General features: G+C 67.1%; 52 protein-coding genes, 2 tRNA genes and 1 riboswitch (2 of these 55 only partly in view). Of the genes, 22 read left to right on the top strand and 32 right to left on the bottom strand.

The features are described 5' to 3' along the window. Positions 1-2,289, bottom strand: the 5' portion of a protein-coding gene (locus NJ1_RS13560) for a pyruvate carboxylase (RefSeq protein WP_067692717.1). The gene continues 1,116 nt to the left of window position 1, outside the view; 2,289 of the gene's 3,405 nt are visible here — the first part of the coding sequence; the start codon lies at positions 2,287-2,289; its stop codon lies off the left edge, out of view. A 452-nt stretch (positions 2,290-2,741) separates the two neighbouring features. Between NJ1_RS13560 and NJ1_RS13555 the strand changes: the two genes are divergently transcribed. Beyond that, positions 2,742-2,993, top strand: a complete 252-nt coding sequence (locus NJ1_RS13555; protein ID WP_067692714.1) for a nickel-binding protein — start codon at positions 2,742-2,744, stop codon at positions 2,991-2,993. A gap of 92 nt (positions 2,994-3,085) precedes the next feature. After that, positions 3,086-3,289: riboswitch (cobalamin riboswitch) on the top strand. Between the two features lie 143 nt (positions 3,290-3,432). Then, a complete protein-coding gene (gene metE, locus NJ1_RS13550; protein ID WP_067692705.1) occupies positions 3,433-5,712 on the top strand; it encodes a 5-methyltetrahydropteroyltriglutamate--homocysteine S-methyltransferase in 2,280 nt (759 codons plus the stop codon). A 379-nt stretch (positions 5,713-6,091) separates the two neighbouring features. Here metE and NJ1_RS13545 read toward each other — a convergent pair whose 3' ends face one another. Further along, positions 6,092-6,988, bottom strand: coding sequence for an IclR family transcriptional regulator (locus tag NJ1_RS13545; protein ID WP_067692702.1), 897 nt, complete (start codon positions 6,986-6,988; stop codon positions 6,092-6,094). A 531-nt stretch (positions 6,989-7,519) separates the two neighbouring features. On the opposite strand from NJ1_RS13545, the gene NJ1_RS13540 reads away from it, so the two are divergent. Beyond that, entirely contained in the window at positions 7,520-8,941 is a 1,422-nt protein-coding gene (locus tag NJ1_RS13540; protein ID WP_067692701.1) for a short-chain fatty acyl-CoA regulator family protein, read from the top strand. A 244-nt stretch (positions 8,942-9,185) separates the two neighbouring features. Here the strand turns inward: NJ1_RS13540 and recG are convergent, their stop codons facing one another. Together recG and NJ1_RS13530 are read right to left on the bottom strand one after the other, a co-directional pair. Further along, positions 9,186-11,492, bottom strand: coding sequence for an ATP-dependent DNA helicase RecG (gene recG, locus NJ1_RS13535; RefSeq protein ID WP_067692700.1), 2,307 nt, complete (start codon positions 11,490-11,492; stop codon positions 9,186-9,188). Next, a complete protein-coding gene (locus NJ1_RS13530) occupies positions 11,493-13,577 on the bottom strand; it encodes a DAK2 domain-containing protein (RefSeq protein WP_067692698.1) in 2,085 nt (694 codons plus the stop codon). A 307-nt stretch (positions 13,578-13,884) separates the two neighbouring features. Between NJ1_RS13530 and rpmB the strand changes: the two genes are divergently transcribed. Continuing rightward, positions 13,885-14,076 (top strand): 50S ribosomal protein L28, encoded by a 192-nt coding sequence (gene rpmB, locus NJ1_RS13525; protein ID WP_039799620.1) that lies wholly within the window; start codon positions 13,885-13,887, stop codon positions 14,074-14,076. Positions 14,077-14,202: 126 nt separating this feature from the next. After that, positions 14,203-14,691 (top strand): GNAT family N-acetyltransferase, encoded by a 489-nt coding sequence (locus tag NJ1_RS13520; protein WP_067692696.1) that lies wholly within the window; start codon positions 14,203-14,205, stop codon positions 14,689-14,691. Positions 14,692-14,709: 18 nt separating this feature from the next. Here NJ1_RS13520 and NJ1_RS13515 read toward each other — a convergent pair whose 3' ends face one another. The 3 genes from NJ1_RS13515 to NJ1_RS13505 are packed head-to-tail and all read right to left on the bottom strand — an operon-like array spanning position 14,710 to position 16,630. Beyond that, positions 14,710-14,970, bottom strand: a complete 261-nt coding sequence (locus NJ1_RS13515; RefSeq protein ID WP_067692694.1) for a hypothetical protein — start codon at positions 14,968-14,970, stop codon at positions 14,710-14,712. A gap of 35 nt (positions 14,971-15,005) precedes the next feature. After that, complete coding sequence (locus NJ1_RS13510; RefSeq protein ID WP_067692692.1) at positions 15,006-15,683, bottom strand: uracil-DNA glycosylase; 678 nt, start codon at positions 15,681-15,683, stop codon at positions 15,006-15,008. A 47-nt stretch (positions 15,684-15,730) separates the two neighbouring features. After that, positions 15,731-16,630, bottom strand: coding sequence for a thiamine-phosphate kinase (locus tag NJ1_RS13505; protein WP_245717379.1), 900 nt, complete (start codon positions 16,628-16,630; stop codon positions 15,731-15,733). Between the two features lie 240 nt (positions 16,631-16,870). On the opposite strand from NJ1_RS13505, the gene NJ1_RS13500 reads away from it, so the two are divergent. Beyond that, entirely contained in the window at positions 16,871-17,758 is an 888-nt protein-coding gene (locus tag NJ1_RS13500) for a DUF3515 domain-containing protein (protein ID WP_084478113.1), read from the top strand. A gap of 239 nt (positions 17,759-17,997) precedes the next feature. Here the strand turns inward: NJ1_RS13500 and NJ1_RS13495 are convergent, their stop codons facing one another. The 3 genes from NJ1_RS13495 to NJ1_RS13485 all read right to left on the bottom strand — a co-directional run bounded on the left by NJ1_RS13495 (position 17,998) and on the right by NJ1_RS13485 (position 20,796). Beyond that, entirely contained in the window at positions 17,998-18,303 is a 306-nt protein-coding gene (locus NJ1_RS13495; RefSeq protein WP_245717368.1) for a DUF6191 domain-containing protein, read from the bottom strand. Positions 18,304-18,619: 316 nt separating this feature from the next. Continuing rightward, the gene (locus tag NJ1_RS13490; protein WP_084478111.1) at positions 18,620-19,714 is read right to left on the bottom strand and encodes a D-alanine--D-alanine ligase family protein; all 1,095 of its coding nucleotides are present in this window, start codon (positions 19,712-19,714) and stop codon (positions 18,620-18,622) included. An 86-nt stretch (positions 19,715-19,800) separates the two neighbouring features. Then, positions 19,801-20,796 carry an NAD(P)H-dependent glycerol-3-phosphate dehydrogenase gene (locus NJ1_RS13485; protein WP_067692690.1) on the bottom strand — a complete coding sequence of 332 codons (996 nt, stop codon included), beginning with the start codon at positions 20,794-20,796 and terminating at the stop codon, positions 19,801-19,803. A gap of 171 nt (positions 20,797-20,967) precedes the next feature. On the opposite strand from NJ1_RS13485, the gene cofC reads away from it, so the two are divergent. The 3 genes from cofC (at position 20,968) to NJ1_RS13470 (ending at position 24,901) form a co-directional block, all read left to right on the top strand. Next, positions 20,968-21,654 (top strand): 2-phospho-L-lactate guanylyltransferase, encoded by a 687-nt coding sequence (gene cofC, locus NJ1_RS13480; RefSeq protein WP_067692998.1) that lies wholly within the window; start codon positions 20,968-20,970, stop codon positions 21,652-21,654. A 62-nt stretch (positions 21,655-21,716) separates the two neighbouring features. Next, positions 21,717-23,948, top strand: a complete 2,232-nt coding sequence (locus NJ1_RS13475) for an RNA degradosome polyphosphate kinase (RefSeq protein ID WP_067692689.1) — start codon at positions 21,717-21,719, stop codon at positions 23,946-23,948. Then, the gene (locus tag NJ1_RS13470; RefSeq protein ID WP_067692686.1) at positions 23,945-24,901 is read left to right on the top strand and encodes an NUDIX hydrolase; all 957 of its coding nucleotides are present in this window, start codon (positions 23,945-23,947) and stop codon (positions 24,899-24,901) included. Before NJ1_RS13475 ends, NJ1_RS13470 begins: the two co-directional genes overlap by 4 nt. A 106-nt stretch (positions 24,902-25,007) precedes the next feature. On the opposite strand, the gene NJ1_RS13465 is transcribed toward NJ1_RS13470, so the two are convergent. The 3 genes from NJ1_RS13465 to leuC form a co-directional block, all read right to left on the bottom strand. Further along, complete coding sequence (locus NJ1_RS13465; protein WP_067692684.1) at positions 25,008-25,655, bottom strand: HU family DNA-binding protein; 648 nt, start codon at positions 25,653-25,655, stop codon at positions 25,008-25,010. Positions 25,656-25,811: 156 nt separating this feature from the next. Then, positions 25,812-26,420, bottom strand: a complete 609-nt coding sequence (gene leuD, locus NJ1_RS13460) for a 3-isopropylmalate dehydratase small subunit (RefSeq protein WP_067692682.1) — start codon at positions 26,418-26,420, stop codon at positions 25,812-25,814. A gap of 43 nt (positions 26,421-26,463) precedes the next feature. Next, entirely contained in the window at positions 26,464-27,888 is a 1,425-nt protein-coding gene (leuC, locus tag NJ1_RS13455) for a 3-isopropylmalate dehydratase large subunit (RefSeq protein ID WP_067692680.1), read from the bottom strand. A 125-nt stretch (positions 27,889-28,013) separates the two neighbouring features. On the opposite strand from leuC, the gene NJ1_RS13450 reads away from it, so the two are divergent. Continuing rightward, positions 28,014-28,715: an IclR family transcriptional regulator gene (locus NJ1_RS13450; RefSeq protein ID WP_067692678.1), complete on the top strand. Its 702-nt coding sequence runs from the start codon at positions 28,014-28,016 to the stop codon at positions 28,713-28,715. 231 nt (positions 28,716-28,946) lie between these two features. Beyond that, positions 28,947-29,450 (top strand): pyridoxamine 5'-phosphate oxidase family protein, encoded by a 504-nt coding sequence (locus tag NJ1_RS13445; RefSeq protein WP_067692674.1) that lies wholly within the window; start codon positions 28,947-28,949, stop codon positions 29,448-29,450. A gap of 84 nt (positions 29,451-29,534) precedes the next feature. Here the strand turns inward: NJ1_RS13445 and NJ1_RS13440 are convergent. From NJ1_RS13440 to NJ1_RS13425, 4 genes are all read right to left on the bottom strand, one after another. Next, positions 29,535-29,607: transfer RNA gene (locus NJ1_RS13440), tRNA-Glu, on the bottom strand. An 84-nt stretch (positions 29,608-29,691) separates the two neighbouring features. After that, positions 29,692-29,763 (bottom strand) — tRNA-Gln (locus tag NJ1_RS13435). 155 nt (positions 29,764-29,918) lie between these two features. Continuing rightward, on the bottom strand, positions 29,919-31,385 hold the full coding sequence (gene gltX, locus NJ1_RS13430; protein ID WP_067692671.1) for a glutamate--tRNA ligase: 1,467 nt from the start codon (positions 31,383-31,385) through the stop codon (positions 29,919-29,921). A 13-nt stretch (positions 31,386-31,398) separates the two neighbouring features. Further along, a complete protein-coding gene (locus tag NJ1_RS13425; protein ID WP_067692668.1) occupies positions 31,399-32,172 on the bottom strand; it encodes a fumarylacetoacetate hydrolase family protein in 774 nt (257 codons plus the stop codon). 328 nt (positions 32,173-32,500) lie between these two features. On the opposite strand from NJ1_RS13425, the gene NJ1_RS13420 reads away from it, so the two are divergent. Beyond that, on the top strand, positions 32,501-33,679 hold the full coding sequence (locus tag NJ1_RS13420; RefSeq protein ID WP_067692665.1) for an MFS transporter: 1,179 nt from the start codon (positions 32,501-32,503) through the stop codon (positions 33,677-33,679). A 265-nt stretch (positions 33,680-33,944) separates the two neighbouring features. Here the strand turns inward: NJ1_RS13420 and NJ1_RS13415 are convergent, their stop codons facing one another. Further along, a complete protein-coding gene (locus NJ1_RS13415; protein WP_067692662.1) occupies positions 33,945-34,952 on the bottom strand; it encodes a 3-isopropylmalate dehydrogenase in 1,008 nt (335 codons plus the stop codon). A gap of 157 nt (positions 34,953-35,109) precedes the next feature. Here NJ1_RS13415 and NJ1_RS13410 point away from each other — a divergent pair, with 157 nt between their 5' ends. Beyond that, a complete protein-coding gene (locus NJ1_RS13410) occupies positions 35,110-35,349 on the top strand; it encodes a hypothetical protein (RefSeq protein ID WP_067692660.1) in 240 nt (79 codons plus the stop codon). A 74-nt stretch (positions 35,350-35,423) separates the two neighbouring features. Here the strand turns inward: NJ1_RS13410 and serA are convergent, their stop codons facing one another. Then, a complete protein-coding gene (gene serA / locus NJ1_RS13405) occupies positions 35,424-37,022 on the bottom strand; it encodes a phosphoglycerate dehydrogenase (RefSeq protein ID WP_067692657.1) in 1,599 nt (532 codons plus the stop codon). 195 nt (positions 37,023-37,217) lie between these two features. Here serA and NJ1_RS13400 point away from each other — a divergent pair, with 195 nt between their 5' ends. Further along, positions 37,218-38,297, top strand: coding sequence for an alkaline phosphatase family protein (locus NJ1_RS13400; RefSeq protein ID WP_067692654.1), 1,080 nt, complete (start codon positions 37,218-37,220; stop codon positions 38,295-38,297). 200 nt (positions 38,298-38,497) lie between these two features. On the opposite strand, the gene NJ1_RS13395 is transcribed toward NJ1_RS13400, so the two are convergent. From NJ1_RS13395 to NJ1_RS13385, 3 genes are read right to left on the bottom strand one after another with little or no spacing between them, the layout of a single operon-like run. Continuing rightward, positions 38,498-38,905, bottom strand: a complete 408-nt coding sequence (locus tag NJ1_RS13395; protein WP_067692651.1) for a globin domain-containing protein — start codon at positions 38,903-38,905, stop codon at positions 38,498-38,500. A gap of 39 nt (positions 38,906-38,944) precedes the next feature. Then, the gene (locus NJ1_RS13390) at positions 38,945-39,685 is read right to left on the bottom strand and encodes a DivIVA domain-containing protein (RefSeq protein WP_067692648.1); all 741 of its coding nucleotides are present in this window, start codon (positions 39,683-39,685) and stop codon (positions 38,945-38,947) included. Continuing rightward, a complete protein-coding gene (locus NJ1_RS13385) occupies positions 39,676-40,866 on the bottom strand; it encodes a globin domain-containing protein (RefSeq protein WP_067692645.1) in 1,191 nt (396 codons plus the stop codon). Before NJ1_RS13385 ends, NJ1_RS13390 begins: the two co-directional genes overlap by 10 nt. Before the next feature lie 551 nt (positions 40,867-41,417). On the opposite strand from NJ1_RS13385, the gene NJ1_RS13380 reads away from it, so the two are divergent. Beyond that, entirely contained in the window at positions 41,418-42,221 is an 804-nt protein-coding gene (locus NJ1_RS13380; protein WP_067692642.1) for a nucleotidyltransferase domain-containing protein, read from the top strand. On the opposite strand, the gene NJ1_RS13375 is transcribed toward NJ1_RS13380, so the two are convergent. From NJ1_RS13375 to NJ1_RS13365, 3 genes are all read right to left on the bottom strand, one after another. Continuing rightward, a complete protein-coding gene (locus tag NJ1_RS13375; RefSeq protein WP_067692639.1) occupies positions 42,199-42,417 on the bottom strand; it encodes a cold-shock protein in 219 nt (72 codons plus the stop codon). The two genes, NJ1_RS13380 and NJ1_RS13375, sit on opposite strands and share 23 nt — an antisense overlap. A gap of 135 nt (positions 42,418-42,552) precedes the next feature. Further along, positions 42,553-44,595 (bottom strand): ATP-binding protein, encoded by a 2,043-nt coding sequence (locus NJ1_RS13370; RefSeq protein WP_067692635.1) that lies wholly within the window; start codon positions 44,593-44,595, stop codon positions 42,553-42,555. Positions 44,596-44,757: 162 nt separating this feature from the next. Further along, positions 44,758-45,252 (bottom strand): winged helix-turn-helix transcriptional regulator, encoded by a 495-nt coding sequence (locus tag NJ1_RS13365; RefSeq protein ID WP_067692632.1) that lies wholly within the window; start codon positions 45,250-45,252, stop codon positions 44,758-44,760. Between the two features lie 103 nt (positions 45,253-45,355). Here NJ1_RS13365 and NJ1_RS13360 point away from each other — a divergent pair, with 103 nt between their 5' ends. Together NJ1_RS13360 and NJ1_RS13355 are read left to right on the top strand one after the other, a co-directional pair. Further along, a complete protein-coding gene (locus NJ1_RS13360; protein ID WP_067692629.1) occupies positions 45,356-46,039 on the top strand; it encodes a dihydrofolate reductase family protein in 684 nt (227 codons plus the stop codon). A gap of 195 nt (positions 46,040-46,234) precedes the next feature. Further along, positions 46,235-47,314, top strand: coding sequence for an MBL fold metallo-hydrolase (locus tag NJ1_RS13355; RefSeq protein ID WP_245717367.1), 1,080 nt, complete (start codon positions 46,235-46,237; stop codon positions 47,312-47,314). A 73-nt stretch (positions 47,315-47,387) separates the two neighbouring features. Here NJ1_RS13355 and NJ1_RS13350 read toward each other — a convergent pair whose 3' ends face one another. Together NJ1_RS13350 and NJ1_RS13345 are read right to left on the bottom strand one after the other, a co-directional pair. After that, the gene (locus NJ1_RS13350) at positions 47,388-47,894 is read right to left on the bottom strand and encodes a GNAT family N-acetyltransferase (RefSeq protein ID WP_067692995.1); all 507 of its coding nucleotides are present in this window, start codon (positions 47,892-47,894) and stop codon (positions 47,388-47,390) included. A gap of 117 nt (positions 47,895-48,011) precedes the next feature. Next, entirely contained in the window at positions 48,012-48,461 is a 450-nt protein-coding gene (locus NJ1_RS13345) for a winged helix-turn-helix transcriptional regulator (RefSeq protein ID WP_067692622.1), read from the bottom strand. Positions 48,462-48,550: 89 nt separating this feature from the next. Between NJ1_RS13345 and NJ1_RS13340 the strand changes: the two genes are divergently transcribed. Continuing rightward, positions 48,551-49,351, top strand: a complete 801-nt coding sequence (locus NJ1_RS13340; RefSeq protein WP_084478107.1) for a nitroreductase — start codon at positions 48,551-48,553, stop codon at positions 49,349-49,351. A gap of 567 nt (positions 49,352-49,918) precedes the next feature. Here NJ1_RS13340 and NJ1_RS40820 read toward each other — a convergent pair. Beyond that, entirely contained in the window at positions 49,919-50,572 is a 654-nt protein-coding gene (locus NJ1_RS40820; RefSeq protein ID WP_067692619.1) for a TetR/AcrR family transcriptional regulator, read from the bottom strand. A 223-nt stretch (positions 50,573-50,795) separates the two neighbouring features. Here NJ1_RS40820 and NJ1_RS13330 point away from each other — a divergent pair, with 223 nt between their 5' ends. The 3 genes from NJ1_RS13330 to NJ1_RS13320 all read left to right on the top strand — a co-directional run bounded on the left by NJ1_RS13330 (position 50,796) and on the right by NJ1_RS13320 (position 53,508). After that, complete coding sequence (locus NJ1_RS13330) at positions 50,796-51,599, top strand: class II aldolase/adducin family protein (protein WP_067692616.1); 804 nt, start codon at positions 50,796-50,798, stop codon at positions 51,597-51,599. Next, entirely contained in the window at positions 51,596-52,549 is a 954-nt protein-coding gene (locus NJ1_RS13325; RefSeq protein WP_067692613.1) for a carbohydrate kinase family protein, read from the top strand. Before NJ1_RS13330 ends, NJ1_RS13325 begins: the two co-directional genes overlap by 4 nt. Positions 52,550-52,671: 122 nt before the next feature. Further along, positions 52,672-53,508: a DUF559 domain-containing protein gene (locus tag NJ1_RS13320; protein WP_157573929.1), complete on the top strand. Its 837-nt coding sequence runs from the start codon at positions 52,672-52,674 to the stop codon at positions 53,506-53,508. An 80-nt stretch (positions 53,509-53,588) separates the two neighbouring features. On the opposite strand, the gene NJ1_RS13315 is transcribed toward NJ1_RS13320, so the two are convergent. From NJ1_RS13315 to NJ1_RS13310, 3 genes are read right to left on the bottom strand one after another with little or no spacing between them, the layout of a single operon-like run. Further along, the gene (locus NJ1_RS13315; RefSeq protein WP_067692610.1) at positions 53,589-54,467 is read right to left on the bottom strand and encodes an alpha/beta fold hydrolase; all 879 of its coding nucleotides are present in this window, start codon (positions 54,465-54,467) and stop codon (positions 53,589-53,591) included. A gap of 8 nt (positions 54,468-54,475) precedes the next feature. Further along, the gene (locus NJ1_RS38980) at positions 54,476-54,676 is read right to left on the bottom strand and encodes a DUF397 domain-containing protein (RefSeq protein ID WP_157573928.1); all 201 of its coding nucleotides are present in this window, start codon (positions 54,674-54,676) and stop codon (positions 54,476-54,478) included. Beyond that, positions 54,673-55,554 carry a helix-turn-helix domain-containing protein gene (locus NJ1_RS13310; RefSeq protein WP_067692607.1) on the bottom strand — a complete coding sequence of 294 codons (882 nt, stop codon included), beginning with the start codon at positions 55,552-55,554 and terminating at the stop codon, positions 54,673-54,675. Before NJ1_RS13310 ends, NJ1_RS38980 begins: the two co-directional genes overlap by 4 nt. A gap of 554 nt (positions 55,555-56,108) precedes the next feature. On the opposite strand from NJ1_RS13310, the gene NJ1_RS13300 reads away from it, so the two are divergent. Further along, positions 56,109-57,002 carry an HNH endonuclease gene (locus NJ1_RS13300; protein WP_067692601.1) on the top strand — a complete coding sequence of 298 codons (894 nt, stop codon included), beginning with the start codon at positions 56,109-56,111 and terminating at the stop codon, positions 57,000-57,002. A gap of 22 nt (positions 57,003-57,024) precedes the next feature. On the opposite strand, the gene NJ1_RS13295 is transcribed toward NJ1_RS13300, so the two are convergent. Next, positions 57,025-57,500, bottom strand: partial view of a Z1 domain-containing protein gene (locus NJ1_RS13295; RefSeq protein ID WP_245717366.1) — the 3' end only. It continues 2,479 nt past the right edge of the window; the window shows 476 of its 2,955 coding nt (coding positions 2,480-2,955); its start codon lies off the right edge, out of view; the stop codon is at positions 57,025-57,027.

Here is a 57,500-nt window from a genome sequence, read left to right as displayed (position 1 = left end):
CGCCATCGGCGCGCTCGCCCCATCCACCGCGTCGGCACCGGCCATCCACGCGGACAGATAGGTCGCCAGCTGACCACCGGGAGTGTCGTGGGTGTGCACGTGCACCGGCAGATCGAAGTTGCTGCGCAGCGCTGTGACCAGCGTGTGCGCCGCCGGTGCGCGCAGCAGCCCCGCCATGTCCTTGATCGCGATGACGTGCGCGCCGGCCTCGACGATCTGCTCGGCGAGTTTCAGGTAGTAGTCGAGGGTGTAGAGGGTCTCGTTCGGGTTCGACAGGTCGCCGGTGTAACTGAGCGCGACTTCGGCCAGGGCGGTGCCGGTTTCGCGCACGGCGTCGATGGCCGGGCGCATCTGATCGACATTGTTGAGCGCGTCGAAGATCCGGAAGATGTCGATACCGGTCGCGGTCGCCTCGGACACGAACCCGCGCGTGACCTTTTCCGGGTACGGGGTGTAGCCGACGGTGTTGCGTCCGCGCAGCAGCATCTGCAGGTTGATGTTCGGCACCGCCTCACGCAGCGCGGCCAAGCGCTCCCACGGATCCTCGTACAGGAACCGCAACGCCACGTCATAGGTTGCCCCGCCCCAGCATTCGATCGACAGCAGCTCCGGGGTGGTTCGCGCCACGTGCCCGGCGACGTCGAGCAGGCCATTGGTGCGCACGCGCGTGGCCAGCAGCGACTGGTGCGCGTCGCGGAAGGTGGTGTCGGTGACCGCGAGTTCCTTCTGCTCGCGCAGCGCGCGGGCGAAGCCCTCCGGCCCCAGGGCCAGCAGTCGCTGACGCGAACCGTCCGGCGGCGGGATGGTCATGTCGATGGCGGGCAGCTTGTCGTGCGGGTACAGCTGGGTCGGACGGCTGCCGTGCGGCTTGTTCACGGTGACGTCGGCCAGGTACTGCAGGATCTTGGTGCCACGGTCGGCGGAGCTCTTGAGCGTCAACAACTCCGGGCGCTCGTCGATGAACGAGGTGGTGACCCGACCGGCGCGGAAATCCGGATCGTCCAGCACCGCGCGCAGGAACGAGATATTGGTCGTCACACCACGAATGCGGAACTCGGCCACCGCACGACGCGCACGCGCGATCGCGGTGTCGAAGTCCCGGCCTCGGCAGGTGAGTTTCACCAGCATCGAGTCGAAGTACGCACCCACCTCCGCACCGACATTCGTGCCACCGTCCAAACGCACACCCGCACCACCCGGAGACCGATACCCGGTAATGCGACCTGTATCGGGCCGGAACCCGTTCGCCGGATCCTCCGTCGTGATCCGGCACTGCAACGCCGCACCACGCACACGGATCGAGTCCTGACTCAGACCGAGATCATCCAGGGTCTCCCCCGCCGCGATCCGCATCTGCGACTGCACCAAATCCACATCGGTGATCTCCTCGGTCACCGTGTGCTCCACCTGAATCCGCGGATTCATCTCGATGAACACATGATTACCCCGCTCATCGAGCAGAAACTCCACCGTCCCCGCACAGCTGTACCCGATCTCCCGAGCGAACGCCACCGCATCGGCACAGATCCGATCCCGCAGCGCCGGATCAAGATTCGGGGCAGGCGCGAGTTCGATCACCTTCTGATGCCGCCGCTGCAACGAACAATCACGCTCGTACAGATGAATCACATTCCCGGCCTGATCAGCCAGGATCTGCACCTCGATATGACGAGGATTGATCACCGCCTGCTCCAGGAACACCGTCGCATCACCGAACGCCGACTCCGCCTCCCGCGCAGCAGCCTCGATCGACTCCCGCAACTGCGCCCGATCCGCCACCCGCCGCATACCCCGACCACCACCACCGGCCACCGCCTTGACGAACACCGGGAACTCCATCGCCTCGGACGCGGCGATCAACTCCTCCACATCCGCGGACGGCTCACTCGAGGCCAGCACCGGCAGTCCGGCGGCTTTGGCCGCGGCGATCGCGCGCGCCTTGTTACCGGTCAACTCCAGCACATGCGCCGACGGCCCGACGAACGTGATGCCCTCGCGCGCACAGGCCGCCGCGAGGTCCGGGTTCTCCGAGAGAAACCCGTACCCGGGGTACACCGCGTCCGCACCCGCGGACTTGGCGGCCTCGACGATGCCCTCGATGGACAGGTACGCCCGCACCGGATGGCCGGGTTCGCCGATCTCGTACGCCTCGTCGGCCTTGAGCCGGTGTACCGAGTTGCGATCCTCGTACGGAAAGACCGCGACGGTTCCGATGCCGAGTTCGTAGGCGGCACGGAATGCGCGAATGGCGATCTCGCCGCGGTTGGCGACCAAGACTTTGGAGAACATTCGCCTAAGGTACCTGCCTCCGGATACGGAACGAGCACCGAAGTGAAGTTCGCAGCACTCTTCACAGTCACACTCGGCGCCTCGGCGAAATTCTGTTCATCACCTGGTCACATGGCCTTCTGTGAGGTAGGCGCGGACCTGGCCCGGCGGGTTCGCCGAGTTGTTAAGTGCGCACACGGATTCGAGTTTCGGAGGCATCGAGAGCATCGGCCGGCGCGGCGAGTCGTGCGCCACACTGACCGCGACCTGCCGTGTCAGCGGGTGCGGGTGCGACCGAGAACTCCTGTGCGATCACATCCCGCTGGTCGGCCGGGAGCGTCCACCGACTGATCGGTATCGCGCCGCTGCGATGTAGTCGAGTCGGTCACGCGAGAACTCCGCACGGCAAACCGAATCCGGCCCCGGACCGTATGCCCCGATGTACGCGCGATTCCCGGAAAGGACCCACCACCATGCCTCTGTTCATCGATATCCACACCCTGCCCGAGGCCGTCGACCTGGATCAGGCCGCCGAGGCGCACGCCGCCGATCTCGCGGCCCAGGCCGAGCACGGCGTCGACTACCAGCGCTACTGGCTCGACACCACAGGTCACCGAATCTTCTGCCTGGTGTCCGCGCCGGATGCGGAGGCCGCCGCTCACGTGCACAAACAGGCACACGGCCTGGTCGCCGACGAAATCTACGAGGTGCACGAAGGCAAGTAATCGCATGCCCGCCCGGCGACGGCCCTGTCGGTCCCGATCGCCGGGCGGATATGCTCTCGGATGCAGTCGGTTCGCCTGACGCGGTGTCACTCGCGTCCGGCGTCGAAGCTGGTCCGCCCGCACACGGGTGGCCGGTGAGAGGGAACCCGGTGAGAATCCGGGACTGTCCCGCAGCGGTAAGCAGGAACGACCGCCGTCATCAGCACTGGGCTCCGGCCTGGGAAGCGACGGCCAGTAGGTCGGCCATTCGGCCGGTGCCCGCGAGTCCGAATACCTGCCGAATGCGCCGGGTACGCCGTAGCCGGCGGTCTCCGCCTCGTGGATCGGGTGGACGGACCAGTGGTGTTCGCGCCATGCCGAGGTTCGGCGTGCTCGAGCTGCCCTGTGCCGTTCGCGCCTGGGCGGTGGCCAGTGGAAGCTGGAAAACTGGAGCACAGCCGTGACAAACGTTCACCCACGAACCACAACCCCCTTTACCGCTACGGTGCTGGGCATTCCGCGCATCGGACCGAAGCGTGAACTCAAACGCGCGATCGAGTCCTACTGGGCCGGGCGCATCGACGCGAGCGAACTGCACGCCGTCGGCCGCGATCTGCGCGTCGCGCATCTGACCGCCCTCGCCGCGGCCGGACTGGATTCGGTGCCCGTGGGCACCTTCTCCTACTACGACCAGATGCTGGACACCGCCGCCATGTTCGGCGCGCTGCCCCCGCGCGTGGCCGGTATCGCGGATCCGCTGGACCGCTACTTCGCCGCGGCCCGGGGCAACGATGCCGTCGAGCCGCTGGAAATGACCAAGTGGTTCGACACCAACTACCACTACCTGGTGCCGGAGCTCGGCCCCGAGACCGCCTTCGCCCTCGATGCCACCAAGGTGCCGAACGAGCTGCGCGAGGCGATCGAACTCGGGGTGCCCGCGCGTGCGGTGATCATCGGTCCGCTCACCTTCCTGAAGCTGGCCAAGGATTCCGCCGAGGGGAACCCGCTGCGGCGGCTGAACGAGCTGCTGCCGCTGTACAAGGAGCTGCTGACGCAGCTGGCCGAGGCCGGCGCGCAGTGGGTGCAGATCGACGAGCCGGTGCTGGTCACCGATCTCACCGACGCCGAACTGGCGCTGGTCGAGCACGTGTACGGCGAGCTGTCGGCCGTCGCGGACCGGCCGAGCATCCTGGTCGCCACCTATTTCGGCCGCCCGGGCGCGGCGCTGCCGGTGCTCGCGTCCACCGCGATCGAGGGTGTGGCGCTGGACTTCACCTCCGGAACCACGCTCGAGGACGTCGCCGCGATTCCCGCGCTGGCGAACAAGGTCGTGCTCGCGGGTGTCGTCGACGGCCGCAATGTGTGGCGCACCGATCTGGACAAGGCGCTCAGCACGCTGGGCACACTGTTGGGCGGGACCGGCTCGCTGGTCGTGTCGACCTCGAGTTCGCTTCTGCACACCCCGTATTCGCTCGATGCCGAGGCCGATATCGAGCCGACGCTGCGGTCCTGGCTGGCGTTCGGCGCGGAGAAGGTCGCCGAGGTCCGGGTGCTCGCCACCGCGCTGCACGACGGCACCGACGCGGTCGCGGACGAATTGGCCTCCGCGCGTGCGGCTCTCGCCACCCGCGCGAACGATCCCCGGCTTCGCGACAACACCGTGCGAGCCCGCCTCGACGCGCTGGGACCCGATGCCGCCACGCGCGCGCCCGCCGCGGATCGCCGTGTGCTGCAGCAGGAACGGCTCGGTCTGCCGCTGCTGCCGACCACCACGATCGGCTCGTACCCGCAGACCCCCGCCATCCGCAAGGATCGCGCCGCGCTGGTGAAGGGCGAGATCACGCCCGAGCAGTACGACGAGCGCATGCGCGCCGAGATCGCCGAAGTCATCGCGCTGCAGGAGAAGCTGGGCCTGGATGTGCTGGTGCACGGTGAGCCCGAGCGCAACGACATGGTGCAGTACTTCGCCGAGCAGCTCGACGGTTTCTTCGCCACCGCCAACGGCTGGGTGCAGTCCTACGGCACCCGCTGCGTCCGCCCGCCGATCCTGTACGGCGATGTGGCGCGGCAGCGGCCGATGACCGTCGAGTGGATCGGCTACGCCCAGTCCCTCACCGACAAGCCGGTCAAGGGCATGCTCACCGGTCCGGTCACCATTCTGGCGTGGTCGTTCGTGCGCGACGATCAGCCGATCGAGGACACCGCCCGTCAGGTGGCGCTGGCCATCCGCGACGAGACGGTGGACCTGCAGGCCGCAGGTATCCGCATCATCCAGGTGGACGAGCCCGCCCTGCGCGAGCTGCTTCCGCTGCGCGCGGAAGCCAAGCAGGCGTACCTGGATTGGGCCGTCGGCTCCTTCCGGCTGTCCACCAGCGGAGTCTCCGACGCCACCCAGATCCATACCCACCTGTGCTACTCGGAATTCGGTGAGGTGATCGGAGCCATCGCCGACCTCGACGCCGACGTCACCTCGATCGAGGCCGCCCGCTCCCACATGGAGGTCCTGGAGGATCTCAATGCGGCGGGCTTCTCCCTCGGCGTCGGTCCGGGTGTCTACGACATCCACTCCCCCCGCGTCCCCGGCGTGGAGGAGATCACCACCTCGCTGCGTGAGGCGCTCGAAGCCGTTCCCGCCGAACGACTCTGGGTCAACCCGGACTGCGGCCTGAAGACCCGCGGCCCGGCCGAGGTCGAGGCGTCCCTGCGCAACCTGGTGGCCGCGGCACAGGCCGTGCGCTGAGGTCACCGACGCACTGAGGTCATCGGGATGCGCTGACCCGGCCGAAACACACCGGGCGTCAACCCATCCCACCGCACCCCGACCGTCCACGCGACCGGATACACCGCGTGGGCGGTCGGAGTTCGTTGTGCCGGAAGGGTTCACCGAACTCCGGTCCACCGACTCGCGCCTGGGCCGACGTCCTGACCGATGATCGGCCTCTGCGGTACCGCCTCGTCGCGGTCCCGGACGACGCCGCCTTCTGTCAAAAGGGTCAGCGCCTGCCCGATGCGGCCTACCGACCACACCGCTCACCGTCCGTCACTGTCAACGATGCAGGGGCGTCGCCACGCAGGGCGTGGTCAGAGATCCGAACTAGTTTGGGGCAGAGAAGATCTCGTCAGGGGATCGACTGCTGCCCGTCGGTGATCCGGCGAGCGGACTCGGTGAGTTCGGCCAGATAGCGTCGGCGTTCGAGGCGGGTGACGTCCGGGCGCAAGGGGCCGATCTGCAGTTCCATGACGGCGTGGCCGGAGTCGTCGAAGACGGGGGCGCTCATGTAACTGAGCGGGAGGGGGACGTCCTCGTCGAGAGTGGACCGGTCGTAGCAACTGCCGATGATGGTGGCCAGCTGGGCCAGCACCCGGCCGCGCAGTTCCTTGCTGGCGGGATGCTCGGCGAGATGGTCGGCGACCTCGGAGAAGACACGGACGGTGGGGAGGCTGTCGGGTTCCAGACGCCAGGCGCAGTAGCCGCTGTCGCGCAACGTGGCCAGCACGGCACGATATTCGTCGCGTCGCTCGGGTCCCCGGGTGTCGAGCCAGTCCCGCTGGCGAGCGGCCCCGGAGTGCGCGATGATCGCCGCACCGGCGGGAGCCAGCAGGGGAATGCGGGCGCCCGCTTCGATGCCCGCGGTGAGCCGGTCCCGGGTGACGGCGACGAATTCCAGATGATCGCCGCTGATGGCGGTCAGCGCCGCACCGCAGTCGACGCGGTCGGCCAGGCGCTCCAATTCATCGTTCAACCAGGCGCGATCGCCGCGACGGTCGGAGATCTGCCGTCCGATCACGGCGAGCGCGGGGCCGAGTTCGTAGCTCAGATCGGGCAGGCGGCGGACCCAGCCGCGTTCGGTCAGGGCGGCGAGAATGACTCCGGCGGTGGAGCGGTTCAACTCCAGTCCGTCGGCGATCTCGGCCGCGGTGAGCGAACCCTCGTGTGCGGCGAGCGTTTCCACGATGGAGATCACGCGCTGAGTGGGCGGTGAGCTCTCGGTCGTCCTGGTCTTGCCAGCCGGCACGCCTGTCTCCTGCCTGAACAGCGATACGAATAGCCGAATTATTCGATGCGAATAATCGTATCACCGAGCGGAAGCGCCGGTCGGCAGCCCCTCCGGGCCGATCGCGTCGTGATCACTGGGCGCATCGAGCACCGGCTGCTCTACCTCTCCATCCCGGTCGTCGCCGCCCCCGCCGGCCGGGTGACCGAGATCAACAGGGCGCGGACAGCCCATCGACGACTCGAATTCCGCGACCTCCCACCGTGGTTGAACTTCGGGCACAGCATCCGGCGTCCCGGTCGGCGAACTCCAGGTTCACCTGCCGCCGAGCCGAGATCACCCGTGTCGGCAAACTTTCGGTACGCGGTTCGGCCTCGGCGCGAAGCGGTCACGCGTACGATGGGAAACCGCGTACCGAGCCCCTGGGGGAACGCGATTCGCATGCTACGCAGCGCCGCCGATTCGGCCAACACGCTCGTACAATCACCCGAATAACCGCGAGTCCCGCAATATTGCGATGTTTGCGAACCCAGATCGGTAGCATCACGCATTGTGCGCAAGATGTATGCGGGTGCTCGACTACGGCGGTTGCGCGAGGAACGGCGGATGACCCAGGCGGCCTTGGCCAAATCCCTGGATCTTTCCCCCAGCTACCTCAACCAACTGGAGCGGGATCAGCGACCACTCACGATTCCGGTACTGCTGAAACTGAACTCGACGTTCGACCTCGATGTCCAGTTCTTCGCCGCCGACTCCGATGCCCGGCTGGTATCGGACCTGCACGAGATTCTCGTGGAGGCGGCCGGCGGGAACGCGGCTCCCGTCGCCGAGGTCGAAGACCTGGCCACGCGAATGCCCGAGGTCGCGAAAATCGTTGTGGCCATGCACCGTCGACTACGTGCGGCCACCGATCAACTCGACCTGCTGTCCTCCAAGGTGGCAACGCCCACCGGCGCACCCGGCGTTCCCATGCCGTACGAGGACGTGCGTGACTTCTTCTACGATCACCACAATCACATAGCCCAGCTGGATCTCGCGGCCGAGCGCCTGTTCGAGGACAGCGGGCTCACCATCGGATCGCTGGATCGCCAGCTGGCGCGCGTGGCCGAGGAGCGCGCGGGCGTCACCGTGCTGGTGCGCGGCGACGGCGCGGACCCGAATATCCCCAAGCGCCACTACGAACCGGAAACCCGCACCCTCACCCTGGCCCGGCGACTGCGCCCCGGCCAGCGCGCCTTCCAGATCGCCACCACGCTGGCATTCCTGTTGCACGGCAGCCTGCTCGACGAGGTCCTGGACGAAACCCCCTCCCTCGGTGGCGAATCACGCACTCTGGCCCGCATCGGTCTCGCGAACTACTTCGCGGGCGCGCTGATCCTGCCCTACGGCAAGTTCCTGCGTTCGGCCGAGGAGTTGCACTACGACATCGACCTGCTCGGCCTGCGCTTCGAGGTCGGCTTCGAAACGGTCTGCCATCGGCTCAGCACGCTGCAGCGCCAGGGACAGCGCGGCGTGCCGTTCTTCCTGATCCGCACCGATCGCGCCGGGAACATCTCGAAACGCCAGTCCGCCACCGCCTTTCACTTCTCCCGGGTCGGCGGCAGTTGCCCGCTGTGGGTGGTGCACGAGGCATTCGAGAATCCGGGCCGCATGCTCACCCAGATTGCCTCCATGCCCGACGGCCGCCGCTACCTCTGGATCTCCCGCACCACCACCCCGACGACCACCGGTTTCGGCACCTCGGGCAAGGAGTTCTCGATCGGCCTCGGCTGCGATATCGAATACGCCGACCGGCTCGCCTATTCCAAGGGCCTGCATCTGGACGACCCGACCGCCGCCACCCCGATCGGCGCGGGCTGCAAGGTGTGCGAGCGCCCCAGCTGTGCCCAGCGCGCCTTCCCTCAGATCGGCCGTCCCCTGGCCATCACCGAGAACACCAGCTCCGACCTCCCGTACCCCCGCCTGCCCCACTGAGCTCGGCCCCGCGGCGGCGGGATCGGGCTGCCGGACGTCGGCAGGAGACGAAGCGCAGGGCCCGGCACGAATCGCCCTCGCGAGACTTGTCGGGGCCACGCAGTGTTCAGCCGGGGCCGCGCAGTGTTCAGCCGGGGCCGCGCGGCCTTCAGTCCGAGCACCACCGAATTCAGCCGAGGCAAGGTGTTGCGGGGCCGAGGCAGCGCGGTTGCACGCCGAGGCAGCGCGGTTGCGAGGCCGGGGCTCAGGACTTGGCGAGGTACTCCAGGCGTTCGCCGTCCACGGCGGCGTGCATCATGCTCGCCAGGCCGGGATGGTTCTTCAGGCCGGGATCGGACTCGACGAGCTCTCGGGCCAATTGCTGTGCGGCGGTGATGACTTCGAGGTCGTCCAGGAGGGACAGCAGGCGCAGGGAGCGGGCGGTGCCCGATTGGGCGGAGCCCAGGACATCACCCTCGCGACGCTGACGCAGGTCCAGCACGGCGAGTTCGAAGCCGTCGGTGGTGGCCGCCACCGCCTCCAGGCGGGCCATGGCTCCACCGACCGGATTGGTCTCGGTGATCAGGAGACAGAGACCGGGGTGCTTGCCCCGGCCGACGCGTCCACGCAGCTGATGCAACTGGCTGACGCCGAAGCGGTCGGCGTCCATGATCGCCATGACGGTGGCGTTCGGCACGTCGACGCCGACCTCGACGACGGTGGTGCAGACCAGCACGTCGATCTCGGCCTCGTTGAACGCGCGCATGACGCGGTCCTTCTCGTCCGACGGGAGGCGACCGTGCAGCAGCCCCACCCGCAGGTCCGCCAGCGCCCCGGAGCCGAGCATCTCGTACATGTCCACCGCCGAGTGGGTGGTGGGACCTTCCTTCTCCTCTTCCGGTTTCGCCTTGCGAGCCTTGCTCTTTCCGCCCTTTGCGCCTTTTCCGCCCTTTCCACCGGTGCCGTCCTCGTCCTCGTCGCCGATGCGCGAGCACACGACATAGGCTTGGCGGCCCTGGCCGACCTCCTCGTGGATGCGCTCCCAGGCGCGGTCCACCCAGGCCGGTTTCACCTTGGCGGGCACCACTTTCGAGGCGATCGGGGAGCGTCCGCGCGGCAGCTGGGTCAGGGTCGAGGTCTCCAGATCGCCGAGGGTCGTCATGGCGATGGTGCGCGGAATAGGCGTGGCGGTCATGACCAGCAGATGCGGACTGATGCCGTTCTTGGCCTTGGCGCGCAACGCGTCTCGCTGCTCGACACCGAAGCGGTGCTGTTCGTCGACCACCACCATGCCGAGGTCGAAGAAGTCGACGCTGTCCTGGATGAGCGCGTGCGTGCCGATCATCAGGCCCGCGTCGCCGGTGACCGCGTCCAGCAGTGCCGCGCGCTTCTGGCCGACCGACATGGAGCCGGTCACCAGCACCACCTTGGTGGCCAGCTCGTCCGCGCCGAGTTCACCGGCGTTGCCGAGATCACCGAGCATCTTCTTCAGGGACCGATAGTGCTGTGCGGCAAGCACTTCGGTGGGAGCGAGCAGGGCGCACTGCTGACCGTTGTCGATCACCTGCAGCATGGCGTGCAGCGCCACGATGGTCTTGCCGGAGCCCACCTCGCCCTGCAGCAGCCGGTGCATGGGGTGGGTGCGGGCCAGATCCGCGCCGATCTCGTCGATGACGGCGCGCTGCCCCTCGGTCAACTCGAAGGGCAGGCGCTTGTCGAAGGCCGCGACGATGCCGTCGGTGCGCAGCGGGGCCGACTTGGCCGTGCGGCCCTCGGTCCGGTGACGGCGCTCGGCCAGCACCAGTTGCAGGGCGAGCGCTTCGTCGAAACGCAAACGCCCCCTGGCCTCTTCGATATCGGTCTTGCTGTCGGGTAGGTGGATCAGACGCAGGGCGTCCGAGACCGGGCACAGCGCGTGCTCGGTGATCATTTCCACCGGCAGCGGATCGTCGATGGGGTCGAGTTGATCCAGCACCTGGCGCACACAGCGCAGCAGATCCCAGCTCTGCACCTTCGCGGTGGCGGGATAGACGGGAATGAACTCCCGCTCGAAGAACGAGACATCCACGCCCCCGGCGCCTTTGGCGCTGTGGGCCAGACCGCGCAGGGCGCCGCCGCCGCGCACCGAGGTCAGGCTCTCGACCGAGCCGTCCTGATTGTCGGGCAGGATCAGGTAGTCCGGATGCGACAGATTCCAGCGGTCGGGCCGCCACCAGTGCACGGTGCCGGACATCATCGCCCGCACACCCTCCTTGACCAGATAGCGCACCTTGTCACCGTTGAAGAAGGTGACCTCGATCGGGCGCGCGGACCCGGTGTCCAGGTTGACCTTCAGCAGGCTGCCGCGCCGATTCTTCATCGGCCGCAGTTCGGTTTTGGTCACCCGCCCCATCACGGTGATGTGCTGGCCCTCCTCCGGCGCCTCCTCGGTGAGCGGCTGCCCCTGGGTGGCGTAGCGCAGCGGATAGTGCCGCAGCAGATCCTCGACCGTGGTCATGTCGAACGCCTCGGCCAGCGGTTCGGCCGCCTTCACGCCGAGCACATGGTCGAGCCGGTCACTCAGTGTCGCCATCTACTCCACCCCGATCTGCACCAGATCCCGGACCTGCCCGCCGGGATAGACCACGACCTCCACACCCGGGAACGCCGTGCCGATGTGTTCGCTCAATTCCTTCGAAAGCCCTTCGGGCGCATCGCATCCGATGAGCATGGTCACCAGTTCTCCACCGAGACCGAGCATTCGGTCCAGCAGGGTGCGTCCGGCGGCGCGCAGGTCGGGATCGATCACCACCACATCGTGCCCGACCAGGCCGAGCCCATCACCCGATTCGCACGTGCCGACGATCGTCAGCGCCCGCTCGGGAGCGATTCGCAAAGCGCCCCAGCGTGTTCCGGCCGCCGCCTCGGACATGGCGAACACGTCGTCCACAGCGGTCAGACCGGCGTCGTGCATGGACAACGCGGCCAGCCCCTGCACCATGGAGCCGCTCGGCAGCATGAGCACCTCGCGCTGTCCGTCGCGCGCGGCCACGCTCACGGCCACCAGCTCGTGCGCGGGCAGCGCGCCGTTGGGCAGCACCAGCACCTCACGATGCGGCATCCGGCGAATCCCCGCCAGCAGCGATTCGGCCGTCACCTCACCCTCGAGCACCGCCGCCCCGGCGTCCTCGAACAATCGCACCGCACCGGTTCCCGAGGCCACCACCAGAATCCCGCGATCCACCGGTCCGTCCTGCCCGTGCGCGGAGAACACCAGCGATTCGATTCGAATCTCGCTCAGCGTCCCCGCCGCGAGTCCGGCCTCCACCGCCGCCCCGGCATCCGCACAGTGCACGTGCGCGGAGAACATCCCGGCCCCGTCGCCGACGACGACCACCGAATCACCCAGTGTCGCAAGCCGATCCCGCAGTGCCGAGACCCGCGAATCATCCGAATCCGCCAGCAGGAACATCACCTCGTACTGCGGTGCGGGCAGCGGCGTCTCCGGATAGGCGGTCCCGCCCAGTGCGGCGGGCAATCCGTTCCCGCCGCGCATGCCGTTGCCGCCCAGCGCGCCGCGACCACCCGCTGCACCGTGGCCGGCGCGCCTGTCCGGAGCGGTTCCCTCCCGCACCGCCCCCGGCGTGGAGGCGGAATCCGGCAGCGTCTCGGACGACCCCGATCGCGCATCCGCCGGGCCTGAATCCCGCGCGTCGCGAGCGGAGTCCGGTGAGCCGGGGGCCGCGGGACTGACGGCCGAAGACTGCCCGCCCGCCTGCCGAACGGGTGTCCGCCGCACGTACCGAGGCCGTGCCGACACCGCCCCACCGGTCACGACGACCAGTTCGTCCAACAGCACGAGCAGTCCGCGCGCCCCCGCGTCCACCACGCCCGCGTCCCGCAGCACGCCCAATTGGGTAGGCGTCTCCCCGAGCGCCTTCGCCGCGCCGTCCGCCGCCGCCACCGCGACTCCGGCCAGTGTTCGATCCTGACAATCCGCCGCATGCTCGGCCGCCCGATCCAGCACGGTCAGCATGGTTCCCTCGACCGGAGAACTCAGGGCCTCCCGCACCAGCGTCGCCCCGCGGCGCAGCGCCACCCGCAATGCCTGCTCGGTCAGTGGCCCGTCCCACACCGCATCGGCCACCCCCCGCAACACCTGCGAAAGAATGATTCCCGAGTTCCCCCGCGCCCCCGCCGTCGCACCCCGGGCCATCTCCCCCGCGATCCGCCGCGCCGACACTCCGGCCGAGGCGCGCGCGGCGGACTCGTCCCCGAGCCCTCCGGCCGCGCCCGCCGCACCGATCTCCCGCCCGGCGGTCGCTCGCTCGAGCGCCTCCATATCCGCATCGGCGGACGCGGTGGCCCGAGGCTCCGGGTCCGCTCGCTCGGTTATCGCCGAGTCGGCTGCGGCCTGCTCGTGTGCGGACACCGGCGCATCCGGCCGATTCACGGTGGTGCCGGTCGCCACCCCGGGAGAAGGCAGCACCGCCTCGGCCGCGCGCACAGCGGCGCGCATGGTGCTGAGTAGATTGGTGCCGGTGTCGGAGTCCGCGACCGGGAACACATTCAGCGCGTTGATCTCGTCACGATGTCTTTCCAGCCCGGCGAGGGAGCTTCGCCCCCAGCGCAACAGGGCAGCACCGTCGAGCACGTCACCGACCGCGGGCACCGTCACCGTCCTTCCGCGCACACAAGGTATTGGGTAAACCCCCGGCTGCCAGCCTAGTCGCGAACTCCGACACCCGGCCGTCACCTGCCGTTCGCTCATACCGTGCGGGGTGGCGACGGGGGACCCAATTGGACACGCCGGAGGTGGGTTGGCTACTCTGGTCCGGTTGCCTCTCGCGGGTACTGGTCCTGTCCACTCAGGAATCTGCTCGCGGTCGCCGGCGCTTCTCCGGCAGGTACGTCCAAGACATTAGATTTCCGGACACGCTGTTCGATGCAGCGCGTCCCTACATGACATGAAGGAGCTCGCGACTATGGCTGCCGTCTGCGACGTTTGCGCCAAGGGCCCCGGCTTCGGTAAGTCGGTTTCGCACTCGCACCGGCGCACCAACCGTCGCTGGAACCCGAACATTCAGACCGTGCGCGCACAGGTTGCCCCCGGCAACACCCGCCGCATGAACGTGTGCACCTCCTGCCTCAAGGCCGGCAAGGTCGCCCGCGGCTGATTTTCAGCTTTCAGTTCGCAGGCCCCGGCACCCTTCACGGGTGGCCGGGGTTTCTGCTGTATTAGGGCAGAGCTGTATTTCGAGCAGAGCTGTATTCGGACAGACATGACATGACGTGGGGGCGCGATGAGTGACTGGCAGGTGGTCCCGCTCGGAGCCGAGCACACCCACGGTCTGGCCGAATGCCATATCGCATGCTGGCGCGAGGCGTATCAGGATCTGGTTCCCGCGCACGTGCTCGACGCCTTCGACGTGGAACGCCGGGCGGCGGCCTGGGAACGCACTCGGATCGAGCATCCGGAGCGCACCGTGGTCGCGGTCTCCGACGGTACGGTGATCGGCTTCGCGAGCTGCGGTCCGGCGCTGCACGAGTCGGCGGTCGCACCACGCGAACTCGGCGCCCTGTACGTGCGCGCGCACTGGTACGGCCGGGGCGTGGCCCGGGATCTGATGGAGACGGTGCTGCCCGGGGACACGGACATCTCCCTCTGGGTATTCGAGGAGAATCCGCGCGCCCGGGCCTTCTACACCAAGTACGGCTTCGTGCTCGACGGCGGACGCCGGGTCGAAGCCTTCACTCCGGCAATCGAAGTGCGAATGGTGCGCCGCGCCTGAACGCGAGCGACCTCGCGCCTAGCGATCGCCGGTGAAGCAATCCAGGTTCTGGCTGATCGTCATGGGCAGGCAGGCGATCCGCGAGGTCACCTGCGAACTCATGGTGGTGGCGCTGTTGGTGTCGAACAAACTCGCGACCGGCGTGCCACCTTCGGCCGCCGAGGGCGCGCCGGTGAACGGCTCCAACGTCAACGGTTCGGCATTGGCCACGGGAGCGGCGGCGATGGCCGCACCGGCGGCCAGCGCCACGAAAACACCACGGGCAGTCTTGTTCTGCATTCACAGGCTCCTGAATCGGATCAACGGATTACGCGCTACGGCAAACGCCAGTCCACCGGCGCGGCCCCCAATGTACCCAGCAATTCGTTCACACGGGAGAATGGACGCGATCCGAAGAACCCTCGCGAGGCGGACAACGGTGAGGGATGGGCGGATTCGATGTACGGCGTGTCCCCGAGCATCGGCTTCAACGAGGCCGCGTCGCGACCCCACAGCACCGCGACCATCGGCTGGTCCCGCGCTACCAGCGCGCGAATCGCCTGCTCGGTCACCGCTTCCCAGCCCTTGCCGCGATGCGAGGCGGCCTGGCCCGGCGCGACGGTCAGCACTCTGTTCAGCATGAGCACACCCTGATCCGACCACGGCGACAGATCGCCGCAGGACGGCATCGGCACGTCGAGGTCCTTGGTGAGCTCGGAGAAGATATTGCTCAGGCTGCGCGGCACCGGCTTCACGTCCGGCGCCACCGAGAAGCTCAGTCCCATGGCGTGTCCCGGCGTCGGGTACGGATCCTGTCCGACGATCAGCACCCGCACCTTGTCGAACGGACGCTGGAAGGCGCGAAGTACGTTCTCGCCCTTGGGGAGATAGCCGCGCCCGGAAGCGTTCTCCTCCCGCAGGAACTCACCCATCCGAGAGATGCGGTCGGCCACCGGCTCGAGGGCCTCGGCCCAGCCCGTATCGATGACTTCCGACAATGGTTTTGCACCCATGTCGGGAAAACTTATCGTCCCCACCGCCATGGCGAAAGGTCACCCCACTATGCGAAGGATTCCCAACCGGTGGGTCCGGTTCGGGCGGCGCCGTCGACCCTGACGCCCGAGCCCGCGATCACGCGTCCGACCTGTACCCAACCCGGTGGCAGCTCCTGTGATTCGGCGAAGGTGGCCGCGAAGGCGTGGTCCTCGCCGCCGCCGAGAATCCAGTCGAGCGGGCTTGCGCCGAGCGCGTCGGCGATCGCTTCCAAGGCCGGATCGCGCAGGGCGGTGGTGTCGAGATCGATGGCGACGCCGGAAGATTGGGCGATATGTCCGAGATCGGCGAGGAGTCCGTCCGATACATCGGTGAGCGCGGTGATCCGCGCGGTATCGGGCAACTCCAGCACCGCCTCGTAGGGTGGCTGCGGAACCCGGTGCGCGGCAACCACTTCGGCGAACACATCGGACTCCAGCCCCGCGGACAAGACCGCCAGCCCCGCGCCCGACCAGCCCAGCCGGCCCGCGACGGCCACCACGTCCCCGGCCCGCGCACCCGATCGAGTGATCAGCATCCGGCGCGGATCACCGAACGCCGTCACCGAGATGATCACCAGCGGACTGCGCACCATATCGCCCCCGGCGATGGACGCGCCCGCCCGCTCGGCCTCGGCCCACATGCCGTCGGCCAGATCCTGCACGAAATCCACCGGCGTCTCGGCCGGGCAGCCGAGCGAGACCACGAACCCGGTCGGCACCGCACCCATGGCCACCACGTCCGCCGCGTTCTGCGCGATCGCCTTGCGCCCGATATCGCGCGCGCTCGACCAGTCCAGCCGGAAGTGCCGATCCTGCACCAGCATGTCGGTGCTCACCACGAACCGCCCCTCGGCCGCCGCGAGCACCGCCGCGTCATCCCCGGGCCCGAGCAGCACACTCGGCGACTGGGTGCGCCCGGCATTGATCCGCTCGATCAACGCGAACTCCCCCAGCTCCCGAACGGTGAGCGCGGACACCTCACTCCCGGCGTGAGCAGGTTCGGCATGCGACGGCCCCGGACCCCGGCTGGCGGTGATGACGGTCTCCTCTGCGGTGAGTGTGATGCGGACGGCGAACTGCCCGACGGTACCCTCGAACCCGCAATCGACGACCACCAGCCGGGGCGAGCCCTGCCCGGCGCGGCACGATCGGGGACCGACGACCGGATGAGCAACGACACGCGCGGCAGCGACGACGCCACGGCAGCGAACGCCACCCCGGCCCCCGACACCGGAACCAGCACCGGCGGCGACAGCGCGGACGCGGTGCGACCGGAAAACGCCGCGGAGTCACCCCGCGCGACGGAGTCCGGCAGGGCAGCGGAGTCCGGCGACACCCCGGAGCCCGCCGATCTCGGCAAGAACGCGGAGTCCGCGTCGCCAAGGCCTGCGGTCGCGGCGGAGCCTGCAGGCTCGGGCGACGCGAAGTCCACCGACACGGCGGAGAGCTCGGACTCCGGCGACGAGAAGGATTCCAGGACAACGACTTCGGCGAGCACCCAGGAGGTCGACTACTCCCCCGGACGTTCGCCCGCGCTGATCGCCACCGCTATCGCGCTGCCCGTCGCGCTCCTGGTCGGGGTGCTCGTCATGGGTGTGCTCGCGAATCGGAATCCGGCGCGTGATCCGCTGACGCTGGGATCGGTGCAGGCGCCCACGGCGAACGGACCCGAATGCACGGCCCTGCTGCCCGCGCTGCCGGACAAGCTCGGCGACTTCGCCGACGCCGAACTGCGCCAGCCCGCTCCGGTCGGCACCAAGGCGTGGCAGAAGGACGACGGGGGCGACACCATCGTGCTGCGCTGTGGCCTCGAGCGCCCGCTGGAGTTCAATCGCGCCTCCCCGCTGCAGGTGGTGAACGGGGTCAACTGGTTCGGCGTGCGCGACGAGGCCAGCGACGCGACCTCGGGCACCTGGTTCGCGGTGGACCGCGGCACCTACATCGCGCTGACCATGCCGGACAAGGCGGGACCGACTCCGCTGCAAGAGGTTTCGGACGCGATCAAGAAGACCATTCCGGAGAAGCCGCTCGACCCGGGCCCCCTGCCCAACTGATCCGCCGCGCGCAGGAGTCATCGATCGCCGCCGGAGCCGTGCAACGGTGGCGCGCTCCTGTCCGCGATCGTCGGAGGCCGGGAACAGCATCGCCTGGTCGGCGTGCACGGCGCGGACCGGTCCGACACATGTTCGGCGGTAAGCCCGTACCCGAGGTGACCGGTACACGGCTGCGTGTGCTCGGCCCAGAGCTTCGTCACCGAGGAACTCGGATCCGAGCGCGTCGGACTTCCGAGGCGTCAGAGCTTGCGGAGCTTCACGGTGCCCGAGGTGAGGTCGACTTTCACGCCGTCCCGGCCGTCGCCGGGATTCTCGCGGTGCATCAGCACCGCTTGGCGCTGCTCGAACTCGACCCGTTTGCCGGTGCCGAACATCTCCTCGAGTCCCTCGAACCCGATCGCGGCGGCGCGCCGGTCGGGCTCGTCGTCGGACGGGCGCATCCACGGCAGCGCCACTCGGCCGGTCACCTTCCGGTAGGCCACCTCGGCGAACGCGAGCACGATGATGAGAATGGCCAGTCCGGGAATCGTCATCGCGAGGATCACGAGGTCAACGCTACGCCGCGCCGCCGACGGCCGGCGTCACCCTGACGTCCCATCAGCGGTCATCCTCGAGACTGATCTCCGCGCGCCCGAACAACGAGGCGCACCCGGGCGCCCCGGATCGTGGTGTTGCCCGGACGGATCGCCACGGCGGGCGGGCACGCTGGAGTTCGGCATCGGCCAGGGTGAACAGGGCCCGGCACGCGTGTCGAGAGCACCGCCGCCGACCGGCCCCGCGCGCCGCCGCCGATCCTCGCCGAATGCCGCTGTGCGCGCCGAAGTCCCGCCGCCGGGGCGACCCGGACGGTGCCCGCGCGACTCAGCGCAGTCCGGTCCCCCGGGCGAGCGCGGTTTCGACGAGGGTGCCGACGAGCGTGTCGTTGTCGATGCCGGTCGCCTCCCACATCCGCGGGTACATGGAGATGGCGGTGAAGCCGGGCATGGTGTTGATCTCGTTGATGACCGGGCCGTTCTCGGTCACGAAGAAGTCGACGCGGGCCAGACCCTGGCAGTCCAGCGCCCGGAACGCCTGTACGGCGAGTTCCCGAATCTCTTGCGACACATCGTCGTCCAGCTTGGCGGGCACGTCGAACTCGCACACGTCGTCGAGGTACTTGGTGTCGAAGTCGTAGAACTCCGGGCCCTCGGGGGTCTCCTCCGGCATCCGAATCTCCGCCACCACACTGGCTTCCACCCGGCCGTCCGGGAATTCCAGTACGCCGCACTCGACTTCGCGTCCGACGATCCCGGCCTCGATGATCACCTTCGGATCATGTTCGCGCGCAACGGCGATGGCCGCGTCCAGCTCGCTCCAGGCATCGACCTTGGTGATGCCGATGGAGGACCCGCCGCGTGCGGGCTTGACGAACACCGGCAGCCCCAGCCGATCCCGGTCGGCGTCGGCGAGGGTCGCGACGCCGGGTCGCAACACCACCTGCACGCCGATCGGAAGCCCTTCGGCGGCAAGGAGTTTCTTGGTGAACTCCTTGTCCATTCCGGCCGCGCTCGCGAGCACGCCGGGGCCGACGTACGGCAGCCCGGCGAGTTCGAGCAGCCCCTGCACGGTGCCGTCCTCACCGAACGCGCCGTGCAGCACCGGGAAGACCACATCCACGCTGCCGAGCACCGTTTCGGCGCCGTCGAGCGGAACCAGGCTGCCCGCGCGCGACGGGTCGGCGGTCAGGGCCAGCGCGGTTCCGCTGCCGTCGACCGACGGTAGCGACCGGCCCTGTGGGGACAGCGCGTTCGGGTCCGAGGCGCCGAGCACCCAGGCGCCCTCCCGCGTGATTCCGATCGGAACCGCCTCGTACCGTTCGGGATCGAGGCTGCCCAGCACGGTCCGGGCCGATACACACGACACACCGTGTTCGTTGCTGCGGCCGCCGAATACCACCGCCACCCTGATCCTGGTCATGCCGGGAACCGTACCCGGTCGGGTGTGGCGGTCGTGTTACGCGGTCGCCACGATCCGCCGCCGGTCGCGGATCTTTCCGGTGGCGCTCATTCGGACTTGAGCCGCCGGCCCAGCAGGCGGCCGACCGCCTCGGAGGTGGACAGTCCCTCGTGGCAGACCTGATGCATGAATTCGGTGAGCGGCATCTCCACGCCGTGCGCCGCGGCCAGTGCCCGCACCGATGTGCAGGACTTCACACCCTCGACCACCTGCCCATTGGTGGCCCGCTGCGCGGATTCCATGGTGCCGCCCGCACCGAGCGCGTGCCCGAACGAGCGATTGCGCGAGAGCGGCGAGGTGCAGGTGGCGACCAGATCGCCGACCCCGGCCAGCCCGGCGAAGGTGACCGGTTCCGCGCCCACCGCGACGCCGAGCCGGATGATCTCGGCCAGCCCGCGGGTGATCAGGCTGGCAACGGAGTTGTCGCCCAAGCCCATTCCTGAGGCGATGCCGCAGGCGAGCGCGATGACGTTCTTGCACGCTCCGCCGATCTCGCAGCCGATCACGTCGCTGTTGGTGTACGGCCGGAAGTAACCGGTCGCGCTGGCATGCTGCACCGCCTCGGCGCGCGCGGTGTCGCGGCAGGCGACCACGGTGGCGGCGGGCTGTCGCGCGGCGATCTCGTGCGCCAGGTTCGGCCCGGACAGCACCGCGACCCGATCCGGATCCGCGCCGGTGACCTCCGAGATCACCTGGCTCATCCGCAGCAGGGTGCCGGTCTCGATGCCCTTGGCCAGACTCAGCAGCGTGGCCTCGGCCGGAATGAGGTCCTTCCACTCCGCGAGATTCACCCGCAGCGACTGCGACGGCACCGCCAGCACCACGATGTCGGCCCCGGCCAGCGCGATCCGCGGATCGTCGGTGGCGGCGATCGGCGGCAAGTCCACATCCGGCAGATACCAGGGATTGCGGTGTTCGGTGGCGAGCACCTTCGCCACCTCCGGTCGCCGCGCCCACATGGTGACGTCGGTTCCGGCCTCCGCCAAGACTTTCGCGAACGAGGTCCCCCAAGAACCCGCTCCCAGCACTGCTGCCCTTGCCATCTGCCCAATATAAGCGGGCCCGCAAACCGCCGTGCCCGAGCTCGACACACGCGCCGGTTCCGGCCCGACACTCGGCCGAATCACGCGAAGCTCGGCGGGCGCTCACACGCCCGTCACGTTGGAGTGGGAGGATTCGGGCATGCGCGCGGCCACAGCGAAGCGGAGGGCAAGGTGACCTCAGCCGTGCATGCCCTCATCGCGGTGAAGAGTCTGGGACTCGCCAAGAGCCGGCTCGCCGATCGATTACCCGCGCACGAGCGGCCGCGACTGGTGCTGGCCATGCTCGCGGACACGGTCGCGGTCGCGGTCGCGAATCCGGGCATCGCCTCGGTGACGGTGGTGACCCCCGATCCCGTGGTGACCGAACTCGTGCGCGAGCTGGGCGGGTACGCACATCCCGAGCCACAGCCCACCGGCGGTCTCAATGCCGCGCTCGCCGCCGGTGCGGACGCGGTGCGCCGGGCGCACGGCCCGGTCGATCTGCTTGCCCTGCAGGCGGATCTGCCCGCGATGCGCTCGCACGAACTCTCCGCACTGCTGGCCGTGGCCTCGCACCGCCGCTCGGTGGTGGCCGACCACGACGGCACCGGCACCGTCGCGCTGCTCGTGCGGGGCGGCGCGCCGCTGAACCCGCTGTTCGGCCCGGATTCGGCTCGCCGCCATATCGCGGCGGGCGCGGTGGAACTGCTCGGCGACTGGCCGGGCTTGCGCCAGGACGTGGATACCGCGGCCGACCTCGAGCGCGCCGCCGCGCTGGGGGTCGGAGAGGCCACCGGCACGCTGCTGCATGAAATCGGCGTGTCGAGGGCGTGTCAAGGAGTCAAACAAGTACACCGAGCCGGCTCCTCGAGGTGCTGACGTGGCGTGATCTGCGCTGCAATGGTCAGTGTCAGTACGGCAACCCACCCGCGACATAAGGAATGATCGTGAGAGTGAGCGATACGGAAACCGTCAAGCAACCGCCGCTACTACCGGCGGCGCCGCCCGCGGCCACACCGCCGCCCACCACGACTCCGGCCCTGCCGCAGGACCGGTATGTGAATCGGGAACTGAGCTGGCTGGATTTCAACGCCCGCGTGCTCGCGCTGGCCGAGGACACCTCGCAGCCGCTGCTGGAGCGGGCGAAGTTCCTGGCCATCTTCGCCTCGAATCTCGACGAGTTCTACATGGTGCGGGTGGCCGGGCTCAAGCGGCGCGCCGAGACCGGTCTGTCGGTGCGTTCGGCCGACGGGCTGTCCCCGACCGCGCAGCTCGAGATGATCGCCGCGCGCACGCAGGAGATCGCCGAGCGGCATGCCCGCGTCTTCCTCGATCAGGTGCTGCCCGCGCTCACCGCCGAGGAGATCGCCATCTCGCGCTGGTCCGAGTTGGACGAGACCGAGAAGCAGCGCATGTCCGGGTACTTCCAGGATCAGGTCTTCCCGGTGCTGACCCCGCTGGCCGTCGATCCGGCTCATCCGTTCCCGTACATCAGTGGGTTGAGCCTGAATCTCGCCGTGACGGTGAAGGATTCGGTCACCGGCGGCGAGCACTTCGCCCGAGTCAAGGTGCCGGACAACGTGGATCGGTTCGTGCGGGTGCGCCGCACCCCCACCGCTCGGGAGCAGGCCGCCGCGAACCGTGAATCGGCCGCCGCCGGGCGCGAACCCGCTGTGGCACAGAGCTCCAGCCTCGCCGCATTCCTGCCGATGGAAGAACTGATCGCCGCTCACCTCGATCAGCTGTTCCCGGGAATGGAAGTGGTGGAACACCATTCGTTCCGCATCACCCGCAACGCCGACCTCGAGGTCGAGGAGGATCGCGACGAGGACCTGCTACAGGCCCTCGAGCGTGAACTCGCCCGCCGCCGCTTCGGATCCCCCGTGCGGCTGGAGGTCTCGGACGATATGACCGAGCACATGCTGGATCTGCTGCTGCGCGAACTGGATGTGGATCCGGGCGACGTGATCCAGGTGCCGGGTCTGCTGGACCTGTCCTGCCTGTGGCAGGTGTACGGCGTGGACCGGCCCAATCTCAAGGACGCCCCCTACGTTCCGGCCACCCCGCCCGCCTTCGGTGAACGCGAAACGCCGCGAAACGTTTTCGCCGCCCTGCGCGAGGGCGACGTGCTGGTGCACCACCCGTACGACTCCTTCTCCACCAGCGTGCAGCGCTTCATCGAACAGGCCGCGGCCGATCCGCAGGTGCTCGCGATCAAGCAGACGCTGTACCGCACCTCCGGCGACTCCCCGATCGTGAACGCGCTCATCGACGCCGCCGAGGCCGGCAAGCAGGTGGTGGCGCTGGTCGAGATCAAGGCCCGCTTCGACGAGCAGGCCAACATCAAGTGGGCGCGCCAGCTGGAACAGGCGGGCGTGCACGTTGTCTACGGCCTGGTCGGATTGAAGACGCACTGCAAGACCTGCCTCGTGGTGCGGCGCGAGGGCGCCACCATCCGGCGCTACTGCCACATCGGCACCGGCAACTACAACCCCAAGACCGCGCGACTGTACGAGGACGTCGGATTGCTCACCGCCGCACCGGAGATCGGCGCGGACCTCACCGACCTGTTCAACTCGCTCACCGGATACTCCCGAAAAGCGAGCTACCGCAACCTGTTGGTGGCCCCGACCGGTGTGCGCGCCGGGATCGTCGAGCGCATCCAGCGTGAGGTCGAACTCGCCGCCGAGGGCAAGGACGCGCGAATCCGGCTGAAGGCCAATGCCATCGTGGACGAGCAGATCATCGACGCGCTGTACCGCGCCTCCAATGCGGGTGTGCCGGTGGAGATCGTGGTGCGCGGCATCTGCAGCCTGCGCCCGGGCGTGCCCGGCATGAGCGAGAACATCGAGGTGCGCTCGATTCTCGGCCGCTACCTGGAACATTCGCGGGTTCTGCACTTCCAGGCGCAGAACGAGTACTGGATCGGCAGCGCCGACATGATGCACCGCAATCTCGATCGGCGAGTGGAAGTGCTGGCGCAGGTGAAGGATCCGCGTCTGTCCGGACAACTCGGCCAGATGTTCGACTCCGCGCTCAACCCCGCCACCCGCTGCTGGGTGCTGCGCGAGGACGGCAGCTGGCAGGCTCAGCCCGATCGCGATGCTCCCGGCGAGGAGATCCGCGATCACCAGGAGTACCTGATGCGTCTGCGTCGGCCGGATCGCCAGTGAGCAAGTCGAGTTCCGAAGCGGCCGGGTATCCCGATCGTCCGGTCGCCGCCAATATCCTGGCCGCGGGTGCGGTGCTGTGGCGTCACGGTGACGATGGCGCCGTCGAGATGGCCCTGGTGCACCGCCCGAAATACGACGACTGGTCCCTCGCCAAGGGCAAATTGGATCCCGGCGAGACGGCGGTGGTCGCGGCCCTGCGCGAGGTGACCGAGGAAACCGGCCTGAATTCGCGTCTGGGCCGTTATCTCGGTCATGTCACGTATCCGGTGACCGGTCATCGCAAACTCAAGCGAGTGGACTACTGGGCCGCGAAGGTGGTCGACGGGGACTTCGAGGCCAATCCGGAGGTCGACGTGCTGCGCTGGCTGCGCGTCGAGGAGGTGATGGACGCGCTGTCGTATCCGATGGACCGCCACATGATCCGGAACTTCCTGCGCCTGCCCGCCGACACCTCGACCCTGCTGATGGTGCGGCACGGGAAGGCGGGCCGCCGGGAGCGTTTCGCCGGTCACGACGATGACCGGCCGCTCGAAAAGGCCGGTCGCGCACAGGCTCGCGCGCTCGTGCCGAATCTGCTCGCCTTCGGTGCGGCCGAAATCGTCTCGGCCCCACCGCTGCGCTGTGTCCAAACCGTTACTCCGCTGGCGGAGGAACTCGGCACGGACATCGAATCCGAGCCGCTGTTCTCCGAATCCGGTTATGCCGCAGCGCCGGACGAGGCCCGTAAACGCGCTCGCGACCTGGTCTCGGAGCGAGCGGTGCGGGTGGTCTGCAGCCAGGGCAAGGTGATTCCGGGTCTGATCGCGGATCTGGCCGCGGAAGACGATGTGCCGCTGCCACCGGCGCGCAATCGCAAGGGCAGCGTCTGGGTGCTCTCGTTCCACGGGGGCCGCCTGGTCGCCGCGGACCACCTCGACAAGGCGTTGAACCCCACCGACATTCAGCATCGGTGATTCCGGCCGCTCAGCGGCCGGAAATGCGAAACGGCCCGGCATCGCCGGGCCGTCTCACATGTCGTCCTGCGTCGAAAGCCCGTCAACGACGGGCTGTTCGAACCCGTCAGCGACGGGCAGTCCGCTTTGCGGCGGTCTTCTTGGCCGGAGCCTTCTTCGCAGTGGTCTTCTTGGCCGTGGTGGCCTTCTTGACAGCGCTGGCCTTGACGGCGGTCTTCTTGGCCGCAGTCTTCTTGGCAGCAGGGGCCTTTGCCGGAGTCTTCTTGGCAACGGTCTTCTTGGCGACCGTCTTCTTGACTGCTGCCTTCTTCGCAGGAGCCTTCGAAGCGGCCTTCTTGGCAGTGGTCTTGGCCGGAGCCTTGGTCGCTGCCTTCTTGGCGGTCTTCTTCGCCGCCGTCTTCTTCGCCGTGGTCTTGCCACCCGACACCGGAGCAGCCACACCGCGTTTCACGGCCGGGCCGCTCGCGGTGATCTTCTGCTTGCCGGCGATGATTGCCTTGAACTGAGCGCCCGGACGGAACGCCGGCACCGAAGTCGGCTTCACCTTGACGGTTTCGCCGGTGCGCGGGTTACGGGCCACACGAGCGGCACGCTTACGCTGTTCGAAGACACCAAATCCGGTGATGGTGACGCTCTGACCTTTGTTCACAGCACGCACGATCGTATCGACCATCTGCTCGACTGCCGCAGTAGCCGTGCGCCTGTCAGTACCCAACTTCTCGGTCAGAACATCGATCAGTTCCGCCTTGTTCATTGAATCCTCCGCAGACTAATGGCCCGTCGTCGGACCGACTAGGTACCACGGTAAACCTTCTTTGGGCAAGAGTCTATGTGCCACGCCTATTTTGATGAGACATGGCACACGCCCAGCTACCTGGTTTGGGGACGTTCAGCTAACGGCCGCCAATGATTACGTCTGCGAAATACGGGCCGGAATGGTAGTGGGTTTCCATGTCGGCCTTGCGTTTTCGAACTGGGTGATCTCGTCGCTGCGCCGCTGAGTGAGGCCGATGTCGTCCAGCCCTTCCAGCAGACGCCAGCGGGTGTAGTCGTCAATATCGAACGGCAACACGACCGTTCCCGCCGCGACAGTCCGAGTCTCGAGGTCCACGGTCAATTCCAAACCGGGCTGTTCCTCGAGCAACTTCCAGAGCAATTCCACATCGCTCTGCGCCATCCGGGCCGTCAGAAGGCCGTCCTTGCCGGCGTTCCCGCGGAAGATGTCCGCGAAGCGGGACGAGATCACCACCCGGAACCCGTAGTCCTTCAACGCCCAAACAGCGTGCTCACGTGAGGATCCGGTGCCGAAATCCGGACCGGCGACCAGCACACTACCTCGGTTGTACGGCTCGGTGTTCAGAATGAAGTTCGGATCTGTTCGCCACGCCGCGAACAAGCCGTCCTCGAAACCCGTTCGGGTTACGCGCTTCAGATAGACAGCCGGGATGATCTGGTCGGTGTCGACATTGGATCGACGGAACGGAACGCCGATCCCCTTGTGGAGCTTGAACGCTTCCATCGTGATTCTCCTGAGTCTGTTGTGGCCGAAGGGTCTTACGGAATCAAGCCAGATCCGCAGGTGAGGACAGGGTTCCGCGCACCGCGGTCGCCGCCGCGACCAGCGGCGACACCAGATGTGTTCGACCGCCCTTGCCCTGTCGCCCTTCGAAGTTCCGGTTCGACGTGGAAGCACAACGCTGACCGGGAGAAAGCTGATCGGGGTTCATTCCCAGGCACATGGAGCAACCGGCCTGACGCCATTCCGCGCCCGCCGCGGTGAAAATCTCGCCCAGACCCTCGTTTTCCGCCTGCAGGCGAACCCGCATCGAACCCGGGACGATCAGCATCCGCACGCTCGTGGCGACCTTCCGGCCCTTCAGAACGTCCGCTACCGCACGCAGATCCTCGATCCGGCCATTGGTGCAGGAACCCACGAAAACGGTGTCCACGGCGAGATCTCGCAGCGGCTGGCCCGGCTTCAGGTCCATGTAGCGCAGCGCCTTCTCCGCGGCGTCACGCTCGTTCTCGTCGACGATCTGCTCCGGATCCGGCACCGAGTCGCCCAGCGGCGCACCCTGTCCCGGATTGGTGCCCCACGTGACGAAAGGCGTCAATTTCGAGGCGTCCAGGTGTACTTCGGCATCGAATGTCGCACCCTCGTCGGTGTTCAGCGCGTCCCAGGCCGCCACGGCGGCATCCCAGTCCGCGCCCTCGGGCGCGTGCGGACGCCCCTTCAGGAACTCGTAGGTGACCTCGTCCGGGCCGACCATGCCCGCGCGGGCGCCGGCCTCGATCGACATGTTGCACATCGTCATCCGGGCTTCCATGGACATGGCGCGCACGGCCTCGCCGCGGTACTCCAGCACATACCCCTGGCCACCGCCGGTGCCGATCTGGGCGATGACCGCCAGAATGACGTCCTTGGAGGTCACGCCGTCCGGCAGGGTGCCGTCGATATTGATGGCCATGGTCCGGAACGGGCGCAGCGACAAAGTCTGCGTTGCCAGAACGTGTTCCACTTCGCTGGTGCCGATACCCATCGCGAGCGCGCCGAACGCGCCGTGCGTCGAGGTGTGCGAATCACCGCACACCACCGTGGTTCCCGGCTGGGTCAGGCCCAGCTGCGGGCCGACCACGTGCACGATGCCCTGATCCAGATCACCCATCGGGTGCAGGCGGATGCCGAATTCCTCGCAGTTCTTGCGCAGGGTGTCCACCTGCAGGCGCGAGATGGGATCGGCGATCGGCTTGTCGATGTCGATCGTCGGGACGTTGTGGTCCTCGGTCGCGATGGTGAGGTCGGGACGGCGCACCGGACGGCCCGCGGCGCGAAGGCCATCGAAGGCCTGCGGGCTCGTCACCTCGTGCACCAGGTGCAGGTCGATGTAGATCAGGTCGGGCTCGCGATTCGCGCCCTCGCCGCCACCGGCGACGACGACGTGCTGCTCCCAGACCTTCTCCGCCAGAGTGCGTGGCCGATCGGCCATAGCTCCATCACCTCTCGTTGACATACCCACGCCCGGGCTGGTGACGCGGGAAGCGTTCTCGGGAACACCTGGGCGTGCGAACCTCGGTTTGCAATTCCCAGTATGCGAGACGCTAATATCGTTCTATGAGACAGCATAGCGGTATCGGTGTTCTGGACAAAGCCATGGCCGTCCTGCACGCCGTAGCCGAGCAACCCTGCGGCCTCAACGAGCTGTGCGCCCGTACCGGCCTGCCCCGGGCCACCGCGCATCGCCTGGCCGTGGGCCTGGAGGTGCATCGCATGCTGGCCCGTGACGGCCAGGGTCTGTGGCGGCCCGGGCCCGCTTTGTCGGAGCTGGCTACCACCGCCACCGATCCCCTGCTGGACGCCGCCACCACCATCCTTCCCCGGCTGCGCGAGATCACCGGCGAGAGCGTGCAGCTCTACCGCCGGGACGGCAACGCCCGGGTCTGCGTCGCGGCGATGGAACCCGCCGCCGGCCTGCGCGACACCGTCCCGATCGGGGCCCGCATGCCGATGACCGCGGGTTCCGCGGCCAAGGTCCTGCTGGCCTGGGCCGATCCGGAGCTGCAGCGCACCGTCCTGCCCGAAGCGGTATTCGGTGAGCGAGCCCTCGCGGAGGTGCGCCGACGCGGCTGGGCCCAGAGCGCGGCCGAACGCGCGGCGGGCGTGGCCAGCGTGTCCGCCCCGGTCAGGGACGCGGGCGGCGCGGTGATCGCGGCCGTCTCGGTATCCGGACCCATCGACCGGATGGGCCGGCGACCGGGCGCGCGGTGGGCAGCGGATCTGGTGGCCGCCGCCGACGCCCTCCACAAGCGCCTCTGACGGCCGATCCACCCTCACCAGTCACACCGACCCCACCTCGGGCCGATTACCGCGCCGGAGGCGCGCACAGGCCCGAAGTCCACACCGGCACCCGAAGCCCCCGCCGACGTCCCGGCGGGGGCTTCGGCGTTTTCGTTCCGGAAAAGCGAATAACGCCCGCTCAGCCACGTCGCACCGGACTCGACGCGGGTAGTGTGACCCGGCTCATACGCCGTAAATTACAGTCGGCTGATGGGAGTTAATCAACGCGCACAGATCGTGATGTCCGAACAGGAGATCACCGAATTCCTGGAGCGCAGCCGTATCGCCACCATGGCCACCATCGGCGCCGCGGGCGCGCCGCACTTGATCGCCATGTGGTACGCCCTGGTAGACGGCGAAATCTGGTTCGAGACCAAGGCCAAATCGCAGAAGGCCGTGAATCTGCGGCGCGACCCCCGCATCACGGTGATGGTCGAATCCGGCGACACCTACGACCAGCTGCGCGGGGTCTCCTTCGAGGGCCACGCCGAGATCGTGGAGGACCCCGACGCCCTGTTCGCCGTGGGCGTCAGCGTGTGGGAGCGCTACACCGGGCCGTACTCCGAGGAGGCCAGGCCCTTCGTGGAGCAGATGCTGCACAAGCGGGTCGCGATTCGCGTGGTCCCCGAGCGCGTGCGCAGCTGGGACCACCGCAAACTCGGACTGCCTGCACTCCCGCTCGGTGGCACCACCGCCCCGGCCGAACAGGGCTGATCCGAACAGGGCTGATATCGAGCGGGAGCGGATATAGACAGAAAAGCGAAGGCCCCCAGCAATGCTGGGGGCCTTCGCTCTACGTAGTCCCGACGGGATTTGAACCCGCGCTACCGCCTTGAGAGGGCGGCGTCCTAGGCCGCTAGACGACGGGACCAGGAGGTGAGATTCTCGGCGACGTCATCCCGGAGGATCTCGGCCGCCGGAGCGTCTCGAATGGAGAGCTTCGAAGCTCTCTCAGCTGGGGTACCAGGACTCGAACCTAGAATGGCTGTACCAGAAACAGCTGTGTTGCCAATTACACCATACCCCATTGGTTCGGCCATTCGGTCCGCCCTTTGTGGGGGCTTCCCGGCTGCTTTCCGAACGAGGAAGAGATTAGCAGAACTATGCCGGTGAACTACAAATCGGCTGGTCAGAGGCCGGTTTCGCCGCTCTCCCCGAGGGGCGCCACCGGCCTCCGAGGGCCTATACCGCGAGCGTCAGCGCGGCACCCAGGCGTGCCATCGAGACCTCACGCCCGAGAAGCTCGAGCGACTCGTACAGCGGCGGGCTGATATGCGATCCGGTGACCGCCACTCGTACCGGAGTGAAGGCCTTGCGCGGCTTCAGGCCCAGTTCCTCGATGAGCGCGGTTTTGAGCGCCTCCTCGATCGGCGCCGCGGTCCACTCGGAAACACCCTCCAATGCGGTGATCGCGGCCTGTAATACGGGCGCGGCATCGGGGCCGAGATTCTTTTGCTTCGCCGCGTCGTCGATGGCGAACTCGTCGATCGGCACGAACAGGAACTTCAAGAGATCCCATGCATCACTCAGTACGACGATTCGGGTCTGCACGAGATCGGCCGCTGTAGCGAACAGCTTCTCGTCGATCTCGGCCCCGATATGACCGTGCAACGTGAGGTACTCACGAAGCCGGTGAGTGAAATCACCCGACTCCAGCAACCGAATATGTTCGGCGTTGAGGGCGTCCGCCTTCTTCTGATCGAAACGCGCCGGATTGGAATTAACTTTCGATATATCGAACGCCGCCACCATCTCCGCCATGGAGAAGACGTCATGATCATCGGCGATGCTCCAGCCGAGCAGCGCCAGATAATTCAGCAAACCTTCGGGAATGAACCCTCGGTCGCGGTGCAGGAAGAGATTGGACTCCGGATCGCGCTTGGACAACTTCTTGTTGCCCTGCCCCATCACGAAGGGCAGATGACCGAACTCGGGAGTAAGTTCCGCTACCCCGATCCGCTTCATGGCGTCGTACAACGCCAGCTGCCTCGGCGTGGATGACAGCAAATCCTCACCGCGCAAAACATGGGTGATCTTCATCAGCGCATCGTCGACGGGGTTGACCAGCGTATAGAGCGGATCGCCATTACCGCGGGTGAGCGCGAAGTCCGGGACGGTGCCCGCGCGGAAGGTGGTCTCACCGCGCACCAGATCGTTCCAGGACAGATCGCGGTCGGGCATCCGGAGCCGGACGACCGCGCCGCGGCCCTCGGCCTTGTAGGCGGCGATCCGCTCGGGAGTCAGGTCCCGATCGAAATTGTCGTAGCCCAGCTTGGGATCCCGGCCGGCGGCCTTGTGGCGGGCCTCGACTTCCTCAGGGGTGGAGAAGGATTCGTAGGCCTCCCCCGCCTCCAATAGCCGCCGCACGACATCGAGATGAAGGTCACGGCGCTGCGACTGCCGGTAGGGACCGTAGGGGCCGCCGACCTCGGGGCCCTCGTCCCAGGTCAGGCCGAGCCAGCGCAGCGCGTCGAGGATCGCGCGGTAGGAATCCTCGGAATCGCGTGCGGCGTCGGTGTCTTCGATGCGAAAGACGAAGGTGCCGCCGTGGTGGCGCGCGTAGGCCCAATTGAACAGGGCGGTGCGGACCAATCCGACATGCGGTGTGCCGGTGGGGGACGGGCAGAATCGGACCCGGACGTCAGTCATGACTCTCTCTCGATCAGCGTTTGGCGGCAACGGGATTGGTGAGCGTGCCGATACCCGACACGGTCACGGACACGTTCTGACCGGCCTGAATCGGGCCGACGCCCTCCGGAGTCCCGGTCAGGATGACATCGCCGGGGAGCAAAGTCATCACGGTGGTCACCCATTCGATGAGCTTCGGAATATCGTGCAGCAGAAGTGAAGTGCGGCTGCGCTGCTTCACCACGCCGTCGAGCTCGGTGACGATCTCCAGATCCGAAGGGTCCAGGGAGGTCTCGATCCACGGGCCGAGCGGGCAGAAGGTGTCATAACCCTTGGCGCGGGTCCACTGGCCGTCGTGCCGCTGCTGATCGCGCGCGGTGACGTCGTTGGCGACGGTGTAGCCCAGGATCACCTCGGCGGCGCGAGCGGCCGGGACGTCCTTGCAGGGGCGGCCGATGACGATGGCCAGTTCGCCCTCGTAGTCCACCTGAGACGAGCTGGGCGGCAACACAATAGAGGCATTCGGGCCGATGATGGACGTATTCGGCTTCATGAAGATGACCGGATCCGCCGGTGCGGGACCGCCCATCTCCTCCGCGTGTGCGGCGTAATTCTTACCGATGCAGATCACTTTGCTCGCGAGGATGGGCGCGAGCAGGCGCACGTCCGCCAGCGGCCAGCTGCGGCCGGTGAACGTGGGGGTGCCGAACGGATGTTCGGCGATCTCTCGGGCCACGGCGTCGCCGCCGTCCCCTTCGATGCTGACGAAAGCGACCCCATCTGGGCTGGCAACTCGACCTAGGCGCATGGCTCGCATCCTATCTACGGGCTTGGACCTGCCCAAACGCGCCCGACCGCAGGACACGCGGGGAGCGCGAACGCGAGCGGGGCGCACCGTCGGCCACCCCTCGGGGCCGGCGCGGCATGTCCTCCCGCATCGGGTCGCGTGGGATGTGGAAAGCCCTTATACGCAAGAGAACTCACCGTCGCACGCGCCCCGACCAAGATCACCCGACAGGTGTGAGCAAACAGACAGCTTGCCCCGGAAATAGCCAGACGCATCAGGTGTAACGTGATGGCCACAGTTCACTCTGTAAGACGCATGTTCCACATATTGAGACAAGAGGTGATCGCCAATGTCCACCGTGACACATATCGGCACGTCGAGACGGTGGACCATGCTGGCGCTCGGCGTCTTCGCGCAGGGGTCGAGTGCGGTCTTCGTCAACGGCACCCCCTTCCTGCTGCCCGCCCTGACCGATCACGGGATGAGCCTGGCCACGGCCGGACTGCTGGTCGCGATGCCCGCGATCGGCCTGGTCTGCACGCTGATCGCCTGGGGTTATGTGATGGATCGCATCGGCGAGCGCAAGGTTCTGGTGGCCGGACCGGCCATCATGTTCGCGGCCGGAATCGCCGCCACGACGGTCACCAGCCATGTGGCACTGGGCATTGCGCTGTTCCTGGGCGGCCTGGGCGCGGGCAGCACCAACGGGGCCAGCGGCCGGGTGATCGTGGGCTGGTTCCCGGCGAATCAGCGCGGTCTGGCCATGGGAATCCGGCAGACGGCGCAGCCGCTGGGCGTCGCGATCGGGGCCATGACCATCCCCGCAGTCGCTGCGGCACACGGGTTCTCGACCGCCATCCTGGTGCCCGCCGTGATGGCCGGAATCGCCGCCGTCAGCTGCCTGATCGGCATCGTGGACCCGCCCCGGCCCCAATCTCCGGGCGACACAGGAAAACCCGCCAACCCGTACCGCGGCGATTCGACGCTGTGGCGGATCCACGCCGTCTCGGTGCTGCTGGTCATTCCGCAGGCCACCATTTGGACTTTCGCGCTGCTGTGGCTGCACCGGGACGTGGGCTGGTCCCTGGCCGCCGCCGGCGCGCTGGTGACCGTGGCCCAGATCCTGAGCGCGGGCGGGCGAATCGGCGCGGGTGTGTGGTCCGACCGGGTGGGCAGTCGGCTGCGGCCGCTGCGCACGGTCGCGGTCGCGGCGGCAATCTCCATGTCCGCCTTGGCCATAGCGACCTGGGCCCACACCTGGTGGGCCGCCGTCCCGCTGCTGATCGCGGCGTCCGTTATCACTGTGGCAGACAACGGCCTGGCCTTCACGGCAGTTGCCGAAATCGCCGGGCCCTATTGGTCCGGACGGGGACTGGGCGTTCAGAACACCGGCCAGAACCTGGCCGCGGCCGCGGTGGCGCCGGCGTTCGGCGCGCTCATCACCGCCGCCGGATTCTCCGCGACGTTCGCGCTGGCCGCCGTCATCGCCGTAGCCGCAATCCCTCTGGTACCCACAGCTTCCCGCTGACCGATCACCTCCGCCCGGGCCCGGCGCCGCTCCCCCGCACGGGACCCGGCGGAGGTGTTTGCGGATTTCCGGCAAATCCGGAAGACCTGCCCCCGTTACGTTTTCGCATCCGAATGCATGAATGCGATATGTCTCACTGCCCCATCAGGTTTCGCATAACGGACAGAAATCGGGCATCCGAGGACCGATTTCCGCCCATCGCGCACACAGCGAAGCCCCCGTCACCCGAGTCGATCTCGGGGCGGGGGCTTCGAGTGAACGTGTGTCAGATCGCGGCGGCGATCCGGCTGCCGACCTCGACGGTGGAGGCGGCGCCGGAGCGCGAGGCGAGGTCCTTGGCGACCGCGTCCTCGATGCGCGCGGCCTCGTCGGACTTGCCCAGGTGGTTCAGCAGCAGCGCCACCGAGAGAATCGCGGCGGTCGGATCGGCCTTGGACCGACCCGCGATATCGGGAGCCGAGCCGTGCACGGGCTCGAACATCGACGGGTTGGCGCCCGAGGCGTCGATATTGCCGGACGCGGCCAGGCCGATGCCACCGGAGACGGCCGCGGCCAGGTCGGTGATGATGTCGCCGAACAGATTATCGGTGACGATCACGTCGAATCGGCCCGGATCGGTGACCATGTGGATGGTCGCGGCATCGATGTGCTGGTACGCGGTTTCGATGTCCGGGTACTCGGCGGCGACCTCGGCGACGGTGCGGGTCCACAGCGAACCGGCGAAGGCGAGCACATTGTTCTTGTGCACCAGGGTCAGGTGCTTGCGACGGGTCCGGGCCTTCTCGAAGGCGTAGCGGACCACGCGCTCGACACCGAAGCGGGTGTTGGTGCTGACCTCGGTGGCCACCTCGTGCGGGGTGTTCACTCGGATGGCGCCGCCGGTGCCGGTGTACGGCCCCTCGGTGCCCTCGCGCACGACCACGAAGTCGATGTCCGGGTTGCCGGCCAGCGGGCTGGTGACGCCGGAGTACAGCCGCGACGGCCGCAGGTTCACGTGGTGATCGAGCTCGAAACGGGTGCGCAGCAGCAGCCCGCGCTCGAGCACACCGCTCTGCACCGACGGATCGCCGATCGCGCCCAGCAGGATGGCGTCGTGCTGCTTGAGCTCCGGGATCACGTTGTCCGGCAGGATCTCACCGGTCGCATGGAACCGCTTCGCGCCCAGGTCGTATTCGGTCTTCTCGACACCGGGCACCACCACATCGAGCACCTTGAGCGCCTCGGCGATGACCTCGGGTCCGATACCGTCGCCCGGGATGACAGCGAGTTTCATGAAAGCAAGCTCCGTTCGGATATACGCCCGTGACCACTCTCGCGCGCAGGTGGGCGAAAGTCCGATCGCCACGATAGCGGGTGGTTGTCCCACCCCTGTCACCAGGGCGAACCGCTCCCACACACTGGGACGGCCGCGGGATCGGTAGCGTCGGGGGATGTTCGGCATCTACAGACTCGAGCGAAAGCTGGACCGTCTCGAGCGAAAACTCGACTCGATCATCGAGCATCTCGGCATTCCCGACCCGAGCCTCGAGTTCGACTATCGCGAGGTCGACGAGCTCCTGGCCCGCGGCAAGAAGATTCACGCGATCAAGGCGTATCGCGCACTCGATCCGACGGCCGATCTCGTGCGGGCCAAGGAAGCGGTCGAGGCACGAGCCTCGCGCGGGCACTGACGCCCGCCGAGCCCCTTCCGGAGTGCGGAAGAGGCTCGGCGGGAACAGCTTTCGGACGCGGACGCCCGACGTTCTCAGTCCAGGTCGACCAGGGCGACCTTGGTCGCGCCGACGGCCTCGGCGATGGCGGACTGCACCTCGGCCGGGACATCCTTGTTGACGCGCAGGATGACGGTCGCGCCGTCGGCCTCGAGGTCCTGGGTCAGCTGGGCGGCCAGGATGTCGATGCCGGCATCGCCGAGCTTGGTGGCCAGGCGGCCGAGCTGGCCCGGCTTGTCCTCGTAGTTCAGGACGGCCACGTTCAGGCCCTCGGCGCGCATGTCGTAGTTGCGGCCGTTGATGTTGACGATCTTCTGGACCTGGTGCGGCTCGGTCAGGGTGCCGGCCACGTTCAGGGTGCTGCCGTCGCCGAACACGGCGCGCAGGTCGACCAGGCTGCGGTGGGTCGGGCTCTCCGAGACCGTGGTGACGGTGACCTCGAGGCCGCGGTCCTTGGCCAGCGAGGGAGCGTTCACGAAGGTGACCGAGTCCTCGATCAGCGCCGAGAACACACCGCGCAGAGCCGAAAGCTCCAGGATCGCAACATCATTGGCGGTGAGCTCGCCGCGCACCTGCACCTCGATGCTGACCGGCAGCTCCGAGGACAGGGCGCCGAGCAGCGCGCCCTGCTTGCGGACGATCTCCAGCCAGGGGGCGACATCCTCGGTGACCGAACCACCGGTGACGTTCACCGCGCCGGGCACGAACTCACCGGCGAGGGCGAGCTGCACCGACTTGGCGACATCGGTGCCGGCGCGGTCCTGCGCTTCGGACGTCGAGGCGCCCAGGTGCGGGGTCACCACGACCTGCGGCAGCTCGAAAAGCGGGCTGTCGGTGCAGGGTTCGGTCTCGAACACGTCGAGACCGGCGGCGCGCACGTGGCCGGACTTGATGGCATCGGCCAGCGCCTGCTCATCGATCAGACCGCCGCGGGCGGCGTTGACGATGATGACGCCCTTCTTGGTCTTGGCGAGGGTCTCGGCGTTGAGCATGCCCTTGGTCTCGGGCGTCTTGGGCAGGTGGATCGAGATGAAGTCGGCCCGCTCGAGGACCTCGTCCAGGGACACCAGCTCGATGCCGAGCTGGGCCGCGCGGGCCGGGGAGGTGTAGGGGTCGTACGCGACGATCTTGGTCTCGAAAGCGGCGAGGCGCTGCGCGAAAAGCTGGCCGATCCGGCCGAGGCCGATCACGCCGACGGTCTTGCCGAGGATCTCGACACCGTTGAACTTGCTGCGCTGCCAGGTGTGCTCGCGCAGGGTGGCGTCGGCGGCCGGGATCTGGCGCGCGGCCGAGAGCAGCAGCGTGACGGCGTGCTCCGCGGCGGTGTGGATGTTGGAGGTCGGCGCGTTGACGACCATGACGCCGCGCTCGGTGGCGGCGGGCACGTCGACATTGTCGAGGCCGACGCCGGCGCGGGCGACGATCTTCAGGTTCTTGCCGGCCTCGAGCACCTCGGCGTCGACGGTGGTCGCGGAGCGCACCAGCAGCGCGTCGGCATCGACCACGGCGGCGAGCAGCTCGGGGCGGTTGGGGCCGTCCACCCAGCGGACCTCGACGCCGGAGCCCAGCGCGTCGACGGTCGACTGGGCGAGCTTGTCGGCGATCAGAACAACAGGGAGGCCTGCTTGGCTCACGGTGGGGTACTCCTGAGGAAGGGAACCGGAATTTACGGGCGTCAGCTTAGTGGGCGCGATTTCGGGTGCCCTTACCGCCCGGTAGGCGGGTGCCGTCACACGGGCGAAATCGGGCATTTCCCGCCGACCGGGACTCTTGTGGTCAATTGTCCAATTCCGCTGCGAAATCGCTCCCCGCTGGCTAGGTTGCCGCCCATGACCCGGACGCATCGCATACTGGCCGCCGCCGCGCTGGCCACTCTTCCCCTCGCCGCCGCGGCCCCCGCCTCCGCCGCACCCGTGGTGAACAAGGTCGTGGTCATCGGGATCGACGGCACGCTCTACAGCGAGATCCAGGCCGCAAACGCCCCCAATCTGGGCCGCCTCGCCGCCGAGGGCACCCTGGCGCGGACCTCGATCGCACCGCACACCACCATGTCCTGCGTCTCCTGGGCCACCGCGCTGACCGGTGTCTGGGATACCAAGCACGGCATCAAGGACAACGACTCCACCTGCAACCCAACACCTTTCGCGCAATATCCGACGGTGTTCACACAGCTCGAGCGTGCGCGGCCGAGCCTGTCCACGATGTCGCTCGGCACCTGGGACAAGATCGGCATGATCGCGCGCACCGGCAGTCCGGCGGCCGACCGGGTGTCGGTCACCCAGCTCGACCCCTCGGGCGCGGGAGTGTGCGAGACGACGGCGGATTCGAACGCCGCCGCCCAGGTGGTCTCGGCGGTCACCGAGGACGGCCCGGATCTGACCTTCACCCACCTGGACCAGGTGGACATCGTCGGCCACACGCTGCGCGGCATCTGGCCGCAGGCGTATCGAGACGCCATCGGGCGGGTGGACGGACTGGTCGGCAAGATCACCCGGGCGGTCGACGAGCGCGCCGCCACCCATACCGACGAGCGCTGGACGATCCTGGTCACGACCGACCACGGCCACAAGCCCAGCGGCGGACACGGCGGCCAGAGCGCTTATGAGACAGCCAGTTTCGTGATCGCGCGTGGCCCGGGCTTCGCGAGCGGAGCGCAGAACAACGGCTACACGCTGGCCGATGTCACGCCGACCGTGCTGGATCTGCTGGACGTCGCCGCCCCGGGCAACCTCGACGGACGTTCGATGCTGCTCGGCGGTTCCGGCGATCCCGCCGCTACCGCCCCGAACACCCCCGCCGTCGATTCCGGCATCACCGGATCCTCCTCCGGCTCGGCCCAGGCGCTGATGGTGAACAACCCGTTGTGCATCGTCGGCAGCGGTTCCGCGGGCGGTTCGTACGGCGACTAGCCACAACACCCGGGTGGGCGCCTCGCGTCGTGCCGATTCCTTCGGCAGCGGGGCTCGACAACGCTGGCCATGAGCCGAAAAAGGCGCGTGAACAGCGTATTCGAATTCCGTTTCCCGGCTTCCACCGTCACGACGGAAACCGGCGGCCGCCGAGTCCGCGCACGGGCTGAGCTCGCGTCATCCGGCGGCCGATCGTCGCGTCAGGCCGCTGCCGCGTCGGCGGCCTCGATCATGAGATCCGCCACCGCGCCGTACGCGGCGGTCCAGGTCGCCTGCAGTTCCGGCGTCCAGCTCTCCCCGAGGAAGAACTCGAGTGTGGCCAGCAGCGACGCACCGGCAACAGGGTAGTGCGCGGCCACGACACCGAGTCCGGCGTGGTGGCGGCCCAGATTCTGCACGAACGACGGGTCGTCACCGAGTGTGTCGACGGTGGTGATGATGCGGGCGAGTCCGGCCAGGAACCGCTCCCGCTGTGGCGAGAGGTCCTCGGCGAACATCCCCCGCACCTCGGGGTTGTGCTGGAAAAGGTGAGTGTAGAAGTACTGCACCGCTTCCGGACCGGCCTGCTCGACCTGCACCCAACTCGCCTGCAAGGCTTCGATATTCATACGGGATCCTCCGCTTCCCTCTGATTCACGTCGGCGGCATCAGCTTTCGGCCGCATACCCCGACCCGTTGACCGGCAGTCCCCGTGCGTACGGCGACTCCGGCAGCTCACTCCCGGGCAGCGCGGCACAGGTCGCCTCACCCGTCATCGGCAGCAGCGCGAGCTTGTCGACCTCGACCGAGAGGGTCTGGATCAGCACACGCAGCTGAGTGCGCAGCAGTTCGGTATAGGCGCGCATCTGCGCGAGACGCTGGCTCTCCGCGTCCGGGTCGTATCCGGCGCTCTCCCCGCCGGTGTCGCGCTTGTGCGCGAGCAGTTCGCGATGTTGCGCGCGGGCCACGGCCATCAACTCGCGGGCGTGCTGTTCGGCCTGCTCGACAATGGAGTCCGCGGACAACTGCGCCCGGTTGAGCACGTTCACCGCCTGCGCGCTGATGCCGAGCGCATCGCGCTCCAGCTCGCGCTGCAACCGGGAGATCTCCCAATTGGCATGGGCCAGTTGCCGTTGCATCTCGGACACCTCACCGGGACCGGCCATGGTCTTCATCTGCAGTTCGATGGTCTCGCACTTGGCGAAGAGCTGAATGTTCTCCCGCTGCAGGCGCGCGAGTTCCTCGGCATTGCTGGTGAGGGTGAGCTGACGGTTCTCGCGCGCCAGCTTGGTCAGCGTGCCGCGCAGCGGTTCGAGAAAGCGATCGACCTCGTCCGCGTCGTAGCCGCGACGGCCCAGCCTCGCCGGCTTGAACCGGACAGCGTGCAGGTCTTCGGGTTTCACATCCATTGGGCAACCTTGTCGGAACTGTGCTTTGCGGTACCCCGGTCAGCGACGGGTTCGAAAGTCTCTGCCTGACCGAAGGTTTCGTATCTGATGGCATGTCTCGGCACTCCGGCGATGGACAGGTCCGAGACGGTCGCGGTGACCATGGCGGGCGAACCGCACACCAGCGCGGTACATCCGGCCAGATCCAGACCGCGCGCGGCGACCGCGCCGACCGTGCCCTGCACGCCTGGAAATCCGGGATCCTCCGAGACGACCGGGGTGTATCCGAACCATGGATAGTCCGTCAGCGCGGACAACGCCTCGTGGTCGTAGAGATTCCAGGCCGCCCGCACACCGTGGAAGAGCCGCACCTGCGGCGCGAAACCGGTCTCGTGCCAGGAACGTTCGATGGAATCGAGCACCGCGCGCAGCGGCGCGAGGCCCGAACCACCCGCGATCAGCAGCAGTTTCTCGGCGGCGTCGGGCGCGATCGCCAGCGCCGTGCCGACGGGTGCACCGAGTTTGATCTGCTGGCCCGAGCGCGCGGAGCGCGCGAACGCACCACTCACCTCACCGCCGTCCACGACCTGCACGTGGATGTCGAAACTGCCGTCCGTACGGGGCGCGTTGGCGGGTGAGTAGTAGCGCCACAGCCGCGGCCGCTGCGGGATCTCGATCGCCACGGACTGTCCCGCGACATAGGAGTAGGGCTGATGCGGGCGCACGGTGTGCACGGTGACGTCCAGACTGCGCCGTTCGGTGGCGACGATATCCGCGTCCCACCAGGCGGGGGTGTCGCCGGCGGCCTGATCGGCGGCGCTGGTCATGATGCCCGCGACCGCCCAGTAGGCATCGTTCCAGGTCTGGGCGAGTTCATCGGTCCAGCGCGGGCCCAGGAAATGCGCGAGCGTGGCCAGCAGCGAACCACCGGCCGCCGGGTAGTGCGCGGCGACGACCCCGAAGCGGCGATGGTCGCGCCCCAGCTGGGCCACGAATTCCGGGTCGTCCGCCAGGGTTTCGACATTGCTGACGATCCGGCCGAGCGCGGCGAAGAACTTGGCGCGCTGGATGCTCATCCGGACCGGGAACATCTCCCGGACCTCGGGGTGGGCCAGGAACAGATGGGCGTAGAAGTACTGCGTGGCCTCATCGCCGATCCGCTCGACCTGACGCCAGCTCGCCCGGAGCGCATCGATATTCATCGGGGACAACGTAGAACATACCGCGAGTCATGTCGTGCCGAGAAGAACGTGGCGACGACCACTCCGATTCGATCGACAGGCGTCGAAAGTCGAATTTATGAATTCGGTCCGAATACGACAAAAGCCAGCCTCGGAGCTGCGAAGTCCGAGGCCGGCTTTCAGAAGTCGAATAATCGACGTCCGGCGGAATCAGCCGCCGAAGGAACCGGTCCACAGGGTGCTGAGGATGCCGTGCAGCGCGGCGGAGCCGGTGCTGAGCAGGCCGTTCAGAGCAGCGGAACCGGTGTCGATGATAACGGGGATCATAAGAGTACCTCTCCAAGTAATGCGTCTTTACTGTCTGACGTGAAGCCTATCGGCGGCATTTTCGATGCCGTTACGGGTATTACGCTGATGTGATCGGGGTCACCAGGCAACTGGTCTGTGGTCCAGTTCATATTCCGGTCGAATTCGCCGCCTATAACGGACAAATTACGCCCCTATTTCTGGGGGCAGTGCCGCCGCGAAATCGCGTGGACCTGGGGCGCCCCGCCCGGCTAGCCTCACCGGCTATGACCTTGCGCTCGATCCCCACCTCCATGGACCCGGCAGTGGTCGCGACGATCGACGGCGAACTGGACCGGATCGAGCGCGAGCACCGCGTCACCGTGCCCCTTGCCATCGAAAGCGGTAGCCGGGCCTGGGGTTTCCCGTCACCGGACTCCGATTACGACTGCCGGTTCGTCTACGTGCGCCCGCTGCGGGACTACCTGACGCCCTGGCCCGGCCGCGACGTGATCGAGACACCCCTCATCGGCCTGCTCGACGTGAACGGCTGGGATCTGGTGAAGGCGCTGCGCCTGCTGGTGAACGGCAATGCCGTGCTCATCGAGTGGCTGATGTCGCCGATCGTGTATCGCGGTGACCCGCGATTCCGGGACGAATTGCGCGACCTCGCCGACGATATCGCCGACCGCAACCGGGTGGCCAGACACTATCTGCATCTGGGCGGAAGACAGTGGCGGCTGTTCGACGGCAGTGGGTCGCTCAAGAAGATGTTCTATTCACTCCGACCCGCTATGGCATTGCGCTGGCTGGCGGAACATCCGGACAGAGCGGTGGCGCCCATGCATTTGCCGACCCTGCTCGATCAATGCGATCTGCCCGCTGATCTCGTCGAATCGATCACCGAATTGACCGAGCTGAAGTCACGAACACGGGAAATGGGGTCCGGCACGGCTCCGCGGCCGATCGCCGATTTCATCGGAACCGAGTTCACACGAGCGGCAGCGGAATTCACCGGAGATGATCCGGAACGGCGCTCCCGCGCACAGGCGCTGGCAGCCGAGTTTTTCAGAAGCCGCGTACAGGGATGACTCGTACGAATACGGCTTCCGGGCCGGGCTTCGTGCGACGCACCTCGAGCTCCACCCGCTGACCCTCGGCCAGCGAGCGGAATCCGTCACCCTCGACGGCGGTGTACTCCACGAACACGTCGGGGCCGCCGCCGTCGGGGGTGATGAAGCCGAAGCCCTTCTCGCTGTCGAACCACTTCACCGTGCCGTGCACCATTCCCCAAACCTTTTCGACTGTCGGGCCGCAGCGCACCGAGGCTGCAACGTTTCAGGCGGCATTGTCTCAACGACGCCGTCACGTCCCCACGCGTGGCGTCGTCCATGGTGTCATGCGCCCCGGTCGAGCGCGCACTCACCCGGCGCGCTCGACTCCCGGCGGCTCGTCCTGCGCCCCGCGCATGGAGTAGACGCGGTCCAGGAAATCGCGGTGCGCTCGCAGGGTGGCATCGAGCAGTTCGCGCCAGGTGCGCCGGTCCACCCGCTGATCGCTGAAGAGCGAGGAGAGCGACGCGGGCCCGAGCCGGTCGATGTGATCGACGATGAAAGTCAGTCTCCGGCGCGGGAATTGGGCCCCGATGCGCGGATTCTCCTCGAGGAACCGATCCAGCTCGTAGAGGTAGTTGACCGCCCGGTTGTACTCCTCGTCGGTGAGGTGATAATCCATCCGCTTGATCTCGACGATCCACAGTTCGCCGGAGTCGTGCAGCAGCACGAAGTCCGGTTCGCGCCGTTCGCTGCCGATGGCAGTGGTCAGCAGCGCGGTGCCGAACTTCTGCGCGTACCAGCGTTCGAAACTCGACCGCACCCGCTTGAGCGACTCGTTCATCCCCAGCGGCGTCCATTCCGGCGCGAGCAGCCACGGCGCGCGTTCGATCAGCTCCTGGAAGGGCCGCTCGAGCGAGCGCCGATCGTCGATGAGATCGCGCAACCGATCCACGACCGCGACCCGCTCACTGGCGATCTGGCCGAGCGAGTAGATCTCCGCGACCCGCGCCCGCTCGAACAGCGCCACGACCACGTCCAGCCCCGGATCGCCCTCCTCGTCGGCGATCTCCTTCAGCGTCTCGAGCAGACTCCGCTGCGGACCGAGCGACAGTGCCAGGCGCATCATGTTCTCGATATGGGACGGATCATCCATGGAGGAACGATCCTTGTGCGCCACCAGAATTCGCGCGGCGTCCAGCACCGAGTCCCGGAACATCCTGTCCCCCGGCGCGATCGACTCCAGCAGCTCGTGGATGCGGGAGCGCTCGACGAACTCCTCCCAGACCCGCCGCCGGATGGACTTCTCGCCCAGCCGGCCGATCTCCTTGATCAGCGCTCGTCCCCACTCCGCCAGCGCCTCCCCGCGCGGGGAGTTCCACATGATGTCCTGCCGATCCGAGCGCACCATGTCCTCGTCGTCGTCGAGCCAGTCCACATGGATCGCGCCGACCAGATACGAGCGCAGCTTGAACTCGCCGGTGAATCCGGCGGGTATGCCGAAATCCCTTGTCTGGGCGACGATCTTGCCGCGGGCGTAGATGCGCACCCCGGCCATGGCGTCATCGCGGTAGGGCTGTTTCGAGTAGGCGATCCATCCGGTCACCGGCAGGAACTGCCGCCCGAATCGGACCGGCACGCGCCCGACGTCCACACGGGTCTCCTCCATCACGTCGATGGCCAGATCACTGAGCAGGAAGCTTTCCGAGCCGATGCTGTTGCGCACCAGCACCCGCCAGTCCGATCGTTCGATACCGAAGCGCGCGGCCAGCTGCCGGCTCAGTTCGGTGCCGGAGTTCACCCGTTTGCGGAAGAAGTTGCTCAGGATGACGGTGGTACCGCGGTCGGCGGCGAAAGTGCCGTCCAGCGCACCGGTTTTCGGGAAGTAGTCGCGCTCGGTGTCCGACAGCATGTCGTCCAGATCCATGACCAGATGCGCGACGGGCCACCCCTGCGGGGTGCGATCCCCGGAATGGCTGCCGGCGGTGATCACCTCGATCGTGCGACAGATGCCGAAGGCGGCCAGTTTCCCGATTCCCTTGCGGCCCATGACCGGTCGGGTCCGCTCGCGGGACAGGTCCGAGCCGGTGCGCACCCTGCGGTCGGAACCGACCATCAGATAGTGGGCGTTGACCTCGGCGGCGGTCATCCCGTGCCCGTTGTCCGACACGACGATCCGATACGCGGGTTCGTCCGCGGCGCGAATCGTCCCGGCGAGCGTGACGCCCCAGGGTAGTTGGACGTTCACCTCGGTGGCATCAGCGTCGTAGCCATTGGCGATGAGTTCGGCCAGCACCGCCGAAACCCGGTCGTAGAGCCGGATCCCGAGTTTGTCGATGGCCAGCCGGCTGATTCGCATCGTGTACTTGTGGTCTTCGCTTTCCCGCGCGGCCACATGCACGTCGTTGTACATGGTGGGACCCCAATTGCCCTATCGGCAGCCTTCGTTCAGCTACCCCTGGTTTCGATACAACGCCGCGCTTCTCACAAGGGGCTGAACGTTTGCCAACTGGTTCGTCACGGTGTGGTCCCGACATTCACCGAGCGGTAGCCGATGGCAACGGCAAGGTCTCGGCTATCGGCTTTCGCGTGCGACGGCGGCGTCGTAGGCCCGAGCGAGGCGCTCGGTGGCGCGGGGTCCTTCGCGCCGCGGAAGCGGTGTGCCCAGATGTGATTCGCGAAGTTCGTCCATGAATTCGTCCCAGAGCTCCGGGCCGCCTTCCTGCAACAGTTCCGCGCGCACGCGCAGCCGCTCGGTGGTGGGACGATGCTTCGTCCCCCACGCGCCGAGGTGCGCCATGATCGGAACCAGCTCGATCGCGGCCTCGGTGAGCCGGTACTCGGCCTTCTGCCCCTGCCGGACGTCCTCGCGACTGAGCAGTCCGGCCGCGACCAATCGCTTGAGCCGATCGGACAGGATGTTCGAGGCGATGCCCTCCTCCGAGCCCGCGAGCAGTTCCCGGAAGTGCCTGCGATTGCCGAACATGACGTCGCGCAGCACCAGCAGGGTCCACTTGTCCCCGATGACCTCGATGGTCGCGTTGATCGGGCATCCCGAGCGAGCCTGCATCCCTGCCTCCCACAGTTTTTCGAGCCAACCGATTGCGATCCGCAACCAGTTACCCCTATCATAACAACTGCTTGCAAATCGCAACCACTAGAGAGGGTCGGAAATGCCGAAACTTCGCGTACACAACCTGTCGATCTCCCAGGACGGCTACGTCGCCGGCCCCGATCAAAGCCTCGACAACCCGCTCGGCATCGGCGGTGAGGCGCTGCACACCTGGATCTTCGATACCGACTACGGCCGGGACATGATGGGCGAGCAGGCCACCGGCACGGGCGGCCTCGACGAGGACCACGCCATCGCGGGCGACGTCAATATCGGCGCGACCATCATGGGCCGCAACATGTTCGGCCCCGTCCGCGGGGAATGGCCCGACCACTCCTGGACCGGCTGGTGGGGCCCGAACCCGCCCTACCACCACGACACGTTCGTGCTCACCCACCACCCACGCCCGACCGTGTCGATGGAGGGCGGCACGGTGTTCCACTTCGTCGACGACGCACCGGAGTCAGTGCTGAAGCGCGCGTTCGAATCGGCGGGCGGTCAGGACGTGCGACTCGGTGGCGGGTCGTCGACCGTGCGCCAGTTCCTGAAGGCCGGACTGGTGGACGAGTTGCACCTGGCCGTGGTCCCGATCCTGCTGGGCGCGGGCGAGCGGCTGTACGACGATCTGGGCACGCTCCCGGGCTACGAGTGCACCCGGGTGGAGTCCTCGGACCGGGTCACCCACGTGACATTCAGTCGCACGGAAGGCAACGCCGCCGAATCCGGCCGGTCCCAGGGCCTCTGACGCCGAGAACCAGATGACAGTTGCGCCCGATCCGTGAAGAATGCGGGAGTTGACGTGCGACCCGATCCGGGGGCGCACCTTTCCATCGCGATCCACCGGTCGCGATGCCTTACGGCGTGCCGGCCGCCGGGGCAGCGCACTCGGGTGCGGGATGCTTCCGGTTGGTTCGTCGAGAACACAGTGGGAGGAACACGGGTGGCGTTCAATCCGATTGCTCGAGGCTTGTCGGGCCTGGCGGAACGAGTGGCCGCGCCCGCCATCGAGCGACCCACCCTCGCGCAGACCGTCGCGGCCCGGCAGCGCTTCTTCGGCGTCGACGCCGTGGATCCCGACACCGGTTCCGTCCGCGCGGATCAGGCGATCCTGACCTGGTTCGGCTGCGCGAGTTTCGCTGTCGCCCTGGGCGGTACGGTCTTGCTCCTGGACGCCTGGGTTCCGCGCGGCGTCACCTCCGGCTACGTGCCAACCACCCCCACCGAGGTCGCGGCCCTGCGCCCCGCCGCGATCTTCATCGGCCACGGCCATTTCGACCACGCCGCCGACGCCGGTCCGATCGCCCAGGCCAGCGGCGCGGTCCTGTACGGCACCGCCGAGCACTGCGCCACCGCCCGCAAGCAGATCAGCGAGTCACCCGAATTCCCGTGCGAGGAACTGGGTTCCGCCTCCTCACTACCCGGTGACCGCTACGATTTCGAACTCGCCGAGGGCCTGTCGGTCACGGCGATCCGCCATATCCACTCCGCCCCCACCTCCCGCCACGAGGGCCCCGACGCCTCGGACCGCGTCATCCCCACCCCCTGCGTCGGCGACATCCGCAGGTACCCACCCTCTCTCGCCGACGCCGCCCACCTGGCCCGCCGTCTCACCGACCCCGAAGGCGGTGTCCTGCTCTACCAATTCCGCACCGAGCACTTCACCCTCACCTGGCACGACTCCTCCGGTCCACTGCTGGACAAGGCCCCCGAAGTCGTGGATGTGCTCCGCACCCTCCCCGCCTCCGACGTGCACGTCGGCGCGGTCCAGGGCTACAACCAATTCTTCAACGGCCTGCGCGACCCCCGCACCTACATCGAAGCCCTGCGCCCGAAGGTGTTCGTCCCCAACCACCACGACAACTGGCTGCCGCTGATCACCGCCCGTGGCGAAGCCTTCGAGACGCCTCTCGGGACGGAACTGGCACGCATCCCCGGCGGCCCGAAGCTGCAGATGCTCCTGGACCCGAAGGATTACGTCGCCCCAGGGCGACTCGCGTTCAGCATCCGGCCACATACGTAATCGGCACCGGCACAACACGATCGCGCCGTATCGCGGCTTGCGCCACCAGGGCCCGGCACCGGATGAGCCGCGATCAGCCGAAGCGAAGCACCATCGTCACACTGGTGCTGCCCGCCGGATTCGTGTGCGACAACGCCGGCACCTCCACGAACCCGAGTCGTTCGTAGAGCCGACGCGCCGGATTCTCCTGCCGCACACTCAAACTCACCGCCGGATACCGGGAGCGCGCCGACTCGAGCAGGTTGTGCATCAGCACCATCCCCAGTCCCGCTCCACGCATCCCCGGCACGACACCGATTGCCAACTCCGGAGTGTCGTCGTCCACATGCCCGTAGGCGGCATTGTCACCGGTGAACAACCGCAGCCACGCGGCCCCACGCGGACTGTCACCTTCCACGGCGATCATGCCGAGATCCCCCGGTGCGCCCCACCCCTGCACGTAATGCGCCAACGACGGCACCCCACGCAACTCATCAGGCGAAACCCTGCCCTGCTCATGGGAATACGACGCCTCGAAGAGCATCTCCCACAGAAACTTCTCGTCGGCCACCTCGGCCGGCCGCACCACAACCCTGGACATCGCAGCGACTATACGGATGTCGCGCAGTCCGATCACGGGCATTTTCCGACGGAGCAGCAGCGCTCCGACCCTCCTACCGCAACCTTCCACAGCCGCGAAGCGACGCTCATGCACGGATCAAGCGGTCATTCCCGGCCCCGGTAGCGGTACGACATCGCGCGCGGTGAGCTCCCCGGCGCAGTGGTCGCACTCGAGCCGAACGTGCGCCTGTCCCTCGCAATCGCGGTGCCGGTAGTACACGGGCGGTCCGTCGGGCGCGACGTAGGTGTCCCCCCAGTCCTTGAACGCCATCAGAATCGGGTACACATCGTGCCCCTTGGGCGTGAGCCGGTACTCCTCGTACGCCCCGGTCTCCGCGGGCGCTTTGCGCAGAATCCCATGCTCGACCAGCCGATCGAGCCGATCCTGCAGCCGCCCCTTGGAAATCCCCAGATACGACTGGAACCCGTTGAACCGACGCACGCCCGCGAAGGCGGCCTTGAGTATCAGCAGCGTCCAGCGATCCCCGAACACCACCAGCGACCGCGTAATCGAACACGGCTCCTCGGCCAGCTCCTCATAGCGCATCTTCCAATCCTACCCAAGTGGTCTTAATATGAGACCGAGTCGAATCGGTCTCAAAACGAGACCGGTTCCGATCGATCGAGAGGGTACCCATGTCAGACAACACCGCCACTTCAGGCATCGAGCCCCTGAGCGGCCCGGATGCGACGGCCACCGGGCACTCCCCGACCACAGGACTGCCCGGACCCACCAGCGCCGCTCTCGGAGCGACCGGCACGGACCGCTATTCCGTCCTGCACTCCCTGCTCTCCGACCGCTACACCTGCCGGGCCTTCCGCCCCGATCCTGTTCCCCGCGAGTCCATCGAGCGCGTCCTGCACCTGGCCCAGCGCACCCCGTCCTGGTGCAACACCCAGCCCTGGCAGCTGAGCATCACCGACGACCCGGCGGCCACCGACCGTTTCCGCAAGGCCCTGCTCGACCACATGAACGGCACCGCGCCCGACTCCGACCTCCCCTTCCCTGCCGCCTACAACGGGGTCTACCGCGACCGCCGTCGTGAATGCGGTGGAGCCCTCTACGAGGCGGTCGGGGTGGTCCGCGGCGACCACGAGGGCTCCATGCGCCAAATGCTCCGCAACTTCGAGCTTTTCGACGCTCCTCACGTCGCGATCCTGACTACCGAGGCGGACCTGGGTGTCTACGGCGCAGTCGATTGCGGCCTGTACCTGACCTCATTCCTCCTGGCGGCCCAAAGCCTCGGTATCGCCACCGCCCCGCAGGCGGCGCTCGCGACCTACTCGCCCTTCCTGCACGAGTACTTCGGCATCCCGGAGCACCGCCAGATCATCGCGGGCGTCTCCTTTGGCTACCCGGACTCCGACCACGCCGTGAACGGATTCCACACCAGCCGTGCGGATCTCGGCGATGTCGTCACCTGGCACACCAACTGACATCCGAACCGCCCACTCTCACGATTCCGGTCGGCGTGATCGAGCACCGATGACGGAGTCCGAGACGTCCACCCTCACCCTTCTCGGACTCCGGCCGCGCCCACCGGCCCACTCGCACCCACAGCAGAATCCGCGAACTCGAAGCAGGACGGTCGTTCATTCGGGACTCGACCCCCGGCGAAGCGAGGGATCCGCCACATAGTGGGCCCGGACCGATCGGCGGGCCGGTTCACCGAGCGGACCGAACCTTAGCCGCGCCGGGGGAACCAACTCCCACAGCACCTTCGGGCTTCGAGAGCGCCCGGCCGATGCCCGCGCCGGACGCGAATCCACTGCGCTAGCGCGGCGACCGCTTGACGGCGCGGCACCGCTCGACGCCCACCGCGACCGCCGGAGGACGTCTCGGCGGGGCGAGACGGAATCGACGCGGGTTTTCGTGGCGGGGGGCTACCAGCCGGTTCCACCCGAAGCACCTCGAGCATCGTGAGGGAGCCTGCAGCCGATCCCGATCGGGCACTACCGGCCGGGCGAGCAAGACTCGGAACCAGAACGGCCGCCCATCCGCACTCAGTCATCGCGGCGCGAAAGCTCCGCCAGGTAGCCGCGCAGCCCGAACTTCAACTCCCGCAGTAGTTTCGGATCACCTTCCGGGTCGATTCGAAAGGCCTCCTGCATCAGCGCGTCCGCCATGAGCTGGGCGCTCAAGCAGGCGTCGGGCAGCCAATCTCGATCGGGCACCGCCTGCTGTGCGAGCAGCACGATCCGGAGCCCGTCCGCCATACGCCGCTTGTGCGCCCGATCCGCGTGCCGGATCGCCTCGGAGCCGTGCTGACCGAACCACAGCGCCCGAAACCCGTTCTCCCGCCGATAGATCTCCGAGAATCCGTCCACCAGCACCGCCACCGGATCCTCCCATCGCTCCCGCGCGGATGCGGTGACCAGTTCCGCCAGCACCACCTCGATCCGCTCCAGATACGACTCCGCCAAGGCCGCGAGCACCGCGTCCCGATCCGGCAGGTACTGATACAGCGATCCCGCCGAGATCCCCGCCTCCTGCGCCAGCCGCACCATCCGCAGCGCCTCGACGCCCTCGGTCGCGACCAGCCGGTCGGCCACCGCCAACACCTGCGCCAGCCGCTCCCGGCTCCGCGCCTGCCGTGGCACTCGCCGCACCGGCACCTCCGCCATAACTTCCTTCCCGAATACGAATGCGAATCTCATTCAGATTTTGTAGATTAGCTCCATGCCCGCCCCGCCGCGATCGGAACACCCGGAACCCGCCTCATATGGGGAGCATTCCTCCGTAGCGGGAGAAGCGCAGGCAGCCGCCGCGCTGACAAGTCCGGCCACGGGCTCGGAACACGCTCACCCGCGGCCAGAGTCCGCACGAGCACTCGCGACCGCGGAGTCGGTCCGTATCGACATCGCCGAGGCTTGCCACCGCTTGGCCGCCGCCGGCCTCCTGATCGGCACCGCGGGCAATGCCAGCGTCCGCTTGGACGACGCCTGCGCACGAGCCGTCACTATCGGCCGCGGCCCGGCCGAAGAGCATCCCAGCGACATCGCCACAAATGAACGCCGGTCGAACGGGCCCGACACAGACGCCGGGAGCGTCGGTCGTGAGAGCGGCGGAACAGTCGATCGGGAGTGCGCCGGACCTATCGCCTCCCCTACGCCACCCTGCGGCGGAGTCGTCGCGATCACCGCCACCGGCGCGGTGCTGGCCGAACTCACCCCCGAGCAGGTCACGCTGGTCGACTTGGACGGCACCGTCATCGCCGGTGAGTTCGCCCCGACCTCGGAACTCCAACTGCACCTCGGCATCTACCGCACTCTGCCCGCGAAGGCGATCGTCCACACGCACGCCCCCAAGTCCACCGCCTTCGGCTGCGTACTGGACGAGCTGCCCGTTCTCCACTATCAGCAACTCGTGCTCGGCGGCGAAACTCCCGTCGTCCCATTCCACCCGTTCGGCACCCCCGAACTGGCTGCGGCCGTGGCGAATTCACTCTCGACCGGCAAGCAGGCCACCCTCCTCGCCAACCACGGCGCGGTAACGCTGGGCGCCACCCTGAACCAGGCCGTCGAGAACGCCCTCCTCCTGGAATGGGCCTGCGCCCTCTACCTCGACGCCGCCACCCTCGGCACCCCCCGCCCCCTCACCCCCGAACAGCAGCAAGCAGTCATCGCGATAGCCCTCACCACCGGCTACGGCTCCACCAAACCCCTTGCCAAGGAACACGAATGACCATCATCACCATGGGCGTCCACGTCCTGGACATCCTCGTCCACCCCGTCTCCGCCCTCCCCGAGGGCCAGCAGACCGCCCTCGTCGAGAACATCCGCATCACCCCCGCGGGCACAGCTGCCGGAACCGCCGTAATCCTCGCCAAGCTCGGCGCCTCCGTTCGCACCGCAGGCGCCATCGGCACCGACTCCAACGGCGACTTCCTCCTGCACCTGCTCGAAAAGGCAGGCATAGACACCTCTCTCGTGGTCCGCAAACCCGACCACCCCACCTCCACCACGGTCCTGCCCATCCACCCCAACGGCGACCGCCCCACCCTCCACCTCCTGGGCGCCAACCCCTTCTACGCCCCCGAAGACATCGACTGGGACGAGATTTCCACCGCCACCCACCTGCACCTGGGCGGCCCGGAACTCCTGGGCCCCATGAACGCGGCCCGAATCCTCCAGCAAGCCAAGTCCCTGGGCCTGACCACCTCCGCCGACCTCTTGGCCCCCGGCTCCATGGGCTCCCTGGCCGCCATAGCCCCCGCCCTCCCCCACCTCGACTACCTCCTCCCCAACGAAGACCAGGTCCTTGGCTTCACCGGCACCAAAGACCTCCTAGCCGGCTGCCACATCCTCCACGCCGCCGGCGTAGACACCCTCGCGGTAACCCGAGGCCCCGCAGGCGTACTCCTGTTCTCCCCCACCCTCATCCAAGACTTCCCCGCCTACGAGACAACAGTCGTGGACACCACCGGCTGCGGCGACGCCTTCTCCGCCGGCTTCCTCCGCGCCATCACCCTCACCCGAGACCTCCCCGCCGCCGTCCGGTTGGGCTTGGCGACCGCCGCTCTGGTCGCCCAAGGCTTGGGCACCGACCACGGTAACTACACCCTCGAGACCGTGGACGACTTCACGTCCTCGGCGACACCGCTTACCAATCAACCGCAGTCGACCGAACCGTAGTCACGGAGCCCTCCCAGGAATAGACACAGAGGGTCTCCACATATCGATGATTCATCCACAGCGTGCACCTCTGCCCAGGTCGCTGGGATTCTCACCAGCCACCTCAGTGCCACTCTCAATCGGTGATCCGTACCCGTGCCGACTTGCTGGCGGACGGCGTTCCGTCGAGCACCATCGACGACCGCTGCCGCCGAGGCGCGTACACCCGGCTTCTTCCCAACGTCTACAGCCTCGAGCCACCGACGAGGATCACCAGATGCGAAGCGGTGATTGCATGGCTTCCGAGCGCGGTCCTCTCCCATCGCACCGCGGCATGGCTGCACGGCATGCTGCCCGAGCCGCCGAACGTCGAAGCCATCGTTCCCGCGAACATCCGGCGGGAGACTCCTGCTTGGCTTCGCATCTATCGTCGTAGTCTCGCGCCGGAGTGGAAATCCGAACTCCATGACCTCCCGGTCACGTCGGCGGCGTTGACGCTGATGGACTGTGTAGCCACTCTGGGACGGTCGGAAGCCGACGCGCTGATCGACAACCAGATCCCGAGAACAGTCAACCCTCAGGAAGTGCTCGACCTCTGCCACAGCGGTATTCGAGGGTCTCGCGCCCTCTACTCGCAGCTCCGCAAGGCGGCAATCCACCATGCGTCCGAACCTGAGCGACTCTTCGCACGTGCGTTGCGCGACCGAGGTCTCACTCTGCTGGCCAACCACCCGATCGGGCCATTTCGCGTCGACTTCGTAGACGAAGCATCCCGGGTCATCGTCGAGATCGATGGCCGTGAATTCCACAGCGCGCCTGCTGTTTTCCGCCTCGACCGACGTCGGCAGAACGCGTTGCTCCTCAACGGTTGGCTGGTGCTGCGTTATGCGGCGTCTGACATCTTCCAATCGTTGGATGCGTGCGCAGAGGAGACAGTTGAGGTTGTTCGGCGGCGCAGGAGGAGCCGCCGAGGGCGATAACCGGCCTCACCCTCCACAAACCACTCGATCCAGGCTGCAAACAGCCAATTCCTCACACAAAATGGAGCACCAGGCCGACCTCACCCAGTTTCCCGCGCCAACGCCACCAACCGCTCCCGAACCAACTCCGGCCGCTCATCCACAATGAAATGCCCACACCCCTGGACCATTTCGACCGTGTAATCATCGGCGCGCGCACTCTCCGCCGCCGCCAGCGAGTAGTGGACCGCCGCGTCATCCACTCCGAACAACGCCCGAATGGGCAGGGTGCCGCGTCGGCGCTCCGGCTTCCGCACCGAGGCAGGCACCTCCTTCAGCAAGAACGTCCGATACGTATCAGTAGCAGCCCTGGCAACGACCGGATCCTTGAATCTCTCCGAATAGACCCGCACCGTCTCATGGTCGAACACCGTCGGATCGCTGGCAGCGTTCCCGATCAACCACTCCAAGAACCGAGTCCGCCGCTGCAACGGCATCCCCAGCCCCGCAATCAAAGGCTGGTAAGCCAACATCCGCCAAGCCTGCCGAGCCACCACCTTCGCAGGCACCCAGGGATGCGCCATGTTCAACACCAGATACCCCCGAAACCACTCAGGCTCCCGCAACACCATCCGGTACCCCACGAACCCACCCCAGTCATGCCCCACCAACAAGACCTTCTCGTCCAACCCCAGCGCATCCATCAACGCCAGCACATCACTCGCCACATCGTCCTTCGCCCACCCATGCGGCGCAGGCCCAGACCACCCATACCCCGGCAGATCCGGCGCGATGACCCGCAGCCCTTCCGGAGGATCACCGAGCAGATCGCGGTACACGAAATGATGCTGCGGCCATCCATGCACCGCGAGAACCGGTACCCCACTCCCCGATTCGCTCACATGAAACTGCACTCCACGTGCCTCGACGAGCCGACGACGCACGCCAGCGATCTCAGGCGCTCCTTGCTCAGCGGTCATAACTCACGCTAGCCGAGCACGGGCCCGGCAACGCCGGAAACTATGTCACGAATGAATGCGTCCCACATCTCGCCCGAGAGCGCCAACGCCGGCTGGCTTACATCTTTCGAGTCACGAACCCCAACCACACCGCCGACGAATGCTACTTCGACGCAATCGGCCTTGTCGCCGCTATAACTGCTCTTGAACCATCGTGCATCGGCCGTCACGCTGAAAACTCCTTGGTTGCCTGCCGTAGCAGGCCACGGCTGGTCGTCTCGTCCAGCGACACGCGCTGAAGACTCTCGAGAACCCGATAGTAACGGCGGACATCGTCTTCCTTCTCCAGATAAAGGCAACCGACAAAGCTCTCCACGTACACCACCGGAGGACTTGCTGCTGAACCCTTCACCTCGGGATCGAACTCCAGAATCGCGAACTGCCCCACCGGATCTCCCACAGGAGCCCCAGCACTGAAGGGCAGCACGCGTACACAGACATTCGGCAGCTTCCCGATCTCCGCCAACTGTCGCAGCTGCCCGGCCATGACATCAGCCCCGCCCACGTTGCTCCGCAACACGCATTCGTGCAGCAAGACATCCAGATGCAGTGGCTGGCGCCGCCGAGTCACCATTGCCTGCCGCTTGGTCCGCAACTCGACGCGCCGCTCGTGCTCCACAGGACTCTCAGCAGGCTTCACTGCGCGAATCAGAGCTCGGGCGTAGTCCGGGGTCTGCAGGAGTCCCGGCACCAGCGCCGGCTGATAAGTGATCAGTCTCTGAGCAGCAGCTTCGAGCCCGACATACACATCGAAGTCCGCGGGCATCAAGCTGCCGTACTCATACCACCAACTCTTCTCAGAGGACTGTCTCAGCAACCCCACCATCGCCGCAGTCATCACCTCCGACATCTCTAACACTTCGCAAATCGCCTGCATATCACGCACTTTCACACGGGTCGACACCCCGCGCTCAAGCCGCTGAAGAACCGAAGAGCTGACATCGGCCAGCCGCGCAACCTTCTCCTGCGACATCGCCATAGCTGACCGTGCTTCACGCACATAGCGCCCGAGTTGGCGCCTCGGCAAGGTAGAACCGACCTCATCCATGCGTTCTCCAGGGATCGGCACCCGTACTGGGTGGTAGCACCCACCCAGTCTGATTGCTGCTCTGCAGATCCAGGCGAATACCACTGGGTGACCCAGTTCAGGGTACCCAGCACCCCGGATCGATGATGTGCTTTCGACATCAACCACGAGCGAAGGAGGCGCGATGTTCAACCAACCGCCCGTAACCATAGGAACCTGGGCTCTCACCTCACCAGGTTGTCCCGTGCGAGTTACCGTCGACGAAAGCAGGCAGTTCGCCACGGTAATTCTCGGACCTGACAACAGGGAGATCGAGATCTCCCTGGACGCCGAGACGCTCGCCGCCGTATTGCACAGGGGTTCGGCAGCCTTGGACCAGCTCATCGGGCGAACGCCAACCGATATCGACAGGTCCGGGACAGTGCCCCTGAGCGACGCCTTCACGAAACCTCGCGGCCGGGAACACATCACCTAGACTGCGACGTCTACCGACAGTCCGTGCCAACTGTGCGCACCTGTCAAAAACAGTGGCGTTGAAGATCGACACACTCCGGCCTCCATGACAAACTCGCGTCATGGTTAGGGCGGACAGGGACACGGAGGCCATACTCCGGGGGGAAATCTTCAAGCACCTCGAGGAGATGGTTCGCGAGACGGGTGCCGTTACCCGCCAACAGCTTTGGGATTTCACAGTGGACGGCCGGACTCATCGTCTGGTCGACCGCAACCGCGGCATTCGGAACCCGAGGGACATGCTGGCGACGCTATCGATCCTTTCCGATCCCAAGAGCAAGTATGCAGACGAAGAGATCGGCGACTCACTCTTCGCCTATGCATATCGAGAAGGCAGCGTAGAGGGGGACAACAAGAAGCTCCGCGCTGCATTGGAGTTTGACCTACCACTGATCTTGCTCCGCAAGATTGCGGATGGGGTGTTCGTGCCGGTAGTTCCGGTCTACGTGATCGCCGACGATAAACCCAACCGCCGCTTCATGATCGCCTTGGATGACACGCTTCGTTCGGTCTCGGACCCATTGAACCTCCTTCCGCTCGAACGTCAGTACGCGCAACGCATCACCAAACAGCGGCTGCATCAGCCCGAGTTTCGGGGTCGAGTCCTTCGGGCATACGAATGCCAGTGCGCTGTATGCAATCTCAAACACGCAAAGCTTCTGGATGCCGCGCACATCATCGCGGATGGACAACCCCACGGCACTCCGACTGTCGACAACGGTCTCAGTCTGTGCAAGATCCACCACGCCGCCTACGACGAGCAGTTCCTAGGCATCACGCCCGACTACGAGGTTCGCATCAACAGCGATCTCTTGGAAGAGCGTGACGGTCCAATGCTGCTACATGGCTTGCAGGAGATGCATGGCCGATCGCTGTTCACACCCTCACGCTCGAAGGACAAGCCCTCGAAAGACCGACTGGCTGAGCGCTTCAGAGAGTTTCAAGAGGCCAGCTGAAATCCTGGCCACCCACTCATCGTCAATCGTTCGCGATGTCCACAATGGCAGCATCGCTTGAATCGATAGTGGTGAAGCGGACGATCTTGTCGTCGGGGCCGGTGGCAGAGGCTGGAGCTACGAAGCCGAAGCCGACAACCACTTTTGCTGGGTCGACGCGACCTTCCGAGGTTACGTCGGGGTTGAAGCGAGGTTCTACTACGGGGTAGAGCATTACTACGCCGCGGCGGGGGGCCACGAGAGATTCAGTGTTGGCGTCTCGGGAGTTGGGAAGTGCGCCTGCTATTCGGCGAGCGATGCTGCGGTGACGACTGGTGGAGATGGCACCGAAGAGGGGGTCGCGGCGGCGGACTCGTTCCCAGCGGGTGAAGATGCGGCCGTTCTGACCCAGGGAGATGTCCTTTCGTAAGCGGTCGGCCTGCGGGGCGAGGATTATCCAGTCATCCACCTGACGGGAGGGGCCTCGGCTTATCGCGGCGAGATATTCGGCATGTGGGG

Origin of the sequence: Nocardia jejuensis NBRC 103114, assembly GCF_001613145.1 — a bacterium.
Lineage (GTDB): Bacteria > Actinomycetota > Actinomycetes > Mycobacteriales > Mycobacteriaceae > Nocardia > Nocardia jejuensis.
The sequence above is the reverse complement of the archived record's forward strand: the minus strand, read 5'-3'. Positions and strand labels throughout refer to the sequence as shown.

Coding starts and splice junctions, on each gene's coding strand:
- NJ1_RS13465 (WP_067692684.1), bottom strand. CDS start 25,655: ATGAACAAGGCGGAACTGATCGATGTTCTGACCGAGAAGTTGGGTACT.
- NJ1_RS13500 (WP_084478113.1), top strand. CDS start 16,871: ATGAGCAACGACACGCGCGGCAGCGACGACGCCACGGCAGCGAACGCC.
- NJ1_RS13555 (WP_067692714.1), top strand. CDS start 2,742: ATGCCTCTGTTCATCGATATCCACACCCTGCCCGAGGCCGTCGACCTG.
- NJ1_RS13325 (WP_067692613.1), top strand. CDS start 51,596: ATGACCATCATCACCATGGGCGTCCACGTCCTGGACATCCTCGTCCAC.
- NJ1_RS13340 (WP_084478107.1), top strand. CDS start 48,551: ATGTCAGACAACACCGCCACTTCAGGCATCGAGCCCCTGAGCGGCCCG.
- NJ1_RS13350 (WP_067692995.1), bottom strand. CDS start 47,894: ATGTCCAGGGTTGTGGTGCGGCCGGCCGAGGTGGCCGACGAGAAGTTT.
- NJ1_RS13410 (WP_067692660.1), top strand. CDS start 35,110: ATGTTCGGCATCTACAGACTCGAGCGAAAGCTGGACCGTCTCGAGCGA.
- recG (WP_067692700.1), bottom strand. CDS start 11,492: ATGGCGACACTGAGTGACCGGCTCGACCATGTGCTCGGCGTGAAGGCG.
- NJ1_RS13315 (WP_067692610.1), bottom strand. CDS start 54,467: ATGACCGCTGAGCAAGGAGCGCCTGAGATCGCTGGCGTGCGTCGTCGG.
- NJ1_RS13380 (WP_067692642.1), top strand. CDS start 41,418: ATGACCTTGCGCTCGATCCCCACCTCCATGGACCCGGCAGTGGTCGCG.
- NJ1_RS13365 (WP_067692632.1), bottom strand. CDS start 45,252: ATGCAGGCTCGCTCGGGATGCCCGATCAACGCGACCATCGAGGTCATC.
- NJ1_RS40820 (WP_067692619.1), bottom strand. CDS start 50,572: ATGAGATTCGCATTCGTATTCGGGAAGGAAGTTATGGCGGAGGTGCCG.
- NJ1_RS13475 (WP_067692689.1), top strand. CDS start 21,717: ATGATCGTGAGAGTGAGCGATACGGAAACCGTCAAGCAACCGCCGCTA.
- NJ1_RS13370 (WP_067692635.1), bottom strand. CDS start 44,595: ATGTACAACGACGTGCATGTGGCCGCGCGGGAAAGCGAAGACCACAAG.
- NJ1_RS13360 (WP_067692629.1), top strand. CDS start 45,356: ATGCCGAAACTTCGCGTACACAACCTGTCGATCTCCCAGGACGGCTAC.
- leuC (WP_067692680.1), bottom strand. CDS start 27,888: ATGGCCGATCGGCCACGCACTCTGGCGGAGAAGGTCTGGGAGCAGCAC.
- NJ1_RS13445 (WP_067692674.1), top strand. CDS start 28,947: ATGGGAGTTAATCAACGCGCACAGATCGTGATGTCCGAACAGGAGATC.
- NJ1_RS13375 (WP_067692639.1), bottom strand. CDS start 42,417: ATGGTGCACGGCACGGTGAAGTGGTTCGACAGCGAGAAGGGCTTCGGC.
- NJ1_RS13515 (WP_067692694.1), bottom strand. CDS start 14,970: ATGCAGAACAAGACTGCCCGTGGTGTTTTCGTGGCGCTGGCCGCCGGT.
- NJ1_RS13510 (WP_067692692.1), bottom strand. CDS start 15,683: ATGGGTGCAAAACCATTGTCGGAAGTCATCGATACGGGCTGGGCCGAG.
- NJ1_RS13425 (WP_067692668.1), bottom strand. CDS start 32,172: ATGCGCCTAGGTCGAGTTGCCAGCCCAGATGGGGTCGCTTTCGTCAGC.
- NJ1_RS13300 (WP_067692601.1), top strand. CDS start 56,109: ATGGTTAGGGCGGACAGGGACACGGAGGCCATACTCCGGGGGGAAATC.
- NJ1_RS13485 (WP_067692690.1), bottom strand. CDS start 20,796: ATGGCAAGGGCAGCAGTGCTGGGAGCGGGTTCTTGGGGGACCTCGTTC.
- NJ1_RS13415 (WP_067692662.1), bottom strand. CDS start 34,952: ATGAAACTCGCTGTCATCCCGGGCGACGGTATCGGACCCGAGGTCATC.
- NJ1_RS13310 (WP_067692607.1), bottom strand. CDS start 55,554: ATGGATGAGGTCGGTTCTACCTTGCCGAGGCGCCAACTCGGGCGCTAT.
- NJ1_RS13520 (WP_067692696.1), top strand. CDS start 14,203: ATGAGTGACTGGCAGGTGGTCCCGCTCGGAGCCGAGCACACCCACGGT.
- rpmB (WP_039799620.1), top strand. CDS start 13,885: ATGGCTGCCGTCTGCGACGTTTGCGCCAAGGGCCCCGGCTTCGGTAAG.
- NJ1_RS13395 (WP_067692651.1), bottom strand. CDS start 38,905: ATGAATATCGAAGCCTTGCAGGCGAGTTGGGTGCAGGTCGAGCAGGCC.
- NJ1_RS13345 (WP_067692622.1), bottom strand. CDS start 48,461: ATGCGCTATGAGGAGCTGGCCGAGGAGCCGTGTTCGATTACGCGGTCG.
- NJ1_RS13450 (WP_067692678.1), top strand. CDS start 28,014: ATGAGACAGCATAGCGGTATCGGTGTTCTGGACAAAGCCATGGCCGTC.
- NJ1_RS13390 (WP_067692648.1), bottom strand. CDS start 39,685: ATGGATGTGAAACCCGAAGACCTGCACGCTGTCCGGTTCAAGCCGGCG.
- NJ1_RS13420 (WP_067692665.1), top strand. CDS start 32,501: ATGTCCACCGTGACACATATCGGCACGTCGAGACGGTGGACCATGCTG.
- NJ1_RS13490 (WP_084478111.1), bottom strand. CDS start 19,714: ATGACCAGGATCAGGGTGGCGGTGGTATTCGGCGGCCGCAGCAACGAA.
- NJ1_RS13400 (WP_067692654.1), top strand. CDS start 37,218: ATGACCCGGACGCATCGCATACTGGCCGCCGCCGCGCTGGCCACTCTT.
- NJ1_RS13385 (WP_067692645.1), bottom strand. CDS start 40,866: ATGAATATCGATGCGCTCCGGGCGAGCTGGCGTCAGGTCGAGCGGATC.
- leuD (WP_067692682.1), bottom strand. CDS start 26,420: ATGGAAGCGTTCAAGCTCCACAAGGGGATCGGCGTTCCGTTCCGTCGA.
- gltX (WP_067692671.1), bottom strand. CDS start 31,385: ATGACTGACGTCCGGGTCCGATTCTGCCCGTCCCCCACCGGCACACCG.